55 protein-coding genes, 2 tRNA genes and 2 pseudogenes (1 of these 59 only partly in view) are annotated in these 55,194 nt (G+C 68.1%); 31 read left to right on the forward strand and 28 right to left on the reverse strand.

What is annotated here, in order from left to right; translation table 11 throughout:
- Positions 1 to 368, forward strand: a pseudogene (locus P0D62_RS09335) (IS110 family transposase); the annotation flags it as partial.
- A 28-nt stretch (positions 369 to 396) separates the two neighbouring features.
- Here P0D62_RS09335 and P0D62_RS09340 read toward each other — a convergent pair.
- Positions 397 to 1,684: pseudogene (locus P0D62_RS09340) on the reverse strand (IS3 family transposase).
- Positions 1,685 to 1,894: 210 nt separating this feature from the next.
- Here P0D62_RS09340 and P0D62_RS09345 point away from each other — a divergent pair.
- From P0D62_RS09345 to P0D62_RS09365, 5 genes are all read left to right on the forward strand, one after another.
- The gene (locus tag P0D62_RS09345; RefSeq protein ID WP_275702510.1) at positions 1,895 to 2,542 is read left to right on the forward strand and encodes a transposase; all 648 of its coding nucleotides are present in this window, start codon (positions 1,895 to 1,897) and stop codon (positions 2,540 to 2,542) included.
- Positions 2,543 to 2,764: 222 nt separating this feature from the next.
- On the forward strand, positions 2,765 to 4,096 hold the full coding sequence (locus P0D62_RS09350; protein ID WP_275702369.1) for a DNA polymerase IV: 1,332 nt from the start codon (positions 2,765 to 2,767) through the stop codon (positions 4,094 to 4,096).
- Positions 4,097 to 4,265: 169 nt separating this feature from the next.
- Positions 4,266 to 5,147: a PfkB family carbohydrate kinase gene (locus tag P0D62_RS09355; protein WP_275702370.1), complete on the forward strand. Its 882-nt coding sequence runs from the start codon at positions 4,266 to 4,268 to the stop codon at positions 5,145 to 5,147.
- A gap of 16 nt (positions 5,148 to 5,163) precedes the next feature.
- Positions 5,164 to 5,718 carry an RNA 2',3'-cyclic phosphodiesterase gene (gene thpR, locus P0D62_RS09360; RefSeq protein ID WP_275702511.1) on the forward strand — a complete coding sequence of 185 codons (555 nt, stop codon included), beginning with the start codon at positions 5,164 to 5,166 and terminating at the stop codon, positions 5,716 to 5,718.
- A 25-nt stretch (positions 5,719 to 5,743) separates the two neighbouring features.
- Positions 5,744 to 5,828 (forward strand) — tRNA-Leu (locus tag P0D62_RS09365).
- A gap of 10 nt (positions 5,829 to 5,838) precedes the next feature.
- On the opposite strand, the gene P0D62_RS09370 is transcribed toward P0D62_RS09365, so the two are convergent.
- Together P0D62_RS09370 and bcp are read right to left on the reverse strand one after the other, a co-directional pair.
- Complete coding sequence (locus P0D62_RS09370; RefSeq protein WP_275702371.1) at positions 5,839 to 6,441, reverse strand: IMPACT family protein; 603 nt, start codon at positions 6,439 to 6,441, stop codon at positions 5,839 to 5,841.
- A 47-nt stretch (positions 6,442 to 6,488) separates the two neighbouring features.
- Entirely contained in the window at positions 6,489 to 6,968 is a 480-nt protein-coding gene (bcp, locus tag P0D62_RS09375) for a thioredoxin-dependent thiol peroxidase (RefSeq protein WP_275702372.1), read from the reverse strand.
- Between the two features lie 53 nt (positions 6,969 to 7,021).
- Between bcp and P0D62_RS09380 the strand changes: the two genes are divergently transcribed.
- The 3 genes from P0D62_RS09380 (at position 7,022) to P0D62_RS09390 (ending at position 8,532) form a co-directional block, all read left to right on the forward strand.
- On the forward strand, positions 7,022 to 7,357 hold the full coding sequence (locus P0D62_RS09380; RefSeq protein ID WP_275702373.1) for a DUF3618 domain-containing protein: 336 nt from the start codon (positions 7,022 to 7,024) through the stop codon (positions 7,355 to 7,357).
- 23 nt (positions 7,358 to 7,380) lie between these two features.
- The gene (locus tag P0D62_RS09385; protein WP_275702512.1) at positions 7,381 to 7,677 is read left to right on the forward strand and encodes a GroES family chaperonin; all 297 of its coding nucleotides are present in this window, start codon (positions 7,381 to 7,383) and stop codon (positions 7,675 to 7,677) included.
- Positions 7,678 to 7,977: 300 nt separating this feature from the next.
- Entirely contained in the window at positions 7,978 to 8,532 is a 555-nt protein-coding gene (locus tag P0D62_RS09390) for a Uma2 family endonuclease (protein WP_275702374.1), read from the forward strand.
- A gap of 158 nt (positions 8,533 to 8,690) precedes the next feature.
- Here the strand turns inward: P0D62_RS09390 and P0D62_RS09395 are convergent.
- The 10 genes from P0D62_RS09395 to P0D62_RS09440 all read right to left on the reverse strand — a co-directional run bounded on the left by P0D62_RS09395 (position 8,691) and on the right by P0D62_RS09440 (position 21,610).
- Positions 8,691 to 8,763: transfer RNA gene (locus P0D62_RS09395), tRNA-Lys, on the reverse strand.
- 277 nt (positions 8,764 to 9,040) lie between these two features.
- The gene (locus P0D62_RS09400; RefSeq protein ID WP_275702375.1) at positions 9,041 to 10,345 is read right to left on the reverse strand and encodes an MFS transporter; all 1,305 of its coding nucleotides are present in this window, start codon (positions 10,343 to 10,345) and stop codon (positions 9,041 to 9,043) included.
- Between the two features lie 23 nt (positions 10,346 to 10,368).
- Positions 10,369 to 11,256: a shikimate dehydrogenase gene (locus tag P0D62_RS09405; protein ID WP_275702376.1), complete on the reverse strand. Its 888-nt coding sequence runs from the start codon at positions 11,254 to 11,256 to the stop codon at positions 10,369 to 10,371.
- Positions 11,257 to 11,328: 72 nt separating this feature from the next.
- Positions 11,329 to 12,333 carry a phosphotransferase gene (locus P0D62_RS09410; protein WP_275702377.1) on the reverse strand — a complete coding sequence of 335 codons (1,005 nt, stop codon included), beginning with the start codon at positions 12,331 to 12,333 and terminating at the stop codon, positions 11,329 to 11,331.
- 167 nt (positions 12,334 to 12,500) lie between these two features.
- Complete coding sequence (locus tag P0D62_RS09415) at positions 12,501 to 13,910, reverse strand: protein kinase family protein (RefSeq protein ID WP_275702378.1); 1,410 nt, start codon at positions 13,908 to 13,910, stop codon at positions 12,501 to 12,503.
- 82 nt (positions 13,911 to 13,992) lie between these two features.
- Positions 13,993 to 15,828 carry an ABC transporter ATP-binding protein gene (locus P0D62_RS09420; RefSeq protein ID WP_275702379.1) on the reverse strand — a complete coding sequence of 612 codons (1,836 nt, stop codon included), beginning with the start codon at positions 15,826 to 15,828 and terminating at the stop codon, positions 13,993 to 13,995.
- Positions 15,825 to 16,961, reverse strand: a complete 1,137-nt coding sequence (locus P0D62_RS09425; RefSeq protein ID WP_275702380.1) for a glycosyltransferase family 4 protein — start codon at positions 16,959 to 16,961, stop codon at positions 15,825 to 15,827. The genes P0D62_RS09420 and P0D62_RS09425 overlap by 4 nt, the downstream gene beginning before the upstream one ends.
- Entirely contained in the window at positions 16,958 to 18,211 is a 1,254-nt protein-coding gene (locus P0D62_RS09430) for a glycosyltransferase (protein ID WP_275702381.1), read from the reverse strand. Before P0D62_RS09430 ends, P0D62_RS09425 begins: the two co-directional genes overlap by 4 nt.
- Positions 18,201 to 19,388, reverse strand: a complete 1,188-nt coding sequence (locus P0D62_RS09435; protein ID WP_275702382.1) for a glycosyltransferase family protein — start codon at positions 19,386 to 19,388, stop codon at positions 18,201 to 18,203. The genes P0D62_RS09430 and P0D62_RS09435 overlap by 11 nt, the downstream gene beginning before the upstream one ends.
- 149 nt (positions 19,389 to 19,537) lie before the next feature.
- Positions 19,538 to 21,610 (reverse strand): PTS transporter subunit IIABC, encoded by a 2,073-nt coding sequence (locus P0D62_RS09440; RefSeq protein ID WP_275702383.1) that lies wholly within the window; start codon positions 21,608 to 21,610, stop codon positions 19,538 to 19,540.
- A gap of 200 nt (positions 21,611 to 21,810) precedes the next feature.
- Between P0D62_RS09440 and P0D62_RS09445 the strand changes: the two genes are divergently transcribed.
- A complete protein-coding gene (locus P0D62_RS09445; RefSeq protein WP_275702384.1) occupies positions 21,811 to 22,569 on the forward strand; it encodes a GntR family transcriptional regulator in 759 nt (252 codons plus the stop codon).
- Here P0D62_RS09445 and P0D62_RS09450 read toward each other — a convergent pair.
- Positions 22,566 to 23,369: a ferritin-like domain-containing protein gene (locus tag P0D62_RS09450; RefSeq protein ID WP_275702385.1), complete on the reverse strand. Its 804-nt coding sequence runs from the start codon at positions 23,367 to 23,369 to the stop codon at positions 22,566 to 22,568. The genes P0D62_RS09445 and P0D62_RS09450 overlap by 4 nt on opposite strands.
- The gene (locus P0D62_RS09455; protein ID WP_275702386.1) at positions 23,359 to 24,222 is read right to left on the reverse strand and encodes a hypothetical protein; all 864 of its coding nucleotides are present in this window, start codon (positions 24,220 to 24,222) and stop codon (positions 23,359 to 23,361) included. Before P0D62_RS09455 ends, P0D62_RS09450 begins: the two co-directional genes overlap by 11 nt.
- A gap of 233 nt (positions 24,223 to 24,455) precedes the next feature.
- Here P0D62_RS09455 and P0D62_RS09460 point away from each other — a divergent pair, with 233 nt between their 5' ends.
- The gene (locus tag P0D62_RS09460; RefSeq protein ID WP_275702387.1) at positions 24,456 to 25,394 is read left to right on the forward strand and encodes an alpha/beta hydrolase; all 939 of its coding nucleotides are present in this window, start codon (positions 24,456 to 24,458) and stop codon (positions 25,392 to 25,394) included.
- 60 nt (positions 25,395 to 25,454) lie between these two features.
- On the opposite strand, the gene P0D62_RS09465 is transcribed toward P0D62_RS09460, so the two are convergent.
- On the reverse strand, positions 25,455 to 26,405 hold the full coding sequence (locus tag P0D62_RS09465; protein WP_275702388.1) for a glutathione S-transferase family protein: 951 nt from the start codon (positions 26,403 to 26,405) through the stop codon (positions 25,455 to 25,457).
- A 116-nt stretch (positions 26,406 to 26,521) separates the two neighbouring features.
- Here P0D62_RS09465 and P0D62_RS09470 point away from each other — a divergent pair, with 116 nt between their 5' ends.
- The 3 genes from P0D62_RS09470 to P0D62_RS09480 are packed head-to-tail and all read left to right on the forward strand — an operon-like array spanning position 26,522 to position 29,939.
- On the forward strand, positions 26,522 to 28,177 hold the full coding sequence (locus P0D62_RS09470; protein ID WP_275702389.1) for a circularly permuted type 2 ATP-grasp protein: 1,656 nt from the start codon (positions 26,522 to 26,524) through the stop codon (positions 28,175 to 28,177).
- Complete coding sequence (locus P0D62_RS09475; RefSeq protein WP_275702390.1) at positions 28,171 to 29,097, forward strand: alpha-E domain-containing protein; 927 nt, start codon at positions 28,171 to 28,173, stop codon at positions 29,095 to 29,097. Before P0D62_RS09470 ends, P0D62_RS09475 begins: the two co-directional genes overlap by 7 nt.
- Positions 29,094 to 29,939 (forward strand): transglutaminase family protein, encoded by an 846-nt coding sequence (locus P0D62_RS09480; protein ID WP_275702391.1) that lies wholly within the window; start codon positions 29,094 to 29,096, stop codon positions 29,937 to 29,939. Before P0D62_RS09475 ends, P0D62_RS09480 begins: the two co-directional genes overlap by 4 nt.
- Before the next feature lie 50 nt (positions 29,940 to 29,989).
- On the opposite strand, the gene P0D62_RS09485 is transcribed toward P0D62_RS09480, so the two are convergent.
- A complete protein-coding gene (locus P0D62_RS09485; RefSeq protein ID WP_275702392.1) occupies positions 29,990 to 30,148 on the reverse strand; it encodes a hypothetical protein in 159 nt (52 codons plus the stop codon).
- Here P0D62_RS09485 and P0D62_RS09490 point away from each other — a divergent pair.
- From P0D62_RS09490 to P0D62_RS09520, 7 genes are all read left to right on the forward strand, one after another.
- Positions 30,126 to 31,499, forward strand: a complete 1,374-nt coding sequence (locus tag P0D62_RS09490; RefSeq protein WP_275702393.1) for a sugar porter family MFS transporter — start codon at positions 30,126 to 30,128, stop codon at positions 31,497 to 31,499. The genes P0D62_RS09485 and P0D62_RS09490 overlap by 23 nt on opposite strands.
- Before the next feature lie 100 nt (positions 31,500 to 31,599).
- Positions 31,600 to 32,685 (forward strand): S-(hydroxymethyl)mycothiol dehydrogenase, encoded by a 1,086-nt coding sequence (locus P0D62_RS09495; protein WP_275702394.1) that lies wholly within the window; start codon positions 31,600 to 31,602, stop codon positions 32,683 to 32,685.
- A gap of 13 nt (positions 32,686 to 32,698) precedes the next feature.
- The gene (locus P0D62_RS09500) at positions 32,699 to 33,325 is read left to right on the forward strand and encodes an MBL fold metallo-hydrolase (protein WP_275702395.1); all 627 of its coding nucleotides are present in this window, start codon (positions 32,699 to 32,701) and stop codon (positions 33,323 to 33,325) included.
- Positions 33,326 to 33,468: 143 nt separating this feature from the next.
- On the forward strand, positions 33,469 to 33,816 hold the full coding sequence (locus P0D62_RS09505) for a GntR family transcriptional regulator (RefSeq protein ID WP_275702396.1): 348 nt from the start codon (positions 33,469 to 33,471) through the stop codon (positions 33,814 to 33,816).
- A gap of 26 nt (positions 33,817 to 33,842) precedes the next feature.
- Complete coding sequence (locus tag P0D62_RS09510; protein ID WP_275702397.1) at positions 33,843 to 34,808, forward strand: DUF1648 domain-containing protein; 966 nt, start codon at positions 33,843 to 33,845, stop codon at positions 34,806 to 34,808.
- Between the two features lie 19 nt (positions 34,809 to 34,827).
- On the forward strand, positions 34,828 to 35,049 hold the full coding sequence (locus P0D62_RS09515; protein WP_275702398.1) for a ribbon-helix-helix protein: 222 nt from the start codon (positions 34,828 to 34,830) through the stop codon (positions 35,047 to 35,049).
- Positions 35,046 to 35,378, forward strand: a complete 333-nt coding sequence (locus P0D62_RS09520; RefSeq protein ID WP_275702399.1) for a type II toxin-antitoxin system PemK/MazF family toxin — start codon at positions 35,046 to 35,048, stop codon at positions 35,376 to 35,378. The genes P0D62_RS09515 and P0D62_RS09520 overlap by 4 nt, the downstream gene beginning before the upstream one ends.
- 67 nt (positions 35,379 to 35,445) lie before the next feature.
- Here P0D62_RS09520 and P0D62_RS09525 read toward each other — a convergent pair whose 3' ends face one another.
- From P0D62_RS09525 to P0D62_RS09550, 6 genes are all read right to left on the reverse strand, one after another.
- Positions 35,446 to 36,978, reverse strand: coding sequence for an alpha-amylase family protein (locus P0D62_RS09525; protein WP_275702400.1), 1,533 nt, complete (start codon positions 36,976 to 36,978; stop codon positions 35,446 to 35,448).
- Positions 36,979 to 36,995: 17 nt separating this feature from the next.
- The gene (locus P0D62_RS09530) at positions 36,996 to 38,264 is read right to left on the reverse strand and encodes an alpha/beta hydrolase (RefSeq protein WP_275702401.1); all 1,269 of its coding nucleotides are present in this window, start codon (positions 38,262 to 38,264) and stop codon (positions 36,996 to 36,998) included.
- Between the two features lie 114 nt (positions 38,265 to 38,378).
- Entirely contained in the window at positions 38,379 to 39,068 is a 690-nt protein-coding gene (locus P0D62_RS09535) for a response regulator transcription factor (protein ID WP_275702402.1), read from the reverse strand.
- Positions 39,065 to 40,174, reverse strand: coding sequence for a sensor histidine kinase (locus P0D62_RS09540; RefSeq protein WP_275702403.1), 1,110 nt, complete (start codon positions 40,172 to 40,174; stop codon positions 39,065 to 39,067). Before P0D62_RS09540 ends, P0D62_RS09535 begins: the two co-directional genes overlap by 4 nt.
- A gap of 37 nt (positions 40,175 to 40,211) precedes the next feature.
- Positions 40,212 to 42,188 (reverse strand): APC family permease, encoded by a 1,977-nt coding sequence (locus tag P0D62_RS09545; protein WP_319946999.1) that lies wholly within the window; start codon positions 42,186 to 42,188, stop codon positions 40,212 to 40,214.
- Between the two features lie 83 nt (positions 42,189 to 42,271).
- Positions 42,272 to 42,694 carry a DUF3592 domain-containing protein gene (locus P0D62_RS09550; protein WP_275702404.1) on the reverse strand — a complete coding sequence of 141 codons (423 nt, stop codon included), beginning with the start codon at positions 42,692 to 42,694 and terminating at the stop codon, positions 42,272 to 42,274.
- Positions 42,695 to 42,878: 184 nt separating this feature from the next.
- On the opposite strand from P0D62_RS09550, the gene P0D62_RS09555 reads away from it, so the two are divergent.
- From P0D62_RS09555 to P0D62_RS09585, 7 genes are all read left to right on the forward strand, one after another.
- Positions 42,879 to 43,550 (forward strand): TetR/AcrR family transcriptional regulator, encoded by a 672-nt coding sequence (locus P0D62_RS09555; RefSeq protein ID WP_275702405.1) that lies wholly within the window; start codon positions 42,879 to 42,881, stop codon positions 43,548 to 43,550.
- Positions 43,551 to 43,585: 35 nt separating this feature from the next.
- Positions 43,586 to 44,545, forward strand: coding sequence for an ABC transporter ATP-binding protein (locus tag P0D62_RS09560; protein ID WP_275702406.1), 960 nt, complete (start codon positions 43,586 to 43,588; stop codon positions 44,543 to 44,545).
- On the forward strand, positions 44,542 to 46,209 hold the full coding sequence (locus tag P0D62_RS09565; RefSeq protein ID WP_275702407.1) for an ABC transporter permease: 1,668 nt from the start codon (positions 44,542 to 44,544) through the stop codon (positions 46,207 to 46,209). The genes P0D62_RS09560 and P0D62_RS09565 overlap by 4 nt, the downstream gene beginning before the upstream one ends.
- 72 nt (positions 46,210 to 46,281) lie before the next feature.
- Entirely contained in the window at positions 46,282 to 46,617 is a 336-nt protein-coding gene (locus tag P0D62_RS09570) for a PadR family transcriptional regulator (protein ID WP_275702408.1), read from the forward strand.
- On the forward strand, positions 46,614 to 46,982 hold the full coding sequence (locus tag P0D62_RS09575; protein WP_275702409.1) for a DUF1048 domain-containing protein: 369 nt from the start codon (positions 46,614 to 46,616) through the stop codon (positions 46,980 to 46,982). Before P0D62_RS09570 ends, P0D62_RS09575 begins: the two co-directional genes overlap by 4 nt.
- Positions 46,979 to 47,764, forward strand: a complete 786-nt coding sequence (locus P0D62_RS09580) for an ABC transporter ATP-binding protein (protein ID WP_275702410.1) — start codon at positions 46,979 to 46,981, stop codon at positions 47,762 to 47,764. Before P0D62_RS09575 ends, P0D62_RS09580 begins: the two co-directional genes overlap by 4 nt.
- Positions 47,761 to 48,534, forward strand: a complete 774-nt coding sequence (locus tag P0D62_RS09585) for an ABC transporter permease (RefSeq protein ID WP_275702411.1) — start codon at positions 47,761 to 47,763, stop codon at positions 48,532 to 48,534. Before P0D62_RS09580 ends, P0D62_RS09585 begins: the two co-directional genes overlap by 4 nt.
- A gap of 232 nt (positions 48,535 to 48,766) precedes the next feature.
- On the opposite strand, the gene P0D62_RS09590 is transcribed toward P0D62_RS09585, so the two are convergent.
- Positions 48,767 to 49,471, reverse strand: a complete 705-nt coding sequence (locus P0D62_RS09590) for an NADPH-dependent F420 reductase (RefSeq protein ID WP_275702412.1) — start codon at positions 49,469 to 49,471, stop codon at positions 48,767 to 48,769.
- Between the two features lie 64 nt (positions 49,472 to 49,535).
- On the opposite strand from P0D62_RS09590, the gene P0D62_RS09595 reads away from it, so the two are divergent.
- Positions 49,536 to 49,928, forward strand: a complete 393-nt coding sequence (locus P0D62_RS09595) for a winged helix-turn-helix transcriptional regulator (RefSeq protein ID WP_275702413.1) — start codon at positions 49,536 to 49,538, stop codon at positions 49,926 to 49,928.
- A gap of 253 nt (positions 49,929 to 50,181) precedes the next feature.
- Positions 50,182 to 51,237 carry an alpha/beta fold hydrolase gene (locus P0D62_RS09600; protein WP_275702414.1) on the forward strand — a complete coding sequence of 352 codons (1,056 nt, stop codon included), beginning with the start codon at positions 50,182 to 50,184 and terminating at the stop codon, positions 51,235 to 51,237.
- On the opposite strand, the gene P0D62_RS09605 is transcribed toward P0D62_RS09600, so the two are convergent.
- Genes P0D62_RS09605 through P0D62_RS09620 form a run of 4 tightly spaced genes read right to left on the reverse strand, consistent with a single transcriptional unit; the run spans position 51,221 to position 54,679 of the window.
- Positions 51,221 to 51,904, reverse strand: coding sequence for a potassium channel family protein (locus tag P0D62_RS09605; RefSeq protein WP_275702415.1), 684 nt, complete (start codon positions 51,902 to 51,904; stop codon positions 51,221 to 51,223). The genes P0D62_RS09600 and P0D62_RS09605 overlap by 17 nt on opposite strands.
- Positions 51,905 to 51,914: 10 nt before the next feature.
- A complete protein-coding gene (locus P0D62_RS09610) occupies positions 51,915 to 53,279 on the reverse strand; it encodes a TrkH family potassium uptake protein (RefSeq protein ID WP_275702416.1) in 1,365 nt (454 codons plus the stop codon).
- 15 nt (positions 53,280 to 53,294) lie between these two features.
- The gene (locus tag P0D62_RS09615) at positions 53,295 to 53,969 is read right to left on the reverse strand and encodes a response regulator transcription factor (protein ID WP_275702417.1); all 675 of its coding nucleotides are present in this window, start codon (positions 53,967 to 53,969) and stop codon (positions 53,295 to 53,297) included.
- A complete protein-coding gene (locus P0D62_RS09620) occupies positions 53,966 to 54,679 on the reverse strand; it encodes a sensor histidine kinase (RefSeq protein WP_275702418.1) in 714 nt (237 codons plus the stop codon). Before P0D62_RS09620 ends, P0D62_RS09615 begins: the two co-directional genes overlap by 4 nt.
- A gap of 108 nt (positions 54,680 to 54,787) precedes the next feature.
- On the opposite strand from P0D62_RS09620, the gene P0D62_RS09625 reads away from it, so the two are divergent.
- A protein-coding gene (locus P0D62_RS09625) for an ABC transporter ATP-binding protein (RefSeq protein WP_275702419.1) crosses the window boundary here: on the forward strand, positions 54,788 to 55,194 show its 5' portion. It continues 331 nt past the right edge of the window; 407 of the gene's 738 nt are visible here — the first part of the coding sequence; it begins with the start codon at positions 54,788 to 54,790; the stop codon falls past the right edge of the window.

The following is a 55,194-nucleotide window of genomic DNA, read 5'->3' on the forward strand; positions in this document are numbered from 1 at the left end:
CGCGTCGCAAAAGCGAGCGGATCAGCGAGACCGTCACGACCTGGGGATCGATGACCCAGGAAATCCTCCAACTACGCGATCATCTCGCCGCGCAACAGGTCACCTGCGTCGTGATGGAAGCCACCAGTGACTACTGGCGGCCCTACTACTACCTGCTGGAAGACCTCCCGAACTGTGAGGTGATGCTGGTCAACGCCCGCCACGTGAAAACCGTTCCCGGCCGTAAAACCGATGTTAACGACGCTACCTGGCTCGCTCAGATCGGAGCCCACGGACTGGTTCGTGCGTCCTTCGTGCCACCACCTGAGATCCGTGAACTGCGTGACCTGACCCGTACCAGGGCCACCATCACCCGTGACCGGGCCCGCGTGAACCGTCCCAGGTTCTGTGCCGCTTCTATGCGGGGATCGGCTCTCGGGTGAGAGTCGCGTAGTAGGCGGCCTCGTATTCGACGGGGCTGCTCATTCCGAGGCTACCGTGGAGCCTGCGGTTGTTGTACCAGTCGACCCATGCGGCGGTCGCGTGTTCGATGTCAGCGATCGTGCGGTAGGGGCCATCGTGGAAGATCGTGGTGCGGATGCACTCGGTCTTGTAGAGCCCGTTGATGGTTTCCATCAGGGCGTTATCGTAGGCGTCACCGACCGTGCCGATCGACGGCGCGATACCGTCGAGAGCGAGTTTCTCCGTCCACGCCACGGACGTGTACTGGACCCGGCATCGCTATGGGCTCGGAGTTGCTCGGGCTGGATGGGCCGGCCCTGCCGGCCGCGTTCCCACAAAGCGATCCGTAGCGGGATCATCACGAGATCGACATGCTTGCTGGTTTGCGCATGCCAGGCCACGATGCGTTGCGAGTAGACGTCGAGGATGAACGCGACATAGACCCAACCGGTCCAGCTGCGTACGTAGGTGAAGTCCATCACCCAGGTGTGATCCGGCCGGGGCGCGGTGAAGTCCCGGTTCAGCAAGTCCCCAGCCCGGTTCCCGTTCTTCGACGGGATCGTGGTGCGGATCGCTTTCGCTCGCGTCACACCAGATAGGCCGAGCAGCCGCATCGCGCGGTCTACCGCGCCCCACGAGGCGTCGGGGGTCACGGTGCGGCGGATCAGCGCGGTCATCTTCTTCCGCCCGTACAAGCCTTCCGGGGTCATCTTCCGCCGCGCGACCCCAGCAGCGTCGACCACTGTTGTCCAAGCCGCGTCACGGACGGCGTCGACGACCAGGGCGTCGGTAATGGTGCGGGCCGCGATGCGGGGCTTTGTCCAGGCCCGGTAGGTTCTTGCAGCGATCTTCACGCCCTGCTCTCGCAGGACACGGACGATCGACTCGACTGCGTGACCCTCGGCCCGCATCTGATCGATGAAGCCCATGATCAGCGGTTGCGGGGGTCGAGTTCCCCCGCGAAGAAAATCGAGGCCTTCCTGAGGATCTCGTTGTCCTCACGCAACCTGCGGTTCTCAGCCTTCAACCGTTTGATCTCGGCGTGTTCTTCGCTGGTCTGACCATCACGGTCACCGGCGTCGATCTCGGCCTGGACCACCCACCGGCGCAGGGACTCAACACCGACACCTTCCTGGCGAGCGACGGCCGCGACGGCCTGCTGGTTCGAGGGGTACTCGGCACGGTGCTCAAGCACGAGCCTCACAGCCCGCTCACGTACCTGGGGATCAATCTTCCTTGGCATAACGCCATCCTTTCAACTCGAAAGGAAGCGGCATCAAACCCGGGCCGGTTCAACGAGATCAACCGGCTGGAGAAACTCCTCGAAGGCGCAGGTATCAAACTCTCCAGCGTCGTCACCAACCTCACCGGGGTCTCCGCCCGCGCCATGCTCACCGCTCTCGCCGATGGTGAACGCGACCCCGAAACCCTCGCCGGTTTGGCGCACTACAGCATGCGCGGTAAACAAGCCCAACTCATCGCCGCTCTGACCGGAGCATTCAAACCCCACCACGGACTCCTGGTCAAAACCCACTACACGCTGATCGATTCCTACGACCAAGCCATCAGCGAGATCACCCAACACATCGAGGTGGTGATCGAGCCCTTTCGTGTCTTCCGGGAACTACTCACCTCCATCCCCGGGATCAGCACCACCGTCGCTGACATCGTGATCGCGGAAACCGGGGCAGACATGACCCGGTTCCCCACCGCCGCTCACCTGGCCTCCTGGGCAGGAGTCGCCCCCGGCAGCAACGAGTCCGCCGGGAAACACAAAACCGCGTCCGTGCGCCACGGCAACAAACACCTCAAAGCAGCCCTCGGTATCGCGGCCCTGTCCGTGACCCGCACCAAGAACACCTACCTCGCCGCCAGGTTCCAACGCGTGAAAGCACGACGAGGAGGCAAACGCGCTCTCGTCGCGCTCCAACACACCATGATCACCACGATCTGGCACATGGCCACCAACGGCACCTACTACCAAGACCCCGGCACCGACTACCACGACCGGCAAAACCCCAACCGCACACGCCAACGACTGATCAAAGCCCTCAACACCCTCGGCTACGACGTCACCCTCACCCTCAAAGAAGCCGCCTAACCCCCACACCAACAGACCATCTTCGTAACAGGCTCCGCTGCGCTCCGCACCTCAAAGAGCGTGGAGGGTGCTTCGCGCTGGTCTTGATTGTCGAGGCTCCGCTGCGCTCCGCACCTCAAAGAGCGTGAGTGGTGCTTCGCGCTGGTCTTGATTGTCGAGGCTCCGCTGCGCTCCGCACCTCAAAGAGCGTGGCTGTCGTACAACTGCACTAATATCTGATCCATGGCCCGACGCATCCTCCATCTGGATCTGGATGCGTTCTTCGCTGCCGTCGAGCAGCGTGACAAGCCGAGCCTTCGCGGGAAACCGGTGGTCGTCGGTGGGGCCGGGCCCAGGGGTGTGGTGGCCACGGCGTCGTACGAGGCCCGACCCTTCGGCGTCCGCTCTGCGATGTCCGGGGCGGAGGCCAAGCGACGTGCTCCGAATGCTGCCTTTCTTGGCGGACGGTTCCAGGCCTACCGCGAGTCGTCCCGGATCGTGATGGGGCTGCTGCGGGAGGTCTCGCCGCTGGTGGAGCCGCTCAGCTTCGACGAGGCCTACGTCGATCTCGGCCCGGCCGGTTGGCAGGACGAGGAACTGGAGGATCGCGTCGCGGCGCTGCGTGCGGAACTCACCCGTCGTACCGAGGGTCTGACCGCCTCCGTCGGTGTGGCCAGCAGCAAGTTCCTGGCCAAGATGGCCTCTGAGGCCGCCAAGCCCAACGGCGCGCGCATCCTTCGCCCGCACGAGGAACTCGACTTCATCGCCCCCATGCCCGTGCGCGCGGTGCCCGGCGTCGGCCCCGCGACGGAGCAGCGGCTGATGGCCATCGGCGTCTATACGGTGCAGGATCTGCGCGAGGCCAGCCGCTCCGAACTGATCCGCCAACTGGGGCAATCGTCGGGGGAGGGGCTGGCGGAGCTGGCCTGGGCCCGGGATCCGCGTCGGGTTCAGGCGAGCCGCGAGGCCAAGTCGATCTCCACCGAGGACACCTTCCAGACCGACCTGAAGGATCCTGCCCAACTCGCCGCGATCCTGCGACGCGACGCCGCGCAAGTGGCCGCACGGCTGTCCAAGACAGGTCTCTTCGCCCGCACCGTGCACATCAAGGTGCGGATGGGCGACTTCACCACCATCACCAAGGCCTACTCGCTGGGCGGTGCCACCGACTCCCCGGACACCATCACCCGGGCCGGCCTGGAGCTGCTCGCGGAGGTCGACGTGCGCCCGGGCGTCAGGCTGCTCGGCATCGGCGTCAGCAACTTCGCCAGCGCCGGCCAGGAGGTGCTGTTCGACGACACCGACGATGCGAGCTCCGATCGACTCGAGGACGTGGAGATCGACACCTCGGCCGTCCGGGGGCGAGGCGGCTACTATCCCGGTGCCGATGTCGTGCACGCCGAGCACGGACGCGGGTGGGTGTGGGGATCCGGAAAGGGCCGGGTGACCGTCCGCTTCGAGCACCGCGATACCGGTCCCGGGCCGGTGCGCACCTTCGCCATCGACGACGAGGCCCTCGCCACGGTGCCCATCGATCCGTTGCCCCTCGCCCTGGCCGAGGATGCGGAAGACTAGTGCCCTGCGCCGAAAGTTCGTTGAAGTATCCGACGCCATATAAGGCACCTCGCTTCGTTGGCAGAACGCCTTGATAGGTACCGCTATCAAGGCGTTCTGCCGCCTTGCGATGCACCTCATCTGACGCCGCCTACTTTGCAACGAACTTCCGACGCAGGACACTAGACGAATGAACACGGGAGTTCGAGGAGCGCCGTCGGGCCTGTTCGTGGGGCTGGCCACGCTGGATGTGGTCCAGTTGGTCGACGGCATGCCTGGCCCCAACCAGAAGGTCACCGCCGCCGAGTCCTGGCTTGCCGCGGGCGGTCCGGCGGCCGCGGCCGCCATCGCGTTCTCGGCCTTGGGTGGATCGGCCACGTTGGTCACGGCGCTCGGCACCAACTCAGCGGCCGCGTTGGTCCGCGCCGATCTGGTGGCGGCCGGCGTGACGGTGATAGACCGTGCTCCGGACGGGTTCGGGCTGGCGCCGGCCGTGGTGATCGTCGACGCCGCCACGGGCGAGCGCACCGTCGTGGGCGGCCCGGTGCATCCACCCCAGACGCTGCCCGTCGAGGAGTCGGTCCTCGACGGATGCGACGTCGTCCTGGTCGATGGCCATCACCCGGCGCTGGCGCGGGCGGTCGTGCCCGCTGCGGCCGACAGGGCCGTACCCGTCGTTGTGGACGCCGGCTCGCACAAGCCCGTGTTCGATGAGTTGTGGGGCCACACCAGCGACGTGATCTGCTCGGCCGACTACAGCCACCCCTCTGGCCGATCGCACGAGACCCTGCTCGAGCACGGACCGTCGCTGGTGGCGGTCAGCCACGGCAGCGATCCGTTGCAGTGGTGGAGCTCGGACGAGTCGGGTGAGGTGCCGGTCCCTCGCGTCGCCGTGGCGGACACCCTGGGTGCCGGCGACGTGCTGCATGGCGCCTACGCCTACGCGCTCGCTGTGGGATCGCCTCGTGCGGATGCCCTCGCGTTCGGCGTGGCGGCGGCGTCGCGTCGAGTGGCCTGTCTCGGACCGTTTTCCTGGCGCGACGATCTGAAACGGTGGCGACGAGTACCCTAGTCAGATGGGACATCGTATGTTCGCGGCAGTGCTGCCGCCACAAGAGATCGTGGAGGAAATCAACCGTTTGCTTGCGCCTCGCAGGGAGGCGCTTCCGATGCTGCGTTGGACTCGGCCGGAAGGCTGGCACCTGACCACGGCATTCATGGAGGATGTCGACGAGTATCGCGTCGAGCCGTTGCTCGACGCGTTGGGGGAGGTGGCCGATCACCACGCGCCCTTCGACCTCAGCGTCGGGGGCGGATACGCGCTGCCGCACCCCGACACGGCCAAGATCATCGTGCTAGGGGTCTCGCGCGGATCCGACGAACTGGAACGGCTCTCCGTCGCCTGCCGCGGAGCCGCCAACCGGGTGGGCGCCAAACCCGACGGTCGCCGCTTCCTCGGACATCTCACGCTGGCCCGGCACGGCCGCGGCTTCCCGTCGACCAAGCTGCTCGCCGTCCTCGACTCCCTGGGCGAGTGGGCGTGGCGCGTCGACGAGTTCGCCCTGATGGAATCGCACCTCTCGACGAAACGCTACGACGTGGTCGCCCGCTTCCCGCTCAAGGGCGCGGATGCCCTAAGCTAGGCGGGCCGAGTCGCGAGCTTGGCGGGCCGCTGTGGTGAAATTGGTAGACACGCAGGATTTAGGTTCCTGTGCCTTCGGGCGTGAGGGTTCAAGTCCCTTCGGCGGTACCAAAACCCCTTGTCAACCCACCCATCGGTTACCGACGGGGTCGGCCGTCAACGCTCCGGCGGAGAGGGTGGCCAGGGCGGTGTGCAGATCGCCGACGTCGGGTTCGGGCACCGCCAGCCGGATGTAGGCCGCGTCCGACCAATCCACGCCATCCACTACAACCGGAGCGCCCGATGGCAGCACCAGCCCGCGCAACTGATCCTCGACGACGCCCACCTCCGCGAAGCCGACCCGCACGCTGAACACCTGGCACAGCGAGACGCGTCGCACGCCGGCGGCTGCAACGGCCTCGGCGACCGCGTCCGAGTAGGCGCGCACCAGCCCGCCTGCGCCTAACTTGATGCCGCCGAAGTACCGAGTGACGACGGCCACCACGTCGGTGAGTTCGTTGCGCTGCAGCACGGTCAGCATGGGGATGCCCGCGGTGCCGGCGGGTTCACCGTCGTCGGAACTGCGGGCGGTTCGGCCATCGGGGCCGAGGATGAATGCCGAGCAGTGATGCCGGGCGTCGAAATAGTGCGAGCGGCGCTCCTCGATCACCGCCCGCGCGTCGGCCTCCGTGGTGACGCGACGGATGCGGGTCAGGAAGCGGGAGCGTCTGATCTCCAGCTCCACATCGACGCCCCCGCCTTCGGGGGCGTCGATCGTGAGGAACCGGCTGGTCAGATGCCCAGCTCGCGACGGAGCTTGGCGACGTGGCCGGTGGCCTTGACGTTGTACTGGGCCACCTTGACGATGCCGACGCCCTGGTCGTCGACATCGATCACGAAGGTGGAGCGCAGCACGCCCTCGATCTCCTTGCCGTACAGCTTCTTGATGCCATAGGCGCCGTACTCCTTGAGCACGTTCTTCTCGGGATCGGCGAGCAGTGTGAAGGCGAGGTTGGCCGTCGCGTGGAACTTGGTGAGTCGCTCGACGGTGTCAGGGGAGCACCCGATGACGGTGTAGCCCTGCTCGGCGAAGGCGTCGATGGCGCCGGAGAAATCGGTCGCCTGGGTGGTGCAGCCGGGGGTCATGGCGGCGGGGTAGAAGTACAGCACGATGCGCTGACCTTTGAAGTCGCTGAGCGATACGGGGTTGCCGTTCTGGTCGGGCAACGTGAATTCGGGGGCAGTGGCACCTTGGGTCAATCGAGCGGTCACGCCGACATGCTACTAGGATCGCTGTAGCGATGCCGCGACGATGAGGAGTGAGGATGCCCGACAAACAGCGCACGATCGATGAGATCCGTGCCGAGATGGCCGCCAACCGCGTCAACGTCGGTGTCTCGGCGTCCCAACTGCGCGAGTCGATAAACCCGAAGAACATCGCCAAGAGCGGCATCGAGGAGACCAAGCAGTTCATCAAAGGCGAGTACGACGCCGCCAAGGCGCAGTTCGTCGACACCGATGGCAGCGTCAACCTGCAGCGCGTCCTGATCATCGGCGGCGCCGTCCTCGGTGCGGTGGTGTTCTTCGCGACGCTCAACTCGATCGGGCATCGTCGACAGCTCGCCAAGTTCAAGAAGCTGGCCATCGAGGCCGCTCAGTGAGCGAGGAGAACCTTCCTATCCGGATGCTGCACGATCGCGTGCTGATCGACTCCGAGGAGTCGGCCAAAGAGCGACGAAGCGGCGCCGGCATCCTGATCCCTGCCACCGTCCAGATGGGCAAACGGCTGAACTGGGCGAAGGTGGTGGCGATCGGCCCCAACGTGCGCGCCGTCGAGGTGGGGGACCGGGTGCTGTTCGACCCGGAAGACCGTTCCGAGGTAGAGATCGGTGGCAAGACCTGCATCCTGACCCGCGAGCGCGACCTGCACGCGGTGGCCGCCGAACGCATACCCGACGCCGGCACAGGGCTCTATCTCTAGGGCGGGATGGCCGTGTCGGGCGTCGTCGTGACTCCTGGAGCGAATGCCGCCGCGACACCGGAAAGGGTTGCCGGCGTGAGTCTGATGAAAAGCGCACACTCGACCCCTCTGAGGCTCAAAGAAAGGGCCGTAGGGGCGTCGAGTGTGCGCTTTTCATCGGTCTGCGCCGCGATCGGGTGTGAGGACGGAGCGCGCCCAAGAGACCAGTTATCCACAGATCTGGACTGGGGCTACCGAGGGATGGTGCGGAGGTAGTTGGATCGGGAGGCATGACGGAGAGGGGGAGTTACGATGAGTGCCATGACCACCGAGGCGCCGAGCTTCCTGCCCCACGGGCGGGAGTTGACGCGTGCCGATCTGGAAGCGCTGCCCGATGACGGGCACCGATACGAGCTCATTGACGGGGTGCTCGTCGTGACTCCCGCGCCTAGGTTCCGTCATCAAAGCACAGTGAGTCTTCTCCATATCGTTCTCCACGAAGCCCTGCCCGATGGCCTGGTTGTTCTTTTTGCGCCCTTCGATGTCGTGCTCGCCGACGACACAGTGATTCAGCCTGACCTGCTCGTCGCGCCGCGTGATGCGTTCACCGAGGCCGATCTGCCGACGGCCCCGTTGCTGGCCGTGGAGGTGTTGTCGCCGTCCACGCGTGGCATCGATCTGCTCTTGAAGAAGGACCGCCTCCAGAGGGCTGGGTGTCCGAACTACTGGGTCGTCGATCCCGACGAGCCCTCGATCGTGGCCTGGGCTCTCTCGGATGGGACGTATCAGGAGGTCGCCCGTGCTTCCGGTGCCGAACTATTCGACATCACCCAGCCCTTCGCAGTGCGTTTCTCGCCGGAGTCGCTTACCCACTGAGCGAGCGGCATCCAGGTTGTCCTTAGGGTTGCCGTGCTGCTCAATGCGTCCTTAACCGCTTGCTAACCCACCGAAGTCGGTGGGTTAGCAAGCGGTTAAGGACTGCGGACCAACGCGAAGAGGCCCGGTCCATTCGGACCGGGCCTCTCGCCTTTTCGTACACCTCCAGGGACTCGAACCCTGAACCCGCTGATTAAGAGTCAGCTGCTCTGCCAGTTGAGCTAGAGGTGCTCGCGAGGAAGAACATTACCGCGAGGGCGGCGGTTCGACAAATCGGCGGCACGAGGCCCTTCGAGACGATGCCCGCTACTTTGTCACGCATCTCGCGACTGCGTTCGGGGCGGGCATCCCTCAGGGACCTGGGGCGGGGGCGCTGCAGGGTTGTATGGGCGACGGCCACAGCGATTGCCTGCGGTGTCCTATCAGGGCGTTTTACCAACGAAGCCAGGTGCCGTAGATGGCGTTGGAGTTGGCAAGATATTTCGGCAACGCGCCAACAGGCCCTAGGTCAGGCGGCGGGGGTGAGGCCGAGTTGGTCGGTGGGGACGTCCTTGGTTTCGCGGGCCGTCAGGGCGCTGGCTGCAGCGATCACGCAGATCACGGCGGTGAAAGCCGAGATGACAACCCACCCTCCCTCGCGGACGCCGCCAAGGCCGGCGACGATCGACGGGGCGAAGCCGGCCATCAGGAAGCCCAGCTGAGTGCCGATCGCCATGCCGGAGAAACGCACCCGGGCGCTGAACATCTCGCCGTAGAACGACGGCCACACGGCGTTGGCGGCGGCGTAGCCGAAGGAGAAGGTGACGATCGCCAACAGGAACGTCAGCACGGTGTTCCCTGAGCCCATCGACAGCATGTAGAACGGCATGAACACCGCGGAGGAGACGGCGCCGTAGATGAACACCGGCTTGCGGCCGATACGGTCGGCCAGTATCCCGAACAGCGGCTGGGTGCCGAGCGCGACGATGTTGGCCGCCACCACCAGCCACAGCGTGAGCGACTCCTGCAGGCCCACCTCCTTGCCGTAGGCCAGGGCGAGGTTGCCGAACACCGTCGAGACGGCGGCGATGAAGGCGCAGAGGACGACGCGGATCACGTCGCGCCAGTGGTCGCGCATCAGCGGGATGAGCGGCACCTTGGCGATCTCGCCGCCCTTCTTGGCGTCCTCGAAGACCGGGGTCTCGTGCAGGCTGCGGCGGATGAAGAACGCGACGAGCACCACCAGGGCGCTCAGCCAGAACGGGACGCGCCAGCCCCAGCTGTACTTGATCTCGTCAGGCAGGGCGACAACCGGGATGAAGATCAGCGCGGCGAGGATCTGGCCGCCCTGCGTGCCGGTCAGCGTCCAGGAGGTGAAGAAGGAACGACGGTCGTCGGGCGCATGTTCCAGAGTCAACGACGACGCCCCCGCCTGCTCGCCGGCCGCGGACAGGCCCTGCATCAGGCGACAGAGCACCAGCAGCGCCGGCGCCCACCACCCGATCTGGCTGAAAGTGGGCAGGCAGCCGATGATGAAGGTGGACCCGCCCATCAGGATCAGCGTGAACATCAGCACCTTCTGGCGTCCGATCCGGTCGCCGAAGTGACCCAGCACGACGGCGCCCAGCGGTCGGGCGATGTAGGCGAAGCCGAACGTGGCGAACGACATCACCAGCGACGCCTGGTCGTTGCTGCCGAAGAAGATCACCGGGAAGATCAGCGCCGAGGCGGAGCCGAAGATGAAGAAGTCGTAGTACTCCACGGCGCTGCCCATGAAACTCGCCACGGCGGCGCGCACCGGCGTGCGGCGTGGGCTAGGTGTCGTCGTCGACATCGAGGCTCCTTATTTTCTTTTTGTCAGTTGCGTTGTTCCGCGGCCAGCAGGTGCAGGAAGTGCTGTCGCATGCGTTCGGGGTCGGGCTGCAGCCCGGTGATCAGCTCCATCGCCTCGACGGCCTGGAAGACGGCCATTCGCCCGCCGTCGAGAGTGGCGCAGCCCCAGCCTCGCGCGACCGTGAGCAAGCGGGTCTGGAGCGGGCGGTAAACGATGTCGGACACCCACAGCTCGGGACGCAGCAGATCCTCGTCGAGCGGCATGCCCGGGTGATGGTGCATTCCGATGGGGGTGCAGTTCACCAGGCCGGTGGCGTCGCGGAGGATGTCGGGGAGGTCCGACGGCGAGCCGGAGTCCACGGTCGCCGCACGTCGATGCCCCAGCGAGGATGCCAGCTCGGCGGCGCGGTCGGCGTCGACGTCGACGATGGTGAGCCGTTCTGCGCCCAGTCGCAGCAGCGCGTCAGCCACGCCGCTGCCGCCGCCACCCGCGCCCAACAGGACGATGTCGCTCAGGTCGGCCCCGGGCATGCCGGCGCGGAAGGCGCGCTCGTATCCGCTGGTATCGGTGTTGTAGCCGACCATGCCGGCCTCGGTGAAGATGACGGTGTTGACGGATCCCAGCCGCAGCGCGGTCGGATCGACGTGGTCCAGCAGGTCCACCACCTGCCGCTTGCACGGGAACGTGATGTTCAGGGCGTCGTAGCCGAGTGCGCGCGCCCAGCTGAGGATCTCGGGCAGCTGGTCGGCCGTCAGGCCGAGGGCATCGAGATCGATCGGGCGGTAGACGTAGCTGACCCCGAGCGCCGCGGCCTCGGCCATGTGCATGGGAGGGGTGAACGACGGCAGTACGCCGGAACCGATCAACCCGACCAGGTAAGGCCGCCTCGGTGCGGCAGTGGGGGACGTCACGGGGGACAGCGTAATTGCTATGACATAACCTGTGTCGCCGCGCTCACTGGGCGGGACGACGGCAGCGGGACGTCAGCCGAGGAGAGCCGGTGCGAGCCGCCGCCACCGTGGCCGGAAGGAGTAGACGCAGGCCAGCCGCACCAGCGCGCTCTGCTCGTAGGCGTCGATGCTCGCGGTGGGGCAGCCGAGTTGTGAGGCGGCTCGATCGACGGCGTCGCGGACGGTGGTGGACTGCGCATCGGTCCAGAGTCGTTGCAGACGACGGAGCCTGGCGTGAGCGCGGAGGTTGCCGAGGTCGAGGGCAGGGTCGCCCAGGCAGGCGGTGTCGAGGTCGATGATCCCTGGTCCCAGATTGGGATGCCACAGGAGCTGCTTGTCGTGCAGATCGCGGTGGATCGGGCGCCACGACTCGGTGTCGGGGAGGGAGGAGAGAGCGGCGACGGCGCCGTCGCGCGCATCGGCGAGCCGGAGTTGGGCGTCGCCCTCCGGGAAGACGGCCTTCGACGTCCAGTCGTCCAGCACCCTTACCTCGGCCGCGACATCGTGGACAGGCGCGGGTGGAGCGGTCCGGGAGACGGCGGCCATCCAGGCGGTCAGGGTCTCGTCCCAGGCCCGGTGCCACAGCTCGTCCGACCAGGAGGTGGCATCGTGCAGGCTCGCCCCGGCGACGGCGGAGAAGGTGACGGTGGAGGAGCCGTGGGCCAGCACCTCGGGGGTGCGGAAGGCGGAGGCGAAGGTCGTCGCATGGTCCATGCCCTGCAGGATCTTGGCCGCGCGCTTCCGGCGGACCACCTTGGTGAAGGCGCCGTCGGCCCCTCGGACCACCGCTCGCTTGCCGGGTCGATGCGAGACGACGGTGCCGGCGGTTCGGGTGAGCGCCTCGGCCAGGGCGGGCAGGGCTGGGTCGGTGCCGGGTACCAGGGCGGTGAGTCGCCCGGCGTCCCAGGAGCCGCCCCGGATGCGCCCGTGGAGGCGGAGCTCGACGCTGAGGCGCGGGCCCCTGTCGGGCCAGGCGCGGGCGACGCGCCAAGCCTCATCTCCCAAGACCACCCATTCGGGGAGCTGGGTCGGTGCCACAGCGCCCTTCGAGACGATGCCCGCAGCTTTGTCACTCGTCTCGTGACCCTGCACAGGGCGGGCACCCCTCAGGGACCCGTGGTCGGGTGATGCTGTCGTGGTTGGGTGGGGCTCGTGGTCGAGTGATGCTGTCGTGGTTGGGTGGGGCTCGTGGTTCGGCTGAGCGGTCATGGGAGGGTCTCCAGCGAGGGGGTGATGCCCAGGGTGTGGGCGGCCAGGTCGATGCGGCGTTCGGTTTCGGCTTGCCAGTCAGGTTGCCAGCGCCGGAAGGGGATCAGGGCGAAGGTCAGTAGGGCGCGGGCGCGCCAGAGATCCAGATCGGGGGCCGGGCGCACGGAGGTGTAGCCGTCGAGGAAGGCGGTCTCCAGCTTCGGGGCGCCGAGCAGCATGCAGCCCGCGCTCCACCAGCCCAGGTCCGTGCCCGCCGATCCTCGGTGGCTGCGGTCGAGATCCGCGATGCGGATGGTGCTGCCGTCGGTCAGGATCTGATCGGGGGTCAGGTCGCCGTGCAGGCTGACGGTCGCCGAATGGTCCTCCGACGGACCCAGTCGCCACGCGATCTCGGCGAGCAGTTCGTCGCGGTGCGGCAGCAGCGCGGACAGCGTCTCGACCATTCCGACGAGGCCTCGTCCCGGGGCGTGCACCACGGTTGGCCCAGCGGAGCCTTCGTGCACGCCGGCGATCGCTCGCCCGGCCTGCTCTGCCGCGCGCGGATCGCGGACGGATGACAGGTCGCCGAGTCCCCAGAAGGGCGTCACGGCCGCCGTGTCGCGTCGCCGCTGGATGGTGTGCCGGATGACCGGAGCGCCCAGTCGTTCCCACTCTCCCTCTACCGCTAGGAGCGGCAGGAGGCTCTTCGCTGCCACGCGAAGCACTTGGGCGCGAGAGCCCTTCGAGACGATGCCCGCTGCTTTGCTGCTCGGCTCGCGATCCCATGCAGGGCGGGCATCCCGGGTGCTGAGGAGGGCGCCCGCGCCCGTCTCGAAGTACAGGGATCTGTGGTTGGGCTGCGTGTCGGGGCGTGGTCGGTGGTCGGGCTGCGTGTCGGGGGACAGGGGATCTGAGTCGGGGGATAGGGGATCTGAGTCGGGGGATAGGGGATCTGAGTCGGGGGATAGGGGATCTGAGTCGGGGGCGTGTGGGTCCGAGTTGGGGGAGGTGTCCGCGGTGCGGAGCACGATCCGTCGGCCGGGGTTGTAGCGCAGCACCTCGAGCTGTGGCGAGCCCTTGAGCCGTCGCCGGGCGCTGGCGAGGGGGCCGGCCAGCTGTGGATCGGACTCCACCCCACCGGTGAGCAGATGGATTCCGCGGCGGGATGCGGTGGAGACAGCTGCTCCCACCTTGGCCGCGCGGCGCAGGATGCCATCCCTCTTGTCGGTGCCGGCGGTCAGCATCGCCCAGCCGTGCTCCTCGAGCAGCGGGCCCTGGCTCCACGCCACCAGCAGGCTCTCGCCCGGCTTGACCCGCAGCGACGTGATCGCCGCCGGACGGCCGACCAGCTCGGCGAGACGTTCGGCGTCCAGCAGATCCTCGGCGCCGCCCAGGGCGATGTGATCGAACACCGCGTCGGTGATCATCGGATCCTCCCCGCAAGGCGAGTTGTGGCGCGAGCGCGGGCCGGTGTTGGCGCGGCGCGGCAGGCCTGGATGTCGGTGAGCATCACGCGGCCTCCTCACTGTGGCTCGACATCCAGCGGGCGAACCGGGTGCCGGGCAGCCGCAGCAGATCCTGCGGTGCCCCGTCCTCGACGATGCGACCGTTCTCCAGCCACACCACCCGGTCCAGGCCGGCGATCATCGCCGGATCGTGGGTCACCGACAGCGTGGTGCGGCCGCGCGTGAGCTCCTCCAGCGACGCGGCCACCTGAGCCTTCGTGGCCGGGTCGAGGCCGGTGGTGGCCTCGTCGAGCACGACGATGGGGGACTGCCGGATCAATGCCCGCGCGATGGCGAGGCGCTGGCGCTGGCCACCGGAGAGGGTGTCGCCGCGCTGGCCCAGCACGGTGTCGTAGCCGTCGGGAAGGCCCTCGATGAAGTCGTGGGCATCCGCGCGCCGGGCCGCGTCCTCGACCTCTTCGTCGGTGGCGTCCAGCCTGCCGAAGCGGATGTTCTCGCGGATGGAGACGGAGAACAGCACGGACTCCTGCAGCAGCACGCTGACCTGGGAACGCAGGCTGGCGAGGGTGGCGTCGGCGATCGACTGCCCGTCGATGACGATCCGACCCTGGTCCGGCTCGGCCAGCCGCAGCAGGTACGACATCAGGGTGGACTTGCCCGCGCCGGACGCGCCGAGGATGCCGACGTGCTCGCCCGCGGGAATGGTGAGCGAGAGATTGCGGAACAGCGGGCGGCCGTGACCGTCGGTGCTGGTCAGGCCCTCGAACGCGACGGTGCCCCGCACCGACTCGAGCGCGCTGGCACCGGGGCGGTCGGCGATCTCGATCTGCTCGTCGAGCAGGTCGGCGATCCGCTCGCCCGACGCGCTCGCGCGGGCGATCCGGCCGGTGTATTTGGCCAGGTCGCGCAGTGGGCGGGTGGCGATCTTGAGGTACATCAGGAACAGCACCAGGTCGCCGGGCGTCATCGCGCCCCGCAGCACCTGCCAGCTGCCGAAGACCAGAACCACGGCCTGCGCGATCCCGACCAGCACGTCGGTCGATCGCTCCAGCCCGGCGGCGAGCCGGCGGGCCTTCACGCCCGCCTTCATCGCCCGCGCGTTGCCCTGCGCGAAGCCCTTGGCGACGGTGTTCTCCAGCCCGTAGGACTGCACCACCCGGATCGCCGCCAGCGCCTCCGCGGCGGAGCTGACCAGCGCACCCTCGCCCTTGCGGGTCTGGCGCGAGGCCTTGGTGATCCGCGGCGAGGCCACCGTCGACAGCAGGCCGTAGGCCACCGCCGCGACGAAGATGATCAGGCTCAGCACCGGGTTCATCCACACCATGACGCCCATCAGGATGATCACCGTCGCCAGGTTGCCCACCAGCGGAAGGCCCGCGGTGACGGCAGCCTCCTGCAAGCGGCCGACGTCGCCGACGAGACGCTGCGAGGTGTCGCCGATGGAGGCCTTGGAGTGATACCGCATCGACAGCGCCTGCACGTGATGGAACACGCGGGCGCGCAGTTCGGTGGCGATGCGCGCCCCCACCTTGGCCAGCGCGATGGTGGAGACGTAGTTGGCGATCGCGCGTCCGGCGACGATCGCGGCCAGCGCCACCGCGGCCAGCGGGATCACGGTGCCGATGTCGGCGCTCTGGCCGGTGCCCAGGTCCGCACCGAGCGCCGTCGAGACCGCGTCCACCGCGATCTTCAGCGGCCACGGCTCGAGGATCCGCAGGATCACGTCGACGAACATGGCCGCGATGCCCAGCACGGACAAGCCCGCGTGCTGCCGGAGATGCGGGCGCAGGACGCCGAGCGTGCGCTTGAGCGCCGAGGGGCGAAGCCGGTCGCGGTCGGCGGAGCGCACGCGAGGGCGAGGAGCCTCGGATGCCGTCACGACGCCCCCTCCAGCAGGTCGAAGAGGCCGCGTGCCCTGGACCGCCAATCGTGCTCGGCCACCGCCGCCGCCCGCGCGGCGCGGCCCAGCCTCCGGCGACGCTCCGGGTTGCGCGCCAGCGAGTCCAGGGCTGCCGCGAGTTCGGACACGTTGCCCGGCGGGACGAGCGCCCCGTGGCGTCCCTCGGCGAGCTGGCGCGGGATCTCGCCGATCGCCGAGGCGACGATCGGCAGGCCGGCGGCCATGTACTCGTAGATCTTGAGTGGCGAGAAGTAGTGGTCGCCCTGCGGGTAGGGGGCGACGGCGATGTCCAGCCGGTGCAGGATCGACGGCACCTCCGCCGGGGGAACCGCGCCGAGGAACCACACCCGATCCCGGATCCCGAGGCACGTCGCCAGTTCCTCGAGCTTGGGTTCCTCGGGGCCGGTGCCGCACACCAGCAGGTCGAGCTGCTCGGAGCTGAGCGCGATCGCTTCAAGGAGCAGCTCGGTGCCGTGCCAGGGCTTCAGGGTGCCGACGAAGCCCACCGTCAGGCGACCGTCCGGGCGGGGAACCTCGGCGTCCTTGCGCGGGGTGATGCGGGCGGTGTTCACGCCGTTGGGGATCACCGCGACGCGCGAGCGCGGGGCGCCCTGCGTGAGTGCCCATTCGGCGACGGGGTCGCTGACGCAGGAGATCACAGATGCCGCCGCGAACTGGCGCGCGGTCGCCGACTCGGCGGCCGCTGCGTCGTGCAGGCCCCGATGACGTCGCTGTTCGACGAGCAGCGGCGCGTTCACCTCCAGGATCAGCGGTGCCTGCGTCGCCAGCCGGGCGCCCGCGTCGCTGAAGAGCGAGTAACGCTCGTAGACCGCGTCGAAGCCCTCGGCCTCGGCGGCCTTGGCGAGGCGCGTGGCGGCCTCGCCGATCGCGATCTCGCGCTCGGCCAGCGAGGTCGTCTTGCGGAGCGGGAGGTGGCGGACGTCGAGGTCGAGGAGATCGGCGGGCACCTCGTCGTCGAGCCGGGTGCAGAAGACGGTGACCTGGTGGCCCTCGGCGCGCATGGCGCGAACCATCTCCTGCACGTGCACGCTGGCGCCCTTGGTGCCGAAGACCCCGATGCCCGGATCGGCGAGCAGATAGGCGATCCTCATCGCTGGGCCTCCTTCGGAGCTGCCGCGAGCGCGCACAGCCGCGCCGCCTGCCTGACGGAGTCGTACTCGCGCACCACCAGCGCGCGGGCTGAGGACACGACGCTCGCGATGTCGGTCTCGGGATGCAGCGCGTCGGCGATGGCGTCGACGAGCGCGGGGAGATCGCCGGACGGCACCAGCCATCCGGTCTCGCGGTCCCGCACCACTTCGCCGACGGCGGTCACGTCGGCGGCGACGCAGGGCACGCCCGAGGCCATCGCCTCGAGCAGCACGGTGGGCAGCCCGTCGGCGTTGCCGTCGGATCCCACCACGAACGGAGCGACGAACAGGTCCACCTCCTGGAACAGCCGGCGCACTTCCGACTGCGTGCGCGGGCCGAGGAGGGTGACCACATCCTCCAGCCCGCGCTCTCGGATCGCGGCTTCAAGTGCACCCCGCAGGGGCCCGTCGCCGACGATGTCCACCTGGCAGGGGACGCCGCGTTCGGTGAGTGCCCCGGCGGCTTGGATCAGCAGGTCGAATCCCTTCTTCTCGACGAGCCGTCCCACGCCCAGCAGACGCGCCACGGCATCCCGCTGGGGAGGCCGGCGCAGCGGGAAACGATCAAGGTTCAGGCCGTTTCGCACCAGGCGGAGGCCATGGCAGGCCTCCTCGCCGAACCGTCGCCTCAGATGCGAGTCGTTGTAGTCGCTGATCGTGATCGCATGATGCGCCTCGCGGAGCTTGATCGCCAGATCCTGCGGATCGACGTCTTCATGGAAAATGTCCTTCGCGTGGGCGGTGAACGAGTACGGCAGCCCCGTGATGGCTCCGGCCAGCCGCGCCACCGTGGTGGCGACGGATGCGAAGTGCGCGTGCAGGTGCCGCACCCCGTGCTGGGTGGCGAGCGTGGCCAGCGCGACGGCCTGCTCGGCCTCGTCGGCGGAGGTATCGAGCAACAGGGGGAGCACGGCGGCGAGCCCGGGTCGGAGCTCCGCGGGCGCCGCCGACCAGGTGCGCCACGAAGCGCGGGCGCTCGACGACCGGGGCAGATAGTGCACCGGCGCCTTCACCAGCGCGAGCTCCGCGTGGAAGCGGCCGTCCGCCGGCGGGCGCAACGAGTAGACGACGATCTCCTCGCCAGCGGCCTCCCTGGCCAGGATCTCGGAGACGATGAAGGTCTCGGAGAAGCGGGGATACATCTTGAGCACATAGCCGATGGGGCCGTCGCCCACCGTGCGGGCGGCCGACAGCGCGAGGTCAGCAGACATGGGCCAGCTCCCGTCCCGCCTCGTCGCGACGCCGGGCCAACAGTCTGGCGGCGAGCCGAGGCACTTCGGCCAGGCCGTCGCGTCGCAGATGATCGCGATCGATGCGACGTGTCACCGCCCCGGCCAGCCACTCCTCGAGGGAACCGGTGGTGAGCTGCTCCAGACGGGCCCACTCCACGGCGCCCGCCTCGGCGAGGGCCGTGGTGCGGATCAGCTGCTCGGTGCGACGGTGCGTCCGCGGCACCATCAGGGCCGGAGTAGAGGTGGCCATCAGCTCGGTGGCGGTGTTGTAGCCGCCCATGGAGACCACGGCCGCGGCGCGGGAGATCAACTCGGGAACGTTGGGGACGCTGCGCAGCACCCGAGTCCTGTTCTCCGAGCGGGCGGCGATGCTCTCCAGCTGGGTCACCTGATCGCCGGGCATCTGCGGCCCCGCGACGAGCAGGTGGTCATGCCCCGCGGGGACCGTCGCGCCGGCGGCGATCCGGGAGAGCGGGAAGCCGTCGGATCCGCCGCCCACCAGAGTGAGCACGAACGGACGCTCGGTGGGCGCGTCGCCGTCGTCCTGGGGGCGCCCGTCGGCGAGGTAGCCCGTGGGGCGGGCGAGGCGCGACAACGCGGGGGGCAGCTCCCCGGTGCGCCGGGCGTCGTGCACGTCGGGATCGCCGTAGAGCCACACCTCGTCGAAGGCCTCCATGAGACGCCAGGAGCCGTCCAATCGCCGCCATTCCGCCGCCGCGCTGACGGGGTCGTCGATCACCTCGCGCAGGCCCAGCACGGTGGCGCAGCCCCGCGCCCTCGCGTCGAGCAGGACGCTCGCCAGCTCGTAGTCGATGCCGAAGGGGTGACGGTCGACGATGAAGAGGTCGGGCGCGAGCGCTTCCACAGCGGCCCGGATCGTCGACGAACGCAGCGCCCACACGGACTCGGTCGGACTGCCGAGGCGACGTGGGATGTATCCACCGTCGCCATGGGTCATTCCGGGAAGGATGAACCAGTCCCACCCCGGCGGCAGCGTGTCGCGGGCCGCCCACGAGTTGCCCGCGATGAGGAGCCCGGTGACCGGCTCGCCGGTGAGCTGGGGGAGGTACTCCGACAGGGCGAACGCGAGGGCCCTGTTGCGCCTCACATGGCCCAGCCCCACGGAGTCGTGGGAATACATCACTACGGTTGTCATGGCTCTTACCTCTTCTTCCCGATGCATCACACCTTGTCGGGTGGTGATGAGAGGCAGGTGAGAGAGGAATGAGAGTGTTCTCCTCAAAACGACGCAGGGGCGCCGTCCGGGCCGAGATGGTCCGGGCAGCGCCCCTGTGAGGGAGTGGGTCAGGAGGACACGGTGAACAGCCGATCCTGCGCGTTCACGTCCTCACCGGCGGTCGCCTCTGCGATCACCGCGTCCGACTTGGCGCCCATCACCACGACCGGGATGATCGGGTTGCGCCCGGTGGTCACCACCGAGGGCACGTCGTAGGTGACGATCGGCTGACCCTGTTCCACCCGGTCGCCCTTCGAGGCGTGCAGCGTGAAGCCCTGCCCGTCCAGCTGGACGGTGTCCAGGCCGAGGTGCACCAGCACGCCCACCTTGTCGTCGGTCATGATCGCGTAGGCGTGCGGCATCAGCTGCATGATCTTGCCGCTGACCGGAGCCACCGCCTCGACGACATCCTGGGGCGGCATGATGGCCATGCCCGCGCCGACCAGGCCGTCGGCGAAGGTCTTGTCCGGCACGTCGGCCAGCGCCACGGCGGTGCCCTGCACCGGGGCGAGGATCGTCGTGGAGATGGCGGCCTTCGCGGGGGCGGAAGCCGGTGCTGGTGCGGACGGAGCCGCGACGGGCGTTGGATCGGCGGCGACGGGGGTCGCGGGTGCCGGGCCGGCCATCGCGGCCAGGATCTCGTACTTCAGGGCGTCGGCCTGGGGGCCGAAGATCGCCTGCACGTTGTTGCCCACCTCGATCACGCCGGCGGCTCCCAGGGCCTTCAGTCGCGCGTGGTCGACCGAGGCCTTGTCGGCCACCTCCATGCGCAGCCGGGTGATGCAAGCGTCGACGTTCAGCAGGTTCGCCCGGCCGCCGAAGGCCGCGATCAGCTGCTCGGCCTTCGCCGACGAGCCGCCGGTGGCGCCGCCGTCGTCGGTGAGGTTGGCGGCCTGCTCGGCGGCGAACTCCTCGTCGGACTGACGGCCCGGGGTGCGCATGTTCCACTTGGTGATCGCGAACCGGAACAGCACGTAGTAGAGGACCGCGAAGACCAGGCCCAGCAGGAGCAGGAGGAGGACGTTGTGAGCGGCGGGGGCGGTGCCGTAGAGCAGCAGGTCGATCAGGCCGGCCGAGAAGTTGAAGCCCAGGTGCGCGTCGAGGAGATAGGCGATCGCCATCGACAAGCCGGTGAGCAGGGCGTGGATCACGTAGAGGGGGAGCGCCGCGAACATGAAGGCGTACTCGAGGGGCTCGGTGATGCCGGTGAGGAAGGCGGTGAGGCCGGCGGCCGACAGGATGCCGATGGCCACCTTCTTCTGCGCGGGGCGGGCCGCGTGGATCATGGCGAGGGCCGCGGCGGGGAGGCCGAACATCAGGATGGGGTAGAAGCCGGCGGTCAGCGCTCCGGCCGTGGGATCACCGGCGGCGAAGCGGGTGAGTTCGCCGGTGACCAGGCCGTTGGCGCCCTCGTACTCGCCGAAGATGAACCAGATGTAGGCGTTGAGGATGTGGTGCAGGCCGATCGGGATCAGCAGGCGGTTGGCGACGCCGTAGACGAAGGCGCCGAACGCGCCCGCGCCGCCGATCAGGCTGCCGACGGAGGTCAGGCCGCTGTTGAAGATGGGGTAGAAGTAGCTGAGCGCGAAGCCGAGGAACAACGTGGTCAGCGAGACCACGATCGGCACGAAGCGGCGCCCGCCGAAGAAGCCGAGGTAGGTGGGCAGCGAGATGTCGTGGTACTTGTCGAACAGCCAGGCCGTCACCAGACCCACCACGATGCCCGCGAAGACGTTGTAGTTGATCATCGCCTGGTTGCCCGCGCTGTCGGTGACGCCCTCCAGCACGATCGGCGACATGGTCTTGAACACCGCGGAGATGACGAGGTAGCCGGCCACCGCGGACAGCGCCGTCGATCCGTCGGCCTTCTTGGCGAAGCCGATCGCGACGCCCACCGCGAACAGCAGCGGAAGGTTGTCGAACACCGCGCCGCCCGCGGCGCTCATCGCGTCGAAGAAGGCCCCGATGATCGGCCAGTCGAAACGACCCAGCAGGTCGTCCTGCCCCAGTCGCAGCAGGATGCCTGCCGCGGGGAGGAGGGCGATGGGGAGCATGAGGCTCTTGCCGAGTCGCTGGAGCTGCGCGAACCCGGGAATGCGCAGGCCAGAGGACTTCTTGGTGTCCTCTTTGGTGTGGGTCATTCGGTCTCCTGTGTGAGATCTGCCGATCATGGTGCTCGGCGGGGCTTAGTCCGATATTGGTCTAGACCAACGATTGAAGATTGGCATAGACCAATATCGATGTCAAGCCCTGGTCGGTGAGCGTGACTGAGTGTCGATCGGGTATTGTTTGGTCTAGTCCAATGCTCGGCCGTTCGTCGGAGCGAGGTTCAGGAGGAGAAATGAAGGTTCCGAAGTACTACCGGGTCAAGGGTGCGCTTCTGGACATGATCGTCGACCTCCCGACGGGCACGGCCATCCCTACCGAACGTGAGCTCGCCGAGCGTTTCGCCACGTCGCGCACGACGGTGCGCCAAGCCATCGCGGAACTCGTCGTCGACGGACGGCTGGAGCGCACGCAGGGGAGCGGCACTTTCGTGGCGGAGCCGAAGTTCATGCACGTGCGTCCGCTCACCTCCTTCTCGCAGGATCTCGGCTCCGAGGGGCAGCGGCCTGGAAGCGTGGTACTGGACATCCGCGAGTCGCTGGCCTCTCAGGACGTGAGTCGGCACCTCGAACTGCCCATCGGCTCGCCGTTTCATCTGGTGGAGCGGCTCCGCACGGTGGGCGGTGAGCCGATCGCCCATGAGGTGGCGCATCTGCCGGGCCGATTGCCGGGACTCGCGGAGCGTTTGGCAGAGCGGGGATCTCTCTATCTGACCTTGAGCGAGGTCTACGGCAAGGAGATCGTCACCGCGGAGGACACCGTCGAGACAGTGCTGGCCGACCCCGTCTGGGCCGATCTGCTCGGCGTCGAGACGGGGCTGCCGCTGCTGCTCGTCCATCGCACGGGGTGGGATGCCGAAGGCAAGGTGGTCGAATGGACACGATCGGTGTTCCGCGGAGACCGGTTCCGTTTCGTGTCGCGCCAACGGCTGCAGGAGGACGTCGCCCTCTCATCGACCGCAGCGGTGGCCGCAGTATCCGCAGTATCCGCCTAGGCGGCGCGCTGCTGGAGGTCGATCCCCATCTTGGTGAAGGCGGTGCGGAAGATCGTCAGATCGTCGAGGCCGGGCAGTCGTGAGACCGACTGATCGAGCTTGTCCACCGCCGCGCCCTGGCCCGTGAACAGGTAGCCCATCACGTAGCGGACCTCGTCCTCGCTCATGATGCTGGAGCCGACGGGGCGCCAGGCCTTGCTCATGAGGGTGGACACCAAGCCGGGGGCCTTCTCGGAGCGTTCGAGGGCCGCGCGGGCCTGCGTCGTGTAGAAGGCGACGTGGCGGGTCTCCTGCTGGGCGATCCGCTTCAGCAGCGGCGACAGGGCGGGGTGGTCCATCATCCCGGCGAGGCGGCGATAGGCCGCGACGGCGGAGAGCTCGTTCGCGGCGCCCCATGTCATGTGGACGGCGATGAAGTCGTCGCCCACCAGGTTGGACAGGGCCGACTGCATGCTGGGGCCCATCGCCTCGCGCCAGCCCAGCTTGACCCGGCGGGCCTTGAGCTCGTCGTAGCCGACGGTGATGCCGTGGCGTCCCAGCACCGCGGCCAGGGCTTCCCCGTGCCAGAACTCCTCGCGGTTCCAGGTGGTCATGAAGCCGCGCGCCTCGTCCTTGCGGTGCGAGCGCGTCACCAGCAGATCCCGCAGGTAGCACGACGTGTGGTACTCCACGTCGCACATGTAGCGCAGCGCCCGGAGGGTGTCGTCGTCGAGGGGATGCTCGTCGAAGTGGTCGAAGTCCAGATCCTCCCAGCGCACGCGGTCGGAGGTGGCGGCGAAGTTCTCGAGATCAAATGCCATGGCGGGTCTTTCGTGAGAACAATCCTGGGGTGGGCGGCGGGGGCGGGCCGCCGTCGGGGCCGGTGCCGGGTTCGAGTCCGACGCCGCGGAGCAGGTCGCGCAGAGGACGTTGTGCCTCGTGCAGGCGGGCCTTGGCCCCGTCGCCGAGGAAGATGTTGCCGAGCGCCCGCGGCTCGTCGGGATCCGGAACTCCGACGATGCGCAGGGGCTGCCAGCCCATCACCGCCAGCTTGGCGGAGAGCGCCTCCGCGTGCGAGCGGGCGATCCGGGCGGAGGCCTCGTGCCGATAGAAGTCGATGAAGGCGGTTCGTCGCTCGATGATCTCTTCGACGACGCGACGCGCCTCGCCTGTGAGCCGGGGCAGCAGCTCGGCGTAGGCGGCCTGCAGGCTGACCTCCTGGAGGCCCATCCTGATCATGTGACCGGCCGACGTGGCCTCGCCGATGGCTGCGGAGACCGGCGGCACGACGAGCGGCATCAGACGCTCCACCCACACGTCGCGAATGCGTGCGGAGAGTCGCTGACGACTGCGGGGCTCGGGACGGGGACCGATGGCGTCGAGGAGATCGCGCACGGCCCAGCCGAGCCACATGCGTTCGTAGGACCAGGTGGCGATGAAAGCCGTGATGCGGGCCTCGTTGCTGGTCCAGGAGGCCAGCATGGCCCGGGTCTCGGAGAGGCCGGCGCTGTCGAGGCGCCAGAGGAAGGCGAGATCGGCCGCCGTGATCGGATCGAACGGTTGGGCGGCGACGGCGTCCTGATCGACCGCGATTCGTCCACGCGCGTTGCGCCCGTACGCGTCCACGTTGAAGGCGGTGTAGAGGGTGTCTCCCTGGGGAGGCGTCGCAGTCACGAGACGAGGGTAACGCGGGAGCGAAGTCATTTCCACACTGATGAAATTAGGGCGGATGGCGGGGGTCTCGACGCGCTCGCCTGCGCCCGTTCGTGCCTGGGAAAGATCCCTCCTAGGAAGGGGTTGTCACTGCTATTTCGGTCCGTGGTGGGAAACAATGGATCGTGGAGGCCGCCGTCGGGTGGCAGCGATGCCGGTCGCAGCGATCGGCGCAGTATCGAGAGGAACCCATCGTGACCAACGATCACATCGAGCACATCACCTTCCGCAACGCCGACATGTACTGGGACATCGCCGCTGACGTGTACTTCCCGCCGTCCTTCGACGCCGAGAAGACCTACCCGGCCATCGTCAGCGCGCATCCCATCGGCAGCTGCAAGGAGCAGACCTCCGGCAACATCTACGCGACGCGGCTGGCCGAGGAGGGCTACGTCGTGATCGCCTTCGACGCCAGCTTCCAGGGCGAGTCGGGCGGCGAGCCCCGGCGCGTCGAGTGGCCGGCGCAGCGCGTCGAGGACTTCAGCCGCGTCGTCGACTACCTGGTCACCCTGCCCTACGTCGACGCCGACCGCATCGGCGTGCTCGGCGTCTGCGGTGGCGGCGGCTACACCTGGGGAGCGCTGAAGGTGGAGCGTCGCTTCAAGGCCGGCGTCAGCATCACGGGCGTCAACTACGGCCGCATGATGCGCGACAACGCGCAGGCCGCCGGTGGCCCCGTCGCGCTGCTCGAGGCCGTGGCGGCGCAGCGCACCGCCGAGGCGCGTGGGGCGGCGCAGGCAATCAACGGCGCGTTGGCCCCGTCGGCCGAGGTGGCCCAGCAGATCGGCGACGTCGACGTGATCGAGGCCTTCGACTACTACTGCACGCCCCGCGCGCAGCGCCCCAACGGCACCGCCACCTTCGATGTGGCGCACGGCGCGGCCGCCGTCGAATGGGATGCCTTCCACCTTGCCGACGTGCTGCTCACCCAGCCGTTGCTGATCGTCGTCGGCGACGTGCAGGGCGCCTTCGGTGCCTACCGTGACGGCCTGGCGATGTACGAGAAGGCGGGCTCCGAGAAGAAGCAGCTCCTGGTGCTGGAGGGCGTCACCCACTACGACCTCTACGACCAGCCCAAGGGCGCCGGCGTGGCGCTGGAGACGGTGATCCCGTTCTTCGCCGAGAACCTCTGATCTCTGGAGCAGACGCGAGGGCCGTGGGACATTCCGCGGCCCTCGTTTTCTCGTTCCGGTTCAGGCGCGCCCGTGCGGGGTGTGCCAGTTGTCCAGGTCGGGGCCCTTGGGGACGATGCCGTTCGGGTTCAGATCGACGTGCACCTTGTAGTAGTGGTCTTTGATCTGGGCGAAGTCGACGTTGTTGCCGAAGCCGGGGGTCTGAAAGAGGTCGCGGGCGTAGCCCCAGAGGTGAGGCATCTCGGTGAGCTTGTTGCGGTTGCACTTGAAGTGCCCGTGGTAGACGGGGTCGAAGCGAACCAGCGTGGTGAACAGCCGCACGTCGGCTTCGGTGATCGCGTCGCCCATCAGGTAGCGGGTGCGGCCGAGGCGTTCCTCCAGCCAGTCGAGGGCGGTGAAGAGGCGGTCGAAGGCCTCGTCGTAGGCCTGCTGGGAGCCGGCGAAACCACAGCGGTAGACGCCGTTGTTGACCTCCGTGTAGACGCGCCGCATCACCTCTTTCATCTCGTCGCGCTTGTCGGCGGGCCAGAGATCGGGGGCGTCCGCGCGGTGATATTGCTTCCACTCGAAGAAGAGATCCTCGGTGATCTGCGCGAAGTCGTTGGTGACCACCTCGCCCGTGCGTTCGTCGACGATGGCCGGCACGGTGATGCCGCGCGGATAGTCGGGGAAGCGCCTGAGGTAGGCGTCCTTCAGCTTGTGGATGCCGAGCACGGGATCGACGCCACCGGGATCGAGATCGAAGGTCCAGGAGTCGGCGTCGTGGGTCGGGCCCGGGGTGCCGAGCGAGATCACGTCCTGCAGGCCCAGCAACTCGCGGTCGATGATCGCCCGGTTCGCCCACGGGCAGGCATAGGCCGCCACCAGTCGGTACCGGCCGGGTTCGACGGGGTAGTCCTCAGGCCCCGGATCGCGCACGATGCGCGTCGTGATGTAGCGGGAGTCGCGGGTGAACTCCTTGCCCTTGACGGAGTACACCCCGCCCGTCGAATGTTCGGACTGTTCGCTCATGCCCCCACGCTACCTGGGGAGGACGATGACGAGAATGTAACCGGCGCGTGCATCCTGTAGCGCGTCCGTCGTTGCCGTGTTACGTCGATGAAATCGGCGCTCCGCAAGATGCGTACATGCAAACCCTCTTCGAAGGCTACGACTCCCGCACCGTGCCACGGCGGCACACTGGGCAGCCGTGGGACGAGATGTTCCCCGCCGCGGGCCAAGGCACCGGCGTGCGGGAGCCCTACCGTGAACTGATCACCGCCCTGGAGCGGCTCGACGACGAGGAGCTCCGCGCCAGGACCGACGCCCTCGCCAGCTCCTACCTCGCGCAGGGCGTCACCTTCGACTTCGCAGGCGAGGAGCGACCGTTCCCCCTCGACGTGGTGCCCCGGGTGGTCTCGGCCGACGACTGGAGCTACGTGCAGTCGGGCGTCTCGCAGCGGGTGCGGGCGCTGGAGGCCTTCCTCGCCGACATCTATGGGCGCCGCGCCGCCGTGCACGACGGCGTGATCCCCGCGTCGCTGATCAGCTCGTCGACGCACTTCCACCGCCAGGCAGCCGGGGTCACGGGCCCGAACGGCGTGCGGATCCACGTCTCGGGCATCGACATCATCCGCGACGAGGGCGGCATCTGGCGGGTGCTGGAGGACAACGTGCGGGTGCCGAGCGGCGTCAGCTACGTGCTGTCCAACCGCCGGGTGATGGCGCAGACGCTGCCGGAGCTGTTCACCAGCCTGCGGGTGCGGCCCGTCGCCGACTACCCCGAACGCCTGCTGCAGACCCTGCGTGCGGCGGCCCCGCACGGGGTGAGCGATCCCACCGTCGTCGTGCTCACGCCGGGCGTGTTCAACTCGGCCTATTACGAGCACAGCCTGCTCGCCCGCCTGATGGGCGTCGAGCTGGTGGAGGGCCGCGACCTGTTCTGCTCCGGCGGCCGGGTCTGGATGCACACCACCTCCGGCCCCACTCGCGTGGACGTGATCTACCGTCGCGTCGACGACGAGTTCCTCGACCCGCTGGCCTTCCGCCCCGACTCGGTGCTGGGCGCGCCCGGCCTGATGCTCGCCGCTCGGCTGGGCAACGTCACCATCGCCAACGCGGTGGGCAACGGCGTGGCCGACGACAAGCTGGTCTACACCTACGTGCCCGACCTGATCCGCTACTACCTGGGCGAGGAGCCGATCCTGCCCAACGTCGACACCTGGCGGCTGGAGGAGCCGAGCGCTCTGGAGGAGGTGCTGGATCGTCTCGACGAGCTGGTGGTCAAGCCCGTCGACGGCTCGGGCGGCAAGGGCATCGTCGTGGGTCCGGACGCGTCGCGGGAGCAGCTGGACGCGCTGCGCACGACGCTGCTGGCGGATCCGCGCGGCTGGATCGCCCAGCCGGTGGTGATGCTGTCGACCAGCCCGACGCTCGTCGAGGACGGGTTCCGGCCACGGCACTGCGACCTCCGGCCCTTCGCGATCAACGATGGCAACGACGTCTGGGTGCTGCCCGGCGGTCTGACCCGGGTGGCGCTGCCAGAGGGGCAGCTCGTCGTGAACTCCAGCCAGGGCGGCGGCTCGAAGGACACCTGGGTGCTCGACCGGCGGCCCGCGATGCCCGGCGCCTCGAACCAGGAGGCGGAGTTCCTCGGCACCCCGCTGACCGGAGCCGACGGGCAGGTCTCCGACCCGCACACCCCGTTCATGTCCTCGCCCCAGGACGAGGACGTCGAGGCGCGCCATCAGCAGCAACAGCAGCAACAGCAGCAGCAACGCCGAGAGGAGGACGGATCATGCTGAGCCGGATCGCCGAGGCGCTGTTCTGGATCGGGCGCTACGTGGAGCGCGCGGACGGCACCGCCCGCCTCCTCGACGTGCACCTCCAGCTCCTGCTGGAGGATCCCCGGGTGGAGGAGGACACCATGTGCTCCGCGCTGCTCGCCGTGATGGGGGCGCCGGCCGTCGAGAACGGCGACGTGCGGCGGGCCGACGTGGTGAGTCGGCTGGTGCTCGACAGCGAGCACACCGCGTCGATCGCGCACTCGATCAGCTCCGCCCGCGAGAACGCGCGCCGGGCGCGGGAGATCATCTCCGCCGAGCTGTGGGAGGCGCTGAACGAGACGCACAAGGGCATGCCGCGACGCGTCCCCGTCGATCGTACGCACTCGTTCTTCCGCTGGGTGCGCATCCGCTCGGCGCTCGCGCTGGGGCTGGTCGACTCCGCCATGAGCCGCGACGAGGCCTGGCTGTTCTTCTCGCTGGGACGCTCTCTGGAACGTGCCGACATGACGGCCCGGCTGCTCACCACCACCTCGGTGACGGGCGCGTCCGCGTCGAACTGGTCGGCGCTGTTACGCAGCTGCGGCGGCTACGAGGCCCATCTGCGCAGCTACCGTTCCGTGCCGACGGCGTCGTCCGCCGTCGAGTTCCTGCTCGTCGACCGGCTCTTCCCGGGCTCGGTGCTGGCCAGCTTCCTGAGTGCGGAGGAGTGCCTGACCGGCATCGACCCGTCCACCGGTGCGGGCACGCCCAGCCGACCGCGGCGACGGCTGGGGCGCATCCGCTCCGAGCTGGAGTTCCGCTACATCGACGACATCCTGCAGAACCTGCCCGACAGCATGCGGGACGTGCAGCTGGGGGTGGCGTCGGTCAGCGACGCCATCAGGGAACGCTACTTCCCGTCGATGGCCATGCCGATCTGGATCGAGGAGGCGCTGTGAGCAGGCTCAGGATCGTCCACCACACGGGCTTCCGCTACGCGGCCCCGGCCACCGCGTCGTACAACGAGGCGCGGATGCACCCGCACAGCCGCGAAGGCCAGATCGTGTGGGAGACCGCGCTGGAGATCTCCGCCGACGCCAGCCGCAACACCTACTCCGACTACTGGGGAACCACCGTGTCCACGTTCGAGGTGCTCATCCCGCACGAGGAGCTGTCGGTGCGCGCCACCAGCGTCGTCGACATCCGGCCGCGTCCGCTGGCCCCGGCGACCATGGGATGGGACGAACTGGCCCGCCGGATCCCCATCTCGGTCACGCTCAACGAATGCCTGGAGCAGACCCCGGCCACCGCGCCAGACGAGGACATGCTCGCCCTGGCCGCCCGGATCAAGGCTGAGGGCGGCAACGTCGACCAGACGGCCCGCGCCATCTGCCAGGCGATCGGCGAGGCGATGGAGTATCGACGCGGCGTCACGGGCGTGCAGTCGACGGCCCAGGACGCGTGGCAGGCCCGCACGGGCGTGTGCCAGGACATCGCGCACGTCTCGCTAGGCGTGTTGCGCTCGGCGGGCATCCCGGCGCGGTACGTCTCGGGCTACCTGCACCCCGATCGAGAGGCGCCGGTGGGAGTGCCCGTCGTGGGGGAGTCGCACGCGTGGATCGAGTGGTTCGCCGGCGAATGGCGCGGCTACGACCCCACCAACCTGTGCGAGATCGGCGAGCTTCACGTCTACGTCGGCCACGGCCGTGATTACTCCGACGTGCCCCCTCTGCGCGGCGTCTACGCCGGCTCGAGCGGCTCCGACATGTTCGTCTCGGTGGAGCTGACCCGCCTGAACTGACCGGATTCATGCGCTCCGCGCCCTGGAACTGGCCCGTCGGGTAGGCCAGACTACTCAGAAGCAAAGCGCCGCCCGCAATGCGAGCGGGTCGGCGCGACCAGCGAACGAGGTGGTGTCGGGATGATGATGTCAGGGCAGAGTTCGAGCGCTTCGGTGGGAATGACCCCTCCGATATCGCGGGTGATCATGATCGCCACAGCGGCGGCCATCGGTGGTTTCCTCTTCGGTTTCGATACCGCCGTCATCAACGGCGCGGTCGACGCCGTCAAGGCGTGGAGCGGCGCCGGTGACTTCCTGCTCGGCTTCTCCGTCGCGGGCGGGCTCGTCGGCTGTGCGATCGGCGCCTGGTTCGCGGGCCCCATCTCGGCCAAGTACGGCCGGATCCGGGTGATGCAGATCGCCGCCGTGGTCTTCTTCTTGAGCGCGCTCGGGTCGGGCATCGCGTGGGAGATCTGGTCGTTGACCGCTTGGCGGCTCTTCGGCGGGCTCGCCGTCGGAGCAGCGAGCGTGATCGCCCCGGCCTACATCGCCGAGGTATCGCCGGCCCATGTCCGCGGTCGCTTGGGCTCGATGCAGCAGATGGCGATCGTCGTCGGCATCTTCGTCTCGCTGCTCAGCAACTACGCCCTCGCCCAGGCAGCGGGTGGTGCAGGCAACGATCTGTGGTTCGGCTTGGAGGCGTGGCGCTGGATGTTCATGGCCGAGTGCATCCCGGCCCTCATCTACGGCGTGCTGGCGTCGATGATCCCTGAGTCGCCCAGGTTCCTTGTCGGCCAAGGACGCCTGGAGGAAGCCAGGAAGGTGCTGGAGCACTACGTGGGCGGCGATCCAGACGCGAAGGTCGCGGAGATCCGGGAGTCCATGGCAGCCGACGCTGGCCAGAAGCAGTCCATCAAGGTGCTGACGGGGGGTCGGTTCGGTCTGCTACCCATCGTCTGGGTCGGCATCGCCTTGTCGATCTTCCAGCAGGCCGTCGGCATCAATGTGATCTTCTACTACTCGTCGATGCTGTGGCAGGCCGTCGGTTTCGACGAGTCCAGTGCGCTGCTCACCAGCGTGTTCACCTCCGTGGTGAACATCGTGACCACGGTCATCGCCATCGCTCTGGTCGACAGGATCGGGCGCAAGCCGTTGCTGCTCATCGGCTCGGCCGGCATGATCGTCACGCTCGGCACCATGGCCTACATCTTCGGCACTGCACCGATGAAGACGCTGGCCGACGGCAGCACGCAGCCCGACTTGGTCGGCTCCACAGCCGGCATCATCGCGGTGGTAGCGGCGAACCTCTACGTGGTGTTCTTCGGCATGAGCTGGGGCCCCGTCGTCTGGGTGCTGCTGGGCGAGATGTTCAACAACCGGATCCGCGCCTACGCGATCTCCGTGGCCGCTGCGGCCCAGTGGGGTGCCAACTTCCTGGTGTCGGTGACGTTCCCGTCGCTCGCTTCGGCGGGCCTCGGCATCGCCTACGGTCTCTACACGTCGATGGCGTTGTTGTCGTTGATCTTCGTCTGGGCCATGGTGAAGGAGACCCGCGGCCGTGAACTGGAGGACATGCAGTAGCGGATCTTTCGCGACTCTTCGCGCGGCCGGATATTCCGGCTAGCCTGGCCGGACGCACCCGACTTTTCGGGTGCGTCCTGGTCGGTGTGAAGGAGGACACATGGTTTATCGGGTTCAGGGTGTTGTGGTTCGGGCGAAGGATGCGCCGGCGACGATCGAGACGGTGATCGTGCCGGATCCGGGGCCGGGAGAGGCGGTGGTCGACATCATCTCGTGCGGCGTCTGCCACACCGACCTGCACTACAAGCAAGGCGGCATCAACGACGACTTCCCGTTCCTGCTGGGCCACGAGGCCACCGGCCGCGTCGCCGCGGTGGGCGAGGGAGTGACCGAGGTGGCCGTGGGTGACCGCGTGATCCTGAACTGGCGAGCTGTCTGCGGACAGTGTCGGGCGTGCCTGAAGGGTCAGCCCAAGTACTGCTTCAACACCCATAACGCCACGAGCAAGATGACGCTGGAGGACGGCACCGAGCTGTCGGCGGCGCTTGGCATCGGGGCCTTCATCGAGAAGACCCTGGTGGCGGCCGGGCAGTGCACCAAGATCGACGAGGAGTCCGATGCGGCGGCCGTTGGCCTGCTGGGCTGCGGGATCATGGCCGGCATCGGCGCCGCGATCAACACCGGCGAGGTGAAGCGCGGCGAGTCCGTCGCGGTGATCGGCTGCGGCGGCGTCGGCACGGCGGCCATCGCGGGTGCGCAGCTCGCGGGCGCCACCACCATCGTCGCGGTGGACATCGACGACGCCAAGCTGGAGCAGGCCAAGCGTTTCGGTGCCACCCACACGGTGAACTCGCGCGACGAGGACGCGGTGGTGGCCATTCAGGGGTTCACCGGCGGCTTCGGCGCTGACGTGGTGATCGATGCCGTCGGCCGGCCCGAGACCTATCGCCAAGCCTTCTACGCCCGCGACCTCGCGGGCCGCGTCGTGCTGGTGGGCGTGCCGACCCCGGAGATGACGCTGGAGCTGCCGCTGCTGGATGTGTTCGGGCGCGGCGGCTCGCTGAAGTCGTCCTGGTACGGCGACTGCCTGCCCAGCCACGATTTCCCGATGCTGATCGACCAGTACAAGCTGGGCCGGCTCGACCTTGACGGCTTCGTCAGCGAGCGGATCGGCCTGGGCGACGTCGAGGCCGCGTTCGAGAAGATGCACGGCGGCACCGTGCTGCGCTCCGTCGTGGAGCTGTGAGGGGGATAGGGCTATGGCAGCAACCATTCAGAACCTGGTCACCAGCGGCACCTTCTCGCTGGACGGCGGCACCTGGGACGTCGACAACAACGTCTGGATCGTCGGCGACGAGTCCGAAGTGATCGTGATCGATCCCGCGCATGATCCGGCGGCCATCGCCGAGGCGGTGGGGGACCGCAAGACCCTGGCCATCCTGCTCACCCACGGTCACGACGACCACATCCGCGCCGCCCGCGAGACCGCTCGGCTGCTCGAGGCGCCGATCCGGCTCAACCCGGAGGACCGGATGCTGTGGGACGCGGTCTACGACGAGGCCCCCGACGGCGAGATCGCGGACGGAGACGTGTTCTCCGTCGCTGGTGTGGAGTTGCAGGCCCTGTACACCCCGGGTCATTCCCCGGGCTCGACCTGCTTCTACGCGCCGGCGCTGGGCACCGTCTTCAGCGGAGACACCCTGTTCAACGGCGGCCCGGGAGCCACCGGTCGCTCCTACAGCGACTTCCCGACCATCGTCGAGTCGATCCGGACCCGGTTGCTGACGCTGCCGTCCGAGACCGTCGTGCGTACCGGCCACGGCGACTCGACCGTGATCGGCGACGAGGCCCCGCACCTCCAGGAATGGATCGACCGAGGCCACTGACCGAGCTGTCCGATGACTAACGCACACTCGATGGGCTGACGAGGGGTAAATCCCTTTCTGGAGCCGTCGAGTGTGCGTTAGTCATCTTTCCCCGTTGTCACGCCATCGGTCAGGATCCTAGTTATTCTAGCTATACTAGAAATATGTTGTGGCATGTAGATCCCTCCTCCTCTGTGCCGTTGTTCGAGCAGCTCGCCTCCTCCGTGCGGCGGGCGATCATCGATGGCGACCTTCGTTCGGGTGAACGGCTGCCCTCCGCGAAGGAGGTGGCGGGCTCACTGGACGTGAACATGCACACGGTGCTGCGCGCCTATCAGGTGCTCCGCGATGAGGGGCTGGTGGATCTGCGTCGCGGGCGTGGAGCGGTTGTCGCGCACAGCGATCCGGGTTTCGTCGCACTCGTCGAGCGGGTGGATCAGCTTCTCGCCGATGCCGCCCGGCTGGGCCTGAGCCCCAAAGAGGTCTCCGCGCTGATCGAGGCCCGGCCGTGAGCGCCCCGGCCAAGGCGCCTCGTTTCGTGAAGTTGCTGCCGGTGGTGCTCATCGTCGCCTTCGCGACGATCTCCTCGCTGCTCATCTGGCTGGCGCGCAACGACCTGCCGTCGCAGATCGCCGTCCACTGGGGTGCTGACGGTCGTCCCGATGGATTTGCGGGTTTCTGGGAGATGTTCATCACGAACGCGGTGATGATGTTCGTGTTCCCGCTGCTGCTGTGGGGTCTCGGGCTGGCGGTGCGCCAGGAGCGGCCGATGGGCGCCATCGCCCCGGGATTGTCGGCGTTCCTCGGGGTTCTTTTCACGGGAAGCACCCTCGCTCAGCGCGACATGAACCCGGGCGAGGAAGCAGGCGTGACCGGGCTGATCTGGATCGGCGTGCTGGCCGGCCTTGCCGTCGGGCTCCTTCTTTGGTTTCTGCTGCGCCGCAAGCCAGATGACTATGCGGTAGCGTCCGGCGCGCCCGGCGCCGACGTCCCCACGCTTCGCGTATCGCCCACCACCCGGGTGGCCTGGACGGGATATACGCGAGTCACCGGATGGATCTGGCTGTTCGCCGGCATCGCGCTGGCGCCGATGCTGGTGGTGAGCGCGGTCTTCGCCGTCAACCGCAGCTGGTCCGATGCGGCGCTGATGCTGCTCCTCGGTGTGGCCCTCAGCCTCTTCGTGCTCACCGCCTCCTATGCTCGCGTCACGATCGATGTTCGGGGAGTCCGGGTCAGCGGAGCGGGCGTGATCAGATGGGTGAATGTGCCGCTCGCCAACATCCAAGCCGCAGAGGTGACCACCGTCGACCCGGTGGGTGACTTCGGGGGATACGGTCGCCGTGTCGCTCTCGGCGGCGAGCGCGAGGGGATGGTCACCTCGAAGGGCCAGGCGATCCTGATCGAGCGCGCCGACGAGCGCCCCATGGTGGTGACTATCGACGACGCCCGCCGCGCCGCAGCCACCCTCAACACCCTGCTCGTCAGGGACCGCCGACGCGGATAGCCATCGGTATACTCAGAGTATGACTGCCACGACGATCAAGGTTCCGTCGCACCTGCGTGACCGGCTGAAGGGTGATGCCGCTCAGTATGGGCGCACGATGGCCGAGCACATCGAGGCGCTGATGGACGAGGAGGCCCGTCGGCGCAGGCTCGTGACGCTCCGCGAGCAGATGGCTGCCAATCCGCCGGACGACGATTATCGCCGCGAGGCCGAGGCCTGGCAGAGCGACCATTGGCGATGATCGTCCCGGGGCAGGTCTACTGGGTGAGGCCTGACGCCACGATCGGTCGCGAGCAGTCCGGACGGCGTCCTGCTGTGGTCGTCAGCGGTACCGGCTACCTGGAAGCGGTCACCACTTTGGTCTGGGTGGTTCCCGTGACGAGCGTCGACCGTCGTTGGGACAACCACGTCGAGTTGGCCGGCGCCACGGGGCTTGCGAAAGCGAGCTTTGCGATGACGGAGCAGTTGCGCGTCATTTCCCGCGAGCGTCTCGACGGACTGCTCGGCGCCGTCGACGATGCCACCTTGGAGCGGATTCGCAGTTGGATCCGCGACTTCCTCGTCGACTGATTTCCCCGTTCGGGAGCCCCGTTGGGCGCGCGAAACCGACGCCGGTCGGCAGTGACTCCCAGGCCGCTTATCGGTGGGTGAAGGCGAAGAAGTGGAACCGCCAGGGGGCAAGGTCGACGTAGAGGCCGTCCTGGGCTAGTTCGTCGCCGGAGCGCTCGAAGTGCTGGTCGTTGATCGGGTCGTCCAGCGACCAGTCCCGCCCGGCCCAGTCCCCGGTGAGGTGCACGCGAGCTTGGGCGCTTTCGGCCGTCAGGTTCGCGATGACCACATATGAACCCGCCTCGCCCCACCACTGCCAGGCGACCAGGTTGCGCTGGGAGTCGTTGTCAGGCCAGCCGCTCACCTCGGCGATCGACCAGGCCGCGTCGCGAAGGCCGGAATCGGCGATGGCGCCGAGCAGACGACGGTAGAACTCCTGGGTGTTCGGATCGGCCGGCTCGACCGGACCCCGGTTGAGAAAGACGGGGACGTGCGTACGCAGCCCGTCGAACTGTCCGTCGTGAAAGAGCCTGGCGCCGGGCAGCATCGACGTGACCACGGCCGCCACCCGCGCCCGGTCCGGGCCGAAGGCGGTGGTGGCGCGGGGCTCGTCATGATTCTCGACGAAGCGCAGCAGCTTGTCCTGGTAGCCGACGCCGGCCCGCAGGTGGGCGCGCGCGGCTTCGGCGTCGTCGTCGAGGAGATAGTCATAGAGCAGCTTGTCGTAGCAGTAATCGAAGCCCTGTTCCTGGAGCTGACGCTCCGTGTCCCAGTAGGCCTCGGCGATGAAGGTGAAGTCGGGTCGTTGCGCCTTCACGGCACCGATGATCTCCGGCCAGTACTCCTTGTCGGGGATGACCCCGGCGCGCTCGCCCCAGGTGCGGGCGAAGATGTCGGTGCACATCAGCATCGCCATGTCGCAGCGCACGCCGTCGCAGCGCTCTGCCATCATGCTCAGAATCTCGACGTGCGCCTCGCGGAGGGCGGGGGAGAAGCCGTTGACCTGGACGACGTCGGGCCAGGCCGGGAAGAACGGGTCGCGGCCGCGGGCGAAGATGCCGTCCGGGGTCTCGATGAACGACTCGGGATCGGCCAGCAGGTCGTGCTCGGTGCCTCGGATCAGCAGCTCGGGGCGCTCCGCCAGCCAGGCGTGATCGGGGGCGACGTGGTTGGGGATGAAGCCCAGCAGGAGCCCGAGGCCTCGGCGCGCCAGTTCCTCGCGGGCGACGGCCAGCGCCTCGTTGCCCCCGAATCGCTCGTCCACCACGTACTCGCGCACGCAATACGGTGAGCCGATGGCGTCCTCGTCGCGCAGGTCGGGCACCGCGTCGCGCATCGCCGCCATGCGTCCGGGATCGGCGAGGGCCAGCTCCCGACCCAGCGCGCTGCGTTGCCCCACGCCCATCAGCCACACCGCGTCGATCCCCAGGCTCCCCAGCCGGTCCCAGGCGGAGGCGGGCACCTCGTCCAGCCGGAGCGGGCCTCGACCGTCTTCTGCGCCGAGGCGGCGCAGCCAGACGGCGGTGTTGATCTCAAAGATGGTGGGGCGTTTGGGCAACCTCACGGCGTTCCTCTCGGCGGCGGGCAGGGCTGTCCGATTCTCCCATTCGCCGGTGTCCATCGGGCCCCTCGCCGTCGTTATCCGCTCCACCGGCAGAGCGCCCGGATCAGATTGGCTCGCCACACCGCCCAGTCGTGGCCGGCCTCGAATCCGTGGCAGGTGACGCTGCGCCCCGACGCGCTCAAGGTGGCGGCCAGGGTGCGCGCGTCGCTCAACATGTCGCCCTCGTAGGTGCCGGCGTGCAGCTCGATGGATCGCCAGGCGGGCTCCTTCAGGAGCGCCTCCGCGACGTCGAAGCGCCACAGCGATGCCGACTGGGCGATCGCGTGCTGCACCTGGCCTCCGGACAGGGCCACCGTCCACAACGAGGCGATGCCGCCGAGGCTCTGCCCTGAGACGAGCGTGGCCGCGCCGTCTGGGGCCACGTCCCAGCCCGAGCGGACGCGCGGCAGCAGCGCGTCGATGACGGTGTCGACCTGTCGACCCGGCACCCCGAGTGCTTCGCGTCGGTGGTTCTGGTCGCCCGAATCGAGCATCGCGACGTGCAGCGGCGGGATCTGGCCCGCACCGATCATGGCGTCCAGGATCGAGGACAGCCCTAGCTTGCGCCACACCTGGCCGTCGTACAGAACTAGCAGGGGGGTCGCTGTGTCGCGGCCAGGGGAGTAGACCCACGCGCGCTCGTCGCCGGGAAGGGCGACCTCGTCGACGCGAGAGCCGACGGCCGGCTCGAGACCGCGCCAGAGTTCCGTTGGTGCGAGCGGGCCTGCAGCTACCGAGGAGGCCTCGCCCCGCGAGCCATGGACGATGTCGGCGCCGCGCGGGTCGATGACGCTGGCCCGCGTGGCGGCGCGGATCACCGGACGTCGACCGCTCGCGGCGCGCCACGGGGGCTCCTCGTCCTGGTGCCAGACGCTGATGCGATAGGAGGCGCGCAGCGAGGCGGGCATCCTGAGGCAGATGGTCCAGAGGTCGGATCCGGGCAGCCGGGCGAGTTCCATCCTGGCGACATCGCTGTGGTCGAAGACCGGGTTGGTCCACAGCATCACCGATCGCGCCTCGGGATCCTGGAACGTCCAGGTCCACAGCGTCGACTCGGGATCGCTGGGGTCGGGCTCGATGAAGGGGTTCGGTCGAGCCAGCGCCTCCCGCGCGCGCGCCTCGACGTCGACCGTGTCCGTCCACGAGGCCTCGAGCGACCCGACGATGCGGTCCACCGACGGCTCCCTGCGACGGGGCGTCGTCCGGAGCTCGGTGTGCCGGTTGCCCAGCCGGTCGCGCCACACGTGCAGATCTCTGGAACCACCGGGATTGGGGACGGAGCCGATCACCTGGCCGCCCATCATTGCTCCGTGCGGGGGCCGAGCGGGACGAGCAGCTCGATCGAGGCGCGCGTCGCGCGAGAGGTGTTGCTCATGACCTTAACCTTCACGCATCTGACGGGGTTCTGCCGTCGCTGCTCACTCGTCGAGATCGAGGCGGTAGCCCATCCCCGGTTCCGTGATCAGGTAGCGCGGGCTGCCGGGATCGGGCTCCAGCTTCTTGCGGAGCTGCGAGAGGTACAGGCGCAGGTAGCCGGTGTCCTTGGCGTGCTCGGTGCCCCAGATGCTGGTGAGCAGCGTCTGCCGGGTGACCAGCTTGCCGGGATTGCGGATCAGGATCTCGAGCACCTGCCATTCGGTGGGGGTGAGCCGGATGTGCCGACGCTGGCCGCCGGAGGTGTCGACGGCGCTGCGGGCGGCCAGGTCGATGGTGATCTCCCCGAGCCGCACCACGGGGCTCGGCTCCTGCTGCGGGGCACGACGGGTCAGCGCCCGGATCCGGGCCAGCAGCTCGGTGACGGAGAAGGGCTTGGTGACGTAGTCGTCGGCGCCGGCGTCGAGGGCCTCCACCTTGTCGGCGGCGCCGGCGCGTCCCGACACCACCAGGATCGGTGCCTCCGACCAGCCGCGAATGCCGTGGATCACGTCGATCCCGTCCAGGCCTGGCATGCCGAGGTCGAGCAGGAAGAGATCTGGCTGCTGGTCGACCGCCGCGCGGATCGCGCTGGTGCCATCGGCGGCGGTGACGATCTCGTAGCCCTTCGCCGTGAGGGTGATGCGCAGCGCGCGCACCAGCTGGGGGTCGTCGTCGGCGACCAGGATCTTCATGCGTCGTCCTCCTCGTGCGCGCCGGGCAGCGAGACCGCCATCGTCAGGCCGCCGCCGGGGGTGTCCTCCGGGGTGATGGTGCCGTTCATCGCCTCGACGAAGCCCTTTGACAGCGCCAGGCCGAGGCCGAGCCCGGTGCTGTTATCGGTGTCGCCGAGGCGCTGGAAGGGCACGAAGATGTCGTCGCGGCGCTCGGCGGGGATGCCGGGGCCGTGGTCGACGATGCGGATCTCGACGCGCTGGCCGACCTCCGTCGTCACGATCTGCACGCCCGCCGGCGAGTAGCGTACGGCGTTGGCCAGCAGGTTCACCAGCACGCGCTGCAACAGCACCGCGTCCGCCAGCGCTTGCGCCGCGCCGTGGCGCAGGTCCAGTGCCACCTCGCCGGGCCCGAGTTCGAGTTCGTCGAGGGCCGGCAGGATGACATCGGCGGGATCGACGGGGCTCGTCGAGATGGTCAGGACGCCCGCCTGGAGACGGCTCACATCGAGCAGGTCGGTGACCAGCGTCGACAGCGCGGCCAGGCTCTCGTCGGCCGTGGCCAGCAACTCCCTCCTGTCCTCGGGAGACAGCGCCTCGTCGGCCGCGCGCAGCCCGCCGACGGCGGCCGTGGCAGCAGCGAGGGGACGCCGGAGGTCGTGGCTGAGGGCGGAGAGCAGGGCGCCGCGCACCCGGTCGGAGGCCGCCATCGGCTCCAGCTCGTCGGCGGTGGCCCGGTAGAGCCGGGCGGAGCGGGCTTGGCGCTCTGCCCGATCGACGACGAAGCTCACCAGAGCGGCGATCGCGATGTGCAGCACCAACGCCGCGATGTGCAGCGGGTCGGCGATCATGATCTGGAAGTGCGGCTGCAGGAAGAAGAAGTCGAGCGTCAGCCCGGAGATCACCGCGGCGAAGAGCGCGGGCCAGATCCCGCCCACCAGCGCGACGAGCACCACCACCAGCTGAAAGCTCAGCACCTCGGTGGCGATCGACTCGGAGTTGTGGAGGGCCCTCAGCGGTGCGGCCAGTAGCGGCACGCCGACGATCGCCAGCGCGAACCCGGCGCGCACCCGTCCCCGGGGGAGGCTGCCCCGAAGGCGGGGCACTGGTTCGACGACGCGGTCCACCGGAAAAGCCTACTCTCGACGGATAGGTGGCGTCCCGCTAGGCAACATGCACCCACGGGCGCAGGGTGGGATCGGGCTCCGCCTCGCGCACCACCTCCCGCGTCATCGGCGCGATCTCGCCCTCGCCGAAGATCAGGAAGCGCAGCAGATTGCGCAGCGGATGGCCTTCGGTCCAGCGGAAGTAGATGTGCGGAGGGCAGCCGAAGGTGCGCTGGATGTGCAGGGCCACCGCGGCTATCGCATTGGGCACCGTGCTGCCGCGTACCGTCAGCACCGCGAATCCATGACGGCGCTCGCCCTGAACGAGCAGCTCGTCCTCGAACTCGGACCCGTCCGCGACGACGATCTCGATGAAGATGACGTCGTTGTCGGGCAGCCGGTGGGCGAGCCGGGCATGGTGGAGCTTCTGACGGTAGCGGCTCGCGCAGACGTTGGTGGGTTCGTGGGCGATCAGGCGCACCGCACTCCTCGTCGCATGCTCGACGAGCTGCGTCGCCACCGGGTCGAGGTGAACGGAGGTGGCGCGCAGCTCGGTGGAGCGTGCGGCGCGCGAGACGAAGCTGACCACGACGATGCCGACGATGAAGACCACGGCGATCTTGATGCCGTCCGGGCGCTCGACGATGTTCGCGATCGTGGTGTAGAGGAACACCGCGGTGGCGACGCCGAAGCCGAGCGTTGCGCCGCGCTGTCCCTCGCGTCGGGCGGTCAGCGTGACGGCGAACGCGGCGGAGGTGATCAGGACGAGCACGCCGGTGGCGTAGGCGCCGCCCTGCGCGTCGACGCTGGCCTGGAAGACGATGGTGATCACGAACGCGACGACGGTGAACACCAGCACCAAGGGGCGGGTGGCGCGCGCCCAGGCCGGGGCCATGCCGTAGCGCGGCAGGTAGCGGGGGACCAGGTTGAGCAGTCCGGCCATGGCCGACGCGCCGGCGAACCACAGGATCGTGATGGTCACCACGTCGTAGAGCGTGCCGAAGCCCTCGCCGAGGTACTCGTGCGCCAGATAGGCGAGCGCGCGGCCGTTGGCGCCGCCTCCCTCCTCGAACTCGGCGGCGGGGATCAGCGCCACCGTGGTGATCGACGACGTGACCAGAAACGCGCTCATGATCAGGGCCGAGGTGGTGAGCAGTCGCCGCGCGCCGCGGATGCGGCCGTTGGGCTGGGACTCGGTGTCGCCCGCGTCGCCGCGGATCTGCGGCATCACGGCCACGCCGGTCTCGAAGCCGGACAGACCGAGCACCAGCTTGGGGAAGGCGATCAGAGCGACGGCGACCACGAGCAGCGGATCGCCGTGCTGGGTGGTCAGCAGTGTCCACCAGTCGTCGATCACGACGGGGTTCTCGAACAGGTGGCCGAGCGCGACCGCGATCACCACCAGGTTGACCAGCAGGAAGGCGGCGACGAGCACCGTCGCCAGCCGGATCGCCTCGCGGAATCCGCGCAGGAACACGGCTCCGACGGCCGCGAGCAGCGCCAGCGTGATCGCCACCTCCTGTCCGCGGAGGCCCTCTGGGGCGTAGGGGTTCTCGACCAGATGGGCGGTGGCGTCGGCGGCCGACAGCGTCATGGTGATCATGAAGTCGGTGGCGGCGAATCCCAGCAGCACCAGCACCAGCAGCTTGCCGCGCCAGCCGGGCAGCAGGTGCGCCAGCATCGCGATGGACCCAGCGCCGTGCGGGCTCTCCTTGGCAACGCGGCGGTAAACGGGCAGCGCGCCGACCAGGGTCACGACGACGAGCAGGATCGTGGCGATGGGTGCCACCGCGCCGGCGGCAAGCGCCGCGATGGCCGGCTGGTAGCCGAGCGTCGAGAAGTAGTCGACGCCGGTCAGACACATGACGCGCAACCAGTGCGAGCGCGGTTGCCCCTCGGGTTTTCCGTGCGGCCCCGTCTGGCGCCCGGGTGAGACCTCAGTGTCCGCGAGGAGCCATCCGCGCAGCCCGCCGGTGCGTGGCGCGGGAGATGGGTCGGCATCCAGGGCGGGTGACTCCGCGATCGTCGTGCTCACGTCTCCATGGAACCGCCGTCAGCGGCCGGGGGCGGCCATCCTTACGGACTCCATACGGCCAGCGGGTCGAAACTAACGAAACGCTAACGACCCTGCCGGGGAATGGAGACGGGACTCCGTTCGCGATCGACCGCCACCAGGGATGGATCAGTGGGGTCGTAGAGCACGTGCACGATGTGGCCGGGCGAGAAACGGGAGACCAGTTCCTTCTCGACCCGGACGGGTACGACGATCTCCCACCTCATCGCCTCCGCGTCGATGGCGAGCGTGAGCTTCAGGGCGTTCTCGTCCTCGGAGCCACCGGACACCCGCCGCCACGCTACGACGCGCGCCTCGGCCCTGTCTCCCTTGTCGGCGAGCGAGGCCGCCAGGTCCTTCTCCTGCTCGAAGGGCTTGCCAGCCTGGGAGACGCCCACGACGAGGAACAGCACCAGGGTGCCCGCCACGACGAAGACCACGATCATCCCGATGATGGTCGCCGGGTGCATTTCCAGAAGGTGAGCCATGGTGCGGCCGAGCCTAAGCAGCGGAAGCGGACGATCAGTGAATGCTGGATGACCATCCGGTGAACGGGTTCCCGGGCTGCTGCTGAGGATCTCGACGGGTGGGAACGGTGTCTTCCGAATGGCGTTACAGGATGACGCCACTGCCTCTTGTGATAAAGGTAAACGGAGGTTTACTATCATGAACATGCGTTCACCGATACGCGTCGAGGATCTCTCCACCAAGGCGAGGATCCGGCATGCAGCGCTCCTGCGTTTCGCGCAGGAGGGCTTCGGTGCGAGCCTGCGGGCCGTCGGCCAGGATGCCGGAGTGAGCGCGGCGGCGATCGTCAAGCACTTCGGGTCCAAGGAGGGCCTGCGGGTCGCGTGTGACGAGCAGGTCTACGAGGAGATCAAGCTGGGCAAGTTCGCGGTGTTCTCTGCGCGGCGCGATCGCCCAGGCGTCGAGCCCGAGGACTTCGCCCGGATCCCCGAGTTCCGGCCGCTGGTCGTATACCTCCTGCGTCTCTACCAGGAAGGCGGGGAGTCCGCGCGAAGGCTCCTCGACCACATGACCAGCGACATGGTCGAGTCGCTGCGCGAGGGCGTCGCCTCGGGGTTGTTCGTGCCGAGTGGTGACGACGAGCTGCGGGCCCGCTTCCTCGTCGGGGCGATGATGGGGAACCTGCTTCTCGCGCTGCACCACGCGGAGGGTGACGAGGCGCTCACGTCCGACGAGTTCTGGGAGCGCGTGCTGCGGCAGATCTTCCTGCCTGCAATGGAGCTCTATGCGGACGGACTCTTCAACGACCGCACCTTGCTCGACACCTACCTGCTCTACATCTCGGATCCGCCGATGGAAGACGCGAATCACTCGTAGTCACCGACCCTTCCATCGAACGAAAGAGAACACCCATGTCATCCATAAACCCGGGCGCGAGCATGCCCACGATCGAGATCTCCGGTCTCCGCAAGCACTTCGGCGACGTCACCGCGCTCGACGGCCTCGACCTGAAGGTCGAGCGCGGGGAAGTTCACGGCTTCCTCGGCCCGAATGGCGCCGGCAAGTCCACCACCATCCGCATTCTGCTGGGGCTGCTTCGCGCCGACGGTGGCGTCGCCCGGCTGTTCGGCGGCGATCCCTGGGCCGACGCGGTCGCCTTGCATCGCCGTCTCGCCTACGTGCCTGGCGATGTCGAACTCTGGCCCAACCTCACCGGGGGGCAGGCGATCGATCTGCTCGGCCGGCTCCGGGGCAAGAGCGATCGGGCGCGACGCGACGAGCTCTGCGAGCGTTTCGATCTCGATCCCAGTAAGAAGGGCCGTACCTACTCCAAGGGCAACCGGCAGAAGGTGGCGCTCATCGCCGCGCTGGCCAGCGACGTCGAGCTCTACCTCCTCGACGAGCCGACGGCGGGCCTGGATCCGCTGATCGAGACGGTCTTCCAGGCCTGCATCCGCGAGGTGGTGGATGAGGGGGCGACGGTGCTGTTGTCGAGCCATATCCTCGCCCAGGTCGAGGTGCTGGCTGACCGGATCTCGATCATCCGCAAGGGCGCCGTCGTCGAGTCGGGGACCCTTCACGAGATGCGCCACTTGACGCGCACGAGCTTCACTGTGCTCACTGAGCATCCGGCCGGCATGCTCTCGGCCTTGCCCGGTGTGCATGACGTGAGGCGCGAGGGCCCCAGCCTCCACTTCGATGTCGATGACCCTTCCCTGCCCGCGGTGGTTCGCCATCTGGGCGAGATCGGCGTCCTCGGCTTGACGGCCACTCCGCCCACGTTGGAGCAACTCCTGCTTCGCCACTACGGCGACGAACTCGCGAGCAACGGTTCCGTGAACGGCGTCCGTGCCAAGAGGGCCGCACTATGAGCGCGACGGCGGTAGCCCGGCACGCCGCACCCCTATCTCCGCTGGAGTCGCGGCCTCGCGATGGCCTGGCCGGGTTCGGGACGCTGCTGCTGTTCGCCTTGCGGCGCGACCGAATCCGATTCTGGGCCTGGACGCTTGGCGTCGCCATGATGTCCGGCTATTTCGCGTCGGTGCTGTCCATCGTCTTTCCCGAGCCGGAGGACCTGCAGCTCTTTGCGGCGATGACGGCCAACCCCGGAGCCGCACTGTTGATCGGGCCGGGGTTCGGTGATCACGAGCCGGCCGTCGACATCTTTCTCTCGAGCACCTATGGCATCTATCTGTTCATCGGAGCGGGGATCATGAGCATCCTCACCGTGAGCCGCCATACGCGAGTGGAGGAGCAGACGGGGAGGGCGGAGCTGGTGCGTGCGAATGTCGTCGGACGCCTCACGCCGCTGACTGTGGCGCTGAAGGTCGCGGCGGCCATGAACGTGTTGGTCGCGGTTCTCGTGGGACTGTTGCTCACGGGGATGGGTTTCGAGCCGGCGGGCTCGTTCCTGCTCGGAGCCGCCATCGCCGCGGTGGGGCTCGCGTTCGCCGGGATCACCGCGACCTGCGTCCAGCTCACTGAGTTCTCGCGCACCGGTTCGGGACTGGCCGGTGCGATCCTCGGTGGTGGCTTCCTGGTGAGGGGGCTCGGCGACATCTCCGCCTCCCACGGTGGCGGCGTGGGCTGGCTCTCCTGGCTGAGCCCCATCGGTTGGTCTCAGAAGGCGATGCCCTTCGGCGACGATGACTGGCGGCCGCTGCTTCTGGCGTTGGCCTGCTTCTTCGTCTTCGGTGGGCTCGGGTATCTGCTCCAAACCCGCAGGGACGTTGGTGCGGGTCTCGTGCCGGCTCGTCGGGGGAGGCCGTACGCCGCAGGATGGCTGTCCTCGCCCATCGCGCTGGCCGCGCGACTCCAGTTGGCCAGCGTCGTCGGTTGGTCGGCATCGCTGTTCGCCGGTGGGCTCGCCTATGGCGGCTTCACCCAGTCGATCATCGACGGTTTCCGGGACGCGCCGAAGGAGGTGCTCATCATCCTCGGCGGTGAGGACAGCCTCTTGGACGGCTATCTCGGATTAATGGGCAGCCTCATGGGTTTCGTGGTGGTGATCTATGCGATCCTCGCCGTTCAGGGATTCGCGACAGAGGAGGCCGACGGCAGGGCGGAGCCGGTGCTCGCGACTGCGGTGGGACGTGGGCGCTGGCTGGGCTCGTGGGTGGCAGTGACCGCGCTCGGTGTCGTCGTGCTCCAGGTTGCGGCGGGCCTCGGCAATGCCGTGGGCACCGCGTCGAGCATGGGCTCAGCCGAGTTCTTCGGCGTGATCATGGCGGGGCACCTCATCCAGATCCCGGCGATCTGGGCAGTTCTCGGAGTCGCTGTGCTCCTGTGCGGGCAGCGCCCGCGCCTGGCGGGCCTCGCGTGGGTCCTGTTCGGCTACTCGTTCCTGCTCGGCTTCTTCGGTCCGCTGATGGAGGCTCCTGAGTGGGCTATGAGGATCTCGCCGTTCGAGCACATCGGCCGCTATCCGGGTGAAGAAGTTCCGTACGTTGCGATGGTCGTGCTGATCGTGGTCACGGCGCTGATGATCACGGGTGGTCTTGCTCTGTTCCGACGAAGGGATCTGACCTCCGTCTAGGGCCTTGCGTGTTGACTACTTGGTGTTACTATGTACCGGTAGTCAATAACGCTAACTACCGAAGGGTGAGGGATGGGCAGGCAGATCACGGAGATGCTGAAGGGCACGCTCGAGGGCATCGTGCTGGCGATCCTTGCCGCCCGTCCCGCCTACGGCTACGAGATCACGGCGAGCCTGCGCGCGCAGGGCTTCTCCGATATCGCGGAGGGCACCGTCTACGCACTGCTGGTGCGTGTGGAACAGCGCGGCCTCGTCGACGTGGAGAAGGTGCCCTCCGAGAAGGGTCCGCCGCGCAAGGTGTACTCCCTCAACGCGCAGGGACGCTACTACTTGGACGAGTTCTGGAGGACGTGGAGCTTCCTCGTGGAACGACTGGAACAGCTCCACGAAGGAGAAAGGCGATCGTGAACCTCTTGGAGAAGATCATCGGCGACTTCGGCAACAAACGCCGCTGGCGCGACTACCGGGTTCGGGTCAAGGCCCTCCCCGGTCCCTATCGGGAGACGGCGGAGGCGCTGGAGCGCTACCTGCTCTATTTCGGTGCGACGGAGGGCGACCTCTGGCTCACTGCCTTCGAGGATCTGGCGGATCTGTTCGAGCAGGCCTCGGCCGACGGCACCCCCGTCCGCGAGGTGGTGGGCAGCGATCCCGTCGATTTCGCCGAAGCCTTCGCGGCCAACTACGGCGGCGCGGGCTGGATCAACAAGGAGCGGCAGCGGCTGACCGAGGCTGTCGCGCGGGCCGAACAGCAGCAGGACGGGGCGGGCGCATGACCGCGCCGGCGGCCACCGGTCCGGCGATCCGGGTGCGCGGCCTGGAGAAGTCCTACAAGGAGCTGCGCGTCCTGCGCGGCGTCGACTTCGAGGTGGAGCGGGGCAGCATCTTCGCGCTGCTCGGGTCCAACGGGGCCGGCAAGACCACCGCGGTCAAGATCCTGGCCACGCTGCTGCGGGCCGATGCCGGGAGCTGCGAGGTGGCCGGCTTCGACGTGGTGTCCCAGGCCGAACGGGTGCGGGAGTCGATCAGCCTCACCGGCCAGTTCGCCGCCGTCGACGAAGTGCTGACCGGCAGGGAGAACCTGGTGATGATCGCACTGCTCCTGCACCTCGGGGATCCGGGCGCCATCGCCGACGACCTGCTCGCCCGCTTCTCACTGACCGACGCGGGTGGTCGACGAGTGGCCACCTACTCCGGAGGCATGCGGCGCCGCCTCGACATCGCGATGAGCCTCATCGGGAACCCGCCTGTTGTCTTCCTCGACGAGCCGACGACGGGCCTCGACCCCCAGGCGCGGATCGAGGTGTGGCAGGCCGTCACCACGCTCGCGAAGGGCGGAACGACGGTGCTGCTCACCACGCAGTACCTGGACGAGGCCGAGCAGCTGGCCGACCGGATCGCGATCCTGCACGAGGGGCGGATCATCGTCGACGGCACGCTGGCGGAGCTCAAGAAGCTGCTGCCGCCCGCGAAGGTGGAGTACATCGAGAAGCAGCCGACGCTCGAAGAGGTCTTCCTCGCCGTCGTCGGCCACGACAAGCGAGGAGAGGTGGCATGAGCAGTCACGTCATGGCCGATACGGCGGTGCTCACCGGCCGGTCCCTGCGCCACATCCTGCGCAGCCCGGACACCATCATCACCACGGCGCTCATGCCGATCGCCATGATGCTGCTGTTCGTCTACGTCTTCGGTGGCGCGGTGGACACCGGGCAGGGGGTGGGCGGCGGCTCCTATGTGAGCTATCTGCTGCCGGGCATCCTGCTGATCACGGTGGCCTCCGGCATCGCCTACACCGCCTTCCGGCTCTTCATGGACATGAGCGGCGGCATCGTCGAGCGCTTCCGCTCGATGCCGGTCGCCCGGTCGAGCGTGCTGTGGGCGCACGTGTTCACCTCCCTTGTCGCGATCCTCGCGTCGCTCGTCGTGGTGGTCGGCGTGGCGCTGCTGATGGGCTTCCGCTCCAGTGCCGGGCCGCTCGCCTGGTTGGCGGTGGTTGGCATCCTGGTGCTCGTCACCTTGGCGCTCACCTGGATCGCCGTGATCCCGGGCCTGACCGCCAAGTCGGTAGACGGCGCCAGCGCGTTCTCCTACCCGCTGATCTTCCTTCCGTTCCTCAGCTCGGCCTTCGTGCCCACCGAGTCGATGCCCGGCCCGCTGCGCTGGTTCGCCGAGAACCAGCCGGTGACCGCCATCGTGGACACCATCCGGAGCCTGCTCGACGGACAGCCTGTGGGGGGCGATATCTGGGTGGCGCTGGCCTGGTGTGTCGGCATCCTCGCGGTCGCGTTCGTCGCGGCCACGGCGATCTACCGCCGCAAGGTCAGTTGAAGCAGTCGTTCGCGCGAAGATTGAGGCTAACGAGGTCATTTTCGTTCAGTTTCTCGGTGATCCGGGGTTTGTGAGGTTATGAACGTCAGCATGCTGACGTTCATAACCTGGCTACCGCGGGACAGGCCCAACCGGTGACGGAATCAACCTAGGTAGGGGTCCCGAGCTGACGGACTCAGCCTGCCGGGGCCTAAGAGACTCCATGGACAGGTGCCACCTTTCCGCAGGCCCTCTAAGCGGACGCAGCCAGCTCTTGCGCTCGTCCCAGCGGGACCGGCACCGGGGTTGCCGTGACGAAGGCCTGCATCGGGTCCTCCACGGGCGGCTCCGCCGGGCGGTAGTAGGGCGTTACGTAGATGGGTGTGCCCGGCTGGGAACGTCGCCCCTCGGCGAGCGCTCCGAGGTCGAGCGCGTCGAATCCGACCGCGTCCAGGAACGCCGCCACCCGGGCCTTCGCGTCGGCGTCGTCCCCGGCGATCGGCAGCGCGGTGCGGTCTGCGGCGCCGGCGGCCATGGGGAGCTGGGTGAGCCGGAGGAAGTCGACGTTGTTCATGCCCTTGATCACCGCAGCGTCCGGGAACGCAGAGGCCAGCAGTTCGCTCGAGGTGATGGTGCCCTCGTCGAGCGCGGCGATATGCCCATCGCGGTCCGGGTAGTAGTTCGTCGCGTCCAACACCGTCTTGCCTGCCAGGGCGGCCGCCGGGAGCTGGTCGTATGCCCCGAAGGGCAGGGCCAGCACCACCAGATCGGCCTGGGCGATCGCGCCCTCGACCGTGTCCGCCGATGCGGCGTCTCCGAGCTCCGTGACCAGGTCGCTCAGCGACTCCGGTCCGCGCGAGTTGGCCAGGACCACCGTCAGCCCCGCGGTCACGGCGAGCCGCGCCACACCTGCGCCGATGTTCCCGCTTCCGATGATGCCGATTGGTGCATCACTCATCTCTACCTCCCATATAGATAGTGCTTCCGAATAAGAAGCACAGTGAGATTGATAGTATCAGCCCATGACGAAGGCAACAGATCTCGCGCGAGAGATGAACGTCTTCGATCCCGGCTGCACGTCGCGGGCCGTGCTCGAACACGCCACGGGGAGATGGGGATCACTCGTGCTCGCCTCCTTGGTGGACAGGCCCCTCCGGTTTGCCGAGGTTCGCCGTGCGGTCACCGGCATCGGGGACCGGATGCTCTCGCAGACGCTTCAGCGACTCGAAGCCGACGGACTGGTCTCCCGCACCGAGCGCTCCACGATTCCGCCGCACGTCGAATATGCCCTCACCGACCTCGGCCGCCCCATCGCCGAGCGGGTCTGCGATCTCATCGAGGCCATCTATCGCCAGCTCCCCGGTATCGTCGCCCATCAGCGCTCCGCAGATGAAGCGTCCCGGCCCGGGGCCTGATGCGAGATTGACGAGGTCGAACTCGTTCAGTTGCTCGGCGATCCGGGGGGAGTGCGGTTGTGAACGTCGGCATAGCGACGTTCACAACCTCGCTAACGCTGGGCAGAGGCAACGGATGACGGAATTCACCTCAGTAATGGTCCGAGTCAGCTGGATTCAGCTCGCTCTTGCTCTGTTGGTTCCGCTGATCTTCGGCTGGCTTTCCTGCGTGGCTTGGGCACGGCTTCAGCTCGACCGTTGAGATGATTGACCCATGAAGATGTACGCGGCCCTGGGGGTGCTGGCCGGGCTTTCGGGCCTGGCGGTGTGGTTCCTGCGGGGCGGGCCGAAGCTGCCACCCGACACGGACGCGATCATCCAGCGGGTGTCGTGCCGCGATGTGACGCATGTCGTCTCCGGCGAGGTCGGTTACGCCGAGTCGAGCGGCGTTCGGATCTGGTACGAGATCATTCCCTCCGACGGGCCGGAGAAGGGCACGGTGCTGTTCAACATCGGGATGGGCGGGGACTCGCTGTTCTGGCCGCCGAGCTTCATCCGCCGGTTCACTCGCGCGGGATATCGCGTGATCAGATATGACCAGCGGGGCACAGGGGCCTCGGATTGGATGCCCGACTGGAGCCGCGCGCAGCCCTACTCGTTGCTGGACATGGCGGAAGATGCCGTCGCGGTCCTCGACGCCGCGATGGTGGACAAGGCACACGTGCTGGGACTGTCGCTCGGTGGCTTCGTCGCCCAGGAGATCGCCATCGCTCATCCGGCGCGCGTGGCTTCTCTGACGTTGTTGTCCACCGCGGCCGACCCCACCGACACCAGCCTTCCCGGCCCCCGGACCGGGGACCTGGTGCGTACTGGCCTCGCCGTGCTGCCCGTGTTGCGCTATCGCCTTCTCGGCGGTGAAGCCAACCTCGTCAAGGAGCGCGTCGCAAAGATGATGGGCGCCAAGGGATACGAGGATCTGGATGTCGAGGAGATGGCGGAACTGGTGCTCTACGACCTGCGGTACCGGCGCGGAGTGAACCTCCGCGCACTGATGCAGCATCAGGCCGCGGTGACCGTGACGAGGTCGAGATATGAGGCCTTGCGCGAGCTTCGGGTGCCGGCGTTGATTGTGCACGGCACAGCCGATGCCTTGCTTCCCGTCGAGCATGCTCACGCGCTCGCAGAACTGATCCCTGGTGCGCAGACCCTCTGGTTGGAGGGGGTGGGGCACCAGTTCCCGTACCCCGACATGGTGGCGGTCATGGACGCTGTCGTGTCACACCTTGACAGCGGCACGGTGGAGCTCGATCAGATCAGCGGAGCTGACTGAAGGCTTCAGCCCGTGCTGCGGGACCGGCGACGAGGATCAGGTCATCCGAAGTCAGGATGGTCTCCGCCGTGGCGTAGGTCCACGGCAGGGCCAGTGGCTTCACCGCGACGATCGTGACGCCGTGTTCGTGGCGCAGACTGGTCTTGCCCAGGGAGATGCCGACGATGCTGCGCGGAGGATTGGTCTTGACCAGCGCGAAGTCGTCGTCGATCTCGATGTAGTCCTGCATCCGGCCGCGCACCAGATGGGCCACGCGTCGCCCCATCTCATGCTCGGCGTAGACCACGTGGGGCACACCGAGTTGATCGAGGATCGCGCCATGCGCAGCGCTGTCGGCCTTCACCCAGATATGCGGGATGCCGAAGCGAAGCAGCAACGACGTGGTGAGGATGCTCGCCTCCAGATGGCTGCCGATCGCCACCACGACGCGATCGAACTCATGCACGGTGAGCTGGCGGAGCACCTCCTCCTTGGTGGCGTCGGCCTTGACCACGTGGGTCAGGCGGGCATTGTGAGCCTGGACGACCTCTTCGTTGGGGTCGATGCCGAGCACCTCGGTGCCGTTGTCCATCAGCTCGAGCGCGAGGGCGGACCCGAATCGGCCCAGCCCGATCACCGCCACGGCGTTCGCCGCCGCGACCTCGGTGGGATCGATCCCACCGAACAACCGTAATCTTCTAGCCAATGATCGGCCTTTCTCTGGGAAGTTCGTAGAGCAGACGTCGAGGGCGCAGCGCCAGCGCGGAAGCGAAGGTGATAGGCCCCAGGCGCCCGATGAACATGAGCGGAATCAGCACGGCCTGAGCCGCGGGCGGCAGGTCGGCGGTGATCCCGGTGGACAGCCCGACGGTGCCGAACGCGGAGACCACCTCGAACAGCAGGGCATCGAGCGCATGGTCGGTGAGCAGCATCAGGATCCAGGTGCACGCGACCACCAGCGCGACGGCCAGCAACGCCACCGCGATGGCCTGTCGGTGCACGCTGCGGGCAAGGCGCTTGCCGAAGACGTTGACGGCCGCGTCGCCCCGTAGTTCCGCGATGATGATGAAGAGCAAGACTGCGAAGGTGGTGATCTTGATGCCCCCCGCAGTGCCCGCCGGACCGCCGCCGATGAACATCAGGGCATCCATACCGAGCCACGACGCCTCGTTCATCCCGGCGATGTCGATGCTGTTGAAGCCGGCCGTGCGTGTTTGCACCGATTGGAAGAACCCTGCAAGCAGCTTCGCCGGCCATCCCAGCGCACCGAGGGTCTTGGGGTTGTTCCATTCGAGGATGGTGATGAACACGGTTCCGACGACCAGCAGCACGGCTGTGCCGGCCACAACCAGCCGGGTGTGCATCGACCAGAGCCTGGGCTCCTTCAGGTGGCGTCGCAACTGCATGAGCACCGGGAAGCCGAGGCCCCCCAGGATGATCGCGGCGGCGATCACGAGGCAGACCACAGGGTCGGCGACGTAGCGCATCAGGCTGTCGCTATGCAGACTGAACCCTGCGTTGTTGAACGCGGAGATGGCGTGGAAACCACCGAGCCAGAGCGCCTCCAACAGGTCTTGCTCGTAAGCGAGCCAGAACCAGGCGGTGAGCGCGACTGCGACGATGGCTTCGATCGTCAACGACCACAGCACGACCCCTTTGGCGAGGGAACTGACCCCGCTCAGCCCTGAACTCTTCACCTCAGCGGCGGTGACCAGGCGAGAACGCAGTGACAGTCTGCCCAGAACCGCGAAACCAACGACGGATGCAAAAGTCATCACGCCGAGCCCGCCGACCTGGATCAGGGAAAGGATGACGGCCTGGCCCAAGCCCGTCCAGTAAGTGGGGGTATCCACCACCACGAGGCCGGTGACGCACAACGCCGATGTGGCGGTGAACAGCGCATCGAGGAAGCCGGCTCCGCCCGGACCCACCCGGGCCGCGGGGAGCATCAACAACCCGGTGCCGATCGCGCCCGCGGCGAAGAAGCCCAGGACGATCACCTGAACGGGACGCAGGCCCGTCGGAGAAGGGTCTGCCGGACCTACCTTGCGGAGTAACGGCACCGCGTCAGCATAAACCTAAGGTGATTCGGCGAGGAAGGTCAGGATTGCTCGGACCCTGCGGTTCTCCTCGCTGGGGTCGAGGCCCAGCTTGGCGAAGATGTTCGAGACGTGCTTGGCCACCGCGGCACCGGAGAGGAACAGCTGCTCGGCGATCTGCGAGTTGGAGAGTCCTCGGGCCATCAGCTCCAGCACCTCGGCCTCGCGGGGCGTGAGTTCGCCGAGGCCCGAGCGGTTGGCGTGCATCATGGCCCGGGCCACCTCGGGGTCGATCACGACGCCGCCGGCGATCACCACGCGCAGCGACGAGATGAAGTCGGCCACCTGGGCGATCCGGTCCTTCAGCAGATAGCCCGAGCCGCCTGTGCCAGGCGGTAGCCCGAAGAGCTGCTGCGCATAGCCGGACGCGACGTACTGGCTGAGCACCAGCACCGAGAGCTCCGGATGCTGCGCCTTCAGGTCGAGCGCCACCTGCAGGCCGTCGCTGGTCATCGTCGGTGGCATCCGGGCGTCGGTGATCAGGGCATCGGGGAGCCGTCCGTCGGCGGCCAGCCGCGTCATCGTCTGGAGCAGAGCGTCGGCGCGGGATTCCTGGGCGACGATCTCGAACCCCTGGCGCTGCAGCAACCCGGCCAGCCCCTCGCGCAGCAGCGCGGAGTCGTCGGCGATCACGACGGTAGCCGCCCCCGTCATAGTGTGACCCCCGGCTCGCCTCGGTTCAGCAGCAACGGGATGAGCGCGGCCACCTGGGTGGGGCCGCCGGCCGGGCTGGACACGGAGAGCACCCCGCCGAAGGCTGCGAGCCGTTCGCGCATGCCCGCGAGGCCATGCCCGGAGAGCAGCCGTGCTCCGCCCGGCCCGTCGTCCATCACGGACGCGCGCAGGTCTTTGTCAGCGGCCAGCAGCACCGTGACGGTGGCGCCGGGGGCGTGTTTCGCCGCGTTGGCAAGCGCCTCGCAGGCGAAGAAGTACGCGGCGGCGAGCACTCCCTCAGGCAACCGGGGGAGCGGGTTGGGGCAGACGATCCGTACCTCCGAGGGGGAGCCCTGCGCCACATCGTGCAGCGCTGCCTCGAGCCCCTGTTCGCTCAGGATCTGCGGGTGGATGCCCCGAACGGTGGCGCGCAGCGCCTCCAGCCCTTTCGTGATCGCCGACGAGGCGTCGTCCAGCAGAGCCTTGAGCTGCGGGTCCGCGGCGACCGACGGGCTGAGCGATGCCTCGCCCACCTTCATCGCCGCCGCCACCAGATACTGCTGGGCACCGTCGTGGAGGTCGCGCTCGATGCGTCGGCGCTCCACCTCGTAGGCATCCACGATCGCGCGGCGCGACGCGGTGAGCTCTGCGATCGTACGGGTGGCCCTCGCCTCGTTGCTGGCCTCTCGCCTCCGCCGTCCGAACACCACGTAGCCAGCCTACCGGCGCAGCCGGACGGAAAAGGGTAGTGCTGGCTCTACCCTGGAAGTCGTCTTGGGGCTGTGGGGGAGAGGGCCCGCGTCGAATGGAATGGAGCCATGACACATCCACCCATGAACAACCAGCACGGACTCACCACCTACGACATCGCGCTCAGCTTCGGCCCGGTCCAGGCCCTCGCCGGCGTCTCGCTGTCGATCGCTCCCGGGGAGTCCGTGGCGATCATGGGCCCGTCGGGCTCAGGCAAGTCCACCTTGCTGCATTGCCTCTCCGGCGTGCTCACACCCACCGATGGCACGGTCTTCTTCGACGGCCAGGAGCTCTCGGGGCTGCGCGACAAGCAGCGCTCGCACCTGCGTCTCCAGCGCTTCGGGTTTGTCTTCCAGGACGGCCAGCTGATCCCCGAACTCTCAGCCCGGGAGAATGTGGCGCTGCCACTGCTGCTGACGGGCACCTCCCGCGGCTCCGCCATGCGCACCGCCGACGAGCGACTCAGCCAGCTCGG

The sequence above is a fragment of the Tessaracoccus caeni genome (genome assembly GCF_029211185.1).
Classification (GTDB): Bacteria; Actinomycetota; Actinomycetes; order Propionibacteriales; family Propionibacteriaceae; genus Arachnia; species Arachnia caeni.

What these genes read in the sequence shown, in the direction of transcription:
- P0D62_RS09570 (WP_275702408.1), top strand. Translation starts at nt 46,282, where the DNA reads ATGGGCAGGCAGATCACGGAGATGCTGAAGGGCACGCTCGAGGGCATC.
- P0D62_RS09485 (WP_275702392.1), bottom strand. Translation starts at nt 30,148, where the DNA reads ATGGCCGCCGCTGTGGCGATCATGATCACCCGCGATATCGGAGGGGTC.
- P0D62_RS09470 (WP_275702389.1), top strand. Translation starts at nt 26,522, where the DNA reads ATGCAAACCCTCTTCGAAGGCTACGACTCCCGCACCGTGCCACGGCGG.
- P0D62_RS09465 (WP_275702388.1), bottom strand. Translation starts at nt 26,405, where the DNA reads ATGAGCGAACAGTCCGAACATTCGACGGGCGGGGTGTACTCCGTCAAG.
- P0D62_RS09525 (WP_275702400.1), bottom strand. Translation starts at nt 36,978, where the DNA reads ATGGACACCGGCGAATGGGAGAATCGGACAGCCCTGCCCGCCGCCGAG.
- P0D62_RS09515 (WP_275702398.1), top strand. Translation starts at nt 34,828, where the DNA reads ATGACTGCCACGACGATCAAGGTTCCGTCGCACCTGCGTGACCGGCTG.
- P0D62_RS09590 (WP_275702412.1), bottom strand. Translation starts at nt 49,471, where the DNA reads ATGAGTGATGCACCAATCGGCATCATCGGAAGCGGGAACATCGGCGCA.
- P0D62_RS09490 (WP_275702393.1), top strand. Translation starts at nt 30,126, where the DNA reads ATGATCGCCACAGCGGCGGCCATCGGTGGTTTCCTCTTCGGTTTCGAT.
- P0D62_RS09390 (WP_275702374.1), top strand. Translation starts at nt 7,978, where the DNA reads ATGACCACCGAGGCGCCGAGCTTCCTGCCCCACGGGCGGGAGTTGACG.
- P0D62_RS09550 (WP_275702404.1), bottom strand. Translation starts at nt 42,694, where the DNA reads ATGGCTCACCTTCTGGAAATGCACCCGGCGACCATCATCGGGATGATC.
- P0D62_RS09355 (WP_275702370.1), top strand. Translation starts at nt 4,266, where the DNA reads ATGAACACGGGAGTTCGAGGAGCGCCGTCGGGCCTGTTCGTGGGGCTG.
- P0D62_RS09520 (WP_275702399.1), top strand. Translation starts at nt 35,046, where the DNA reads ATGATCGTCCCGGGGCAGGTCTACTGGGTGAGGCCTGACGCCACGATC.
- P0D62_RS09495 (WP_275702394.1), top strand. Translation starts at nt 31,600, where the DNA reads ATGGTTTATCGGGTTCAGGGTGTTGTGGTTCGGGCGAAGGATGCGCCG.
- P0D62_RS09430 (WP_275702381.1), bottom strand. Translation starts at nt 18,211, where the DNA reads ATGTCTGCTGACCTCGCGCTGTCGGCCGCCCGCACGGTGGGCGACGGC.
- P0D62_RS09560 (WP_275702406.1), top strand. Translation starts at nt 43,586, where the DNA reads ATGTCATCCATAAACCCGGGCGCGAGCATGCCCACGATCGAGATCTCC.
- P0D62_RS09565 (WP_275702407.1), top strand. Translation starts at nt 44,542, where the DNA reads ATGAGCGCGACGGCGGTAGCCCGGCACGCCGCACCCCTATCTCCGCTG.
- P0D62_RS09600 (WP_275702414.1), top strand. Translation starts at nt 50,182, where the DNA reads ATGAAGATGTACGCGGCCCTGGGGGTGCTGGCCGGGCTTTCGGGCCTG.
- P0D62_RS09380 (WP_275702373.1), top strand. Translation starts at nt 7,022, where the DNA reads ATGCCCGACAAACAGCGCACGATCGATGAGATCCGTGCCGAGATGGCC.
- P0D62_RS09450 (WP_275702385.1), bottom strand. Translation starts at nt 23,369, where the DNA reads ATGGCATTTGATCTCGAGAACTTCGCCGCCACCTCCGACCGCGTGCGC.
- P0D62_RS09615 (WP_275702417.1), bottom strand. Translation starts at nt 53,969, where the DNA reads ATGACGGGGGCGGCTACCGTCGTGATCGCCGACGACTCCGCGCTGCTG.
- P0D62_RS09585 (WP_275702411.1), top strand. Translation starts at nt 47,761, where the DNA reads ATGAGCAGTCACGTCATGGCCGATACGGCGGTGCTCACCGGCCGGTCC.
- P0D62_RS09530 (WP_275702401.1), bottom strand. Translation starts at nt 38,264, where the DNA reads ATGATGGGCGGCCAGGTGATCGGCTCCGTCCCCAATCCCGGTGGTTCC.
- P0D62_RS09345 (WP_275702510.1), top strand. Translation starts at nt 1,895, where the DNA reads ATGCGCGGTAAACAAGCCCAACTCATCGCCGCTCTGACCGGAGCATTC.
- P0D62_RS09500 (WP_275702395.1), top strand. Translation starts at nt 32,699, where the DNA reads ATGGCAGCAACCATTCAGAACCTGGTCACCAGCGGCACCTTCTCGCTG.
- P0D62_RS09445 (WP_275702384.1), top strand. Translation starts at nt 21,811, where the DNA reads ATGAAGGTTCCGAAGTACTACCGGGTCAAGGGTGCGCTTCTGGACATG.
- P0D62_RS09555 (WP_275702405.1), top strand. Translation starts at nt 42,879, where the DNA reads ATGCGTTCACCGATACGCGTCGAGGATCTCTCCACCAAGGCGAGGATC.
- P0D62_RS09505 (WP_275702396.1), top strand. Translation starts at nt 33,469, where the DNA reads ATGTTGTGGCATGTAGATCCCTCCTCCTCTGTGCCGTTGTTCGAGCAG.
- P0D62_RS09425 (WP_275702380.1), bottom strand. Translation starts at nt 16,961, where the DNA reads ATGAGGATCGCCTATCTGCTCGCCGATCCGGGCATCGGGGTCTTCGGC.
- P0D62_RS09385 (WP_275702512.1), top strand. Translation starts at nt 7,381, where the DNA reads ATGCTGCACGATCGCGTGCTGATCGACTCCGAGGAGTCGGCCAAAGAG.
- P0D62_RS09580 (WP_275702410.1), top strand. Translation starts at nt 46,979, where the DNA reads ATGACCGCGCCGGCGGCCACCGGTCCGGCGATCCGGGTGCGCGGCCTG.
- P0D62_RS09350 (WP_275702369.1), top strand. Translation starts at nt 2,765, where the DNA reads ATGGCCCGACGCATCCTCCATCTGGATCTGGATGCGTTCTTCGCTGCC.
- thpR (WP_275702511.1), top strand. Translation starts at nt 5,164, where the DNA reads ATGTTCGCGGCAGTGCTGCCGCCACAAGAGATCGTGGAGGAAATCAAC.
- P0D62_RS09415 (WP_275702378.1), bottom strand. Translation starts at nt 13,910, where the DNA reads ATGATCACCGACGCGGTGTTCGATCACATCGCCCTGGGCGGCGCCGAG.
- P0D62_RS09440 (WP_275702383.1), bottom strand. Translation starts at nt 21,610, where the DNA reads ATGACCCACACCAAAGAGGACACCAAGAAGTCCTCTGGCCTGCGCATT.
- P0D62_RS09400 (WP_275702375.1), bottom strand. Translation starts at nt 10,345, where the DNA reads ATGTCGACGACGACACCTAGCCCACGCCGCACGCCGGTGCGCGCCGCC.
- P0D62_RS09595 (WP_275702413.1), top strand. Translation starts at nt 49,536, where the DNA reads ATGACGAAGGCAACAGATCTCGCGCGAGAGATGAACGTCTTCGATCCC.
- P0D62_RS09475 (WP_275702390.1), top strand. Translation starts at nt 28,171, where the DNA reads ATGCTGAGCCGGATCGCCGAGGCGCTGTTCTGGATCGGGCGCTACGTG.
- P0D62_RS09535 (WP_275702402.1), bottom strand. Translation starts at nt 39,068, where the DNA reads ATGAAGATCCTGGTCGCCGACGACGACCCCCAGCTGGTGCGCGCGCTG.
- P0D62_RS09435 (WP_275702382.1), bottom strand. Translation starts at nt 19,388, where the DNA reads ATGACAACCGTAGTGATGTATTCCCACGACTCCGTGGGGCTGGGCCAT.